Genomic DNA, 55524 nt, shown 5'->3' with positions numbered 1-55524 from the left:
GCATTTCCGAGGCTGTCGCCAAACAGATCTACAACCATTTCCACGAGAACCGGGCCGGCTAAATCGGCATGACGCCATCGGCTGCAAAAAAGCCGCGAAACCCTGTTGACGCCTTGGCCTCAACACATCAACTAGGAGCAAACATCCGGAAGGCTCCCCATGGCGTCGCGCGCATACAATATCCCCAATCTTCTGACCTATGCGCGCATCGTGGCCGTGCCGATCATCGTCGGCTGCTTCTTCATCGAAGGACAGCTTGAAAGCTCCGATGTGGCGCGCTGGACGGCGCTGGTTCTGTTTGCCGTCGCCTCGATCACCGATTATCTCGACGGGTACCTCGCCCGCATCTGGAACCAGACGTCGAATATCGGCCGGATGCTCGACCCGATCGCCGACAAGCTGCTGGTCGCCGCGGTGCTGCTGCTGCTCGCCGCCGACCAGACGATCGCCGGATGGTCGCTCTGGGCGGCGATCACCATTCTCTGCCGCGAAATCCTCGTCTCGGGCCTGCGCGAATATCTTGCCGCTCTGAAGGTCTCGGTGCCGGTGACGCGCATCGCCAAGTGGAAGACGACGATCCAGATGGTGGCGATCGCCTTCCTGCTCGCCGGGCCAGCCGGCGACAAGATCGTGCCCTACACGACCCAGATGGGCATCGCGCTTCTGTGGATCGCCGCATTCCTGACCTTCTATACCGGCTATGATTACTTCAAGGCCGGCGTCAAACATCTGGTGGACGAAGAATGACCGTCAAACTCGTCTATTTCGCTTGGGTGCGCGAACGGATCGGCAGGCAAGAGGAAGACCTCGACCTGCCGGCAAGCGTCGTCACCGTGCGTGATTTGCTCGCTCATCTGACGACGCTCGGCGAGGAATATGAAAACGCGCTGCAGTTCCCGGACGTCATCCGGGTGGCCATCAACCAGGAACATGCAGAACACGACGAACCGATCGCCGGCGCGCGGGAGATCGGCATCTTTCCACCGATGACGGGCGGGTGACAATGGCTGGGGCTGGCGCCAGTTGCGGAACATCCCACTTCTCCCCAGCGCGGAGAGGGAGGGGTTGCCGATGACCGCTCCCACCATCCGCGTCCAGTCGACCGACTTCGACCTGCAAGCCGAAATCTCAGCATTGACCGCCGGCCGCAAGAACGTGGGCGCCGTCGTCACCTTCACCGGCCTCTGCCGCGACGAACAGGGTGCATTGTCGGCACTCGAACTCGAACACTATCCAGGCATGGCGGAAGCGGAGATGTTTCGCATCGGCGAACTGGCGATCGATCGCTTTTCGCTGCTCGGTCTCACCGCCATCCACCGTTTCGGCAAGATCATGCCCGGCGAAAACATCGTGCTGGTCATCGCCGCCGCCCCACACCGGCAGGCTGCCTTTGACGGCGCCAATTTCGTCATGGATTTTTTGAAGACCTCGGCCCCGTTCTGGAAGAAGGAACACGCCGCCGACGGCCGTCAAGGCGACTGGGTCGCCGCGAAAGATACCGACGACACTGCCCGCGACAAGTGGCGGTGATCTACGGCACCACTCGTTCCCGCCGGCTCATCACCAGCACCATGACCAGCGCCGCGACCACAAAAAGGTCGCGCCAGACGATCGGGCCGTAGCCGCTCCAGAGCGTTTCGGCAAAACCGATGATGGCGGCGCCGACGGCGGCACGCAGCGGGTTGGAATGGCCGCCGGCCGCAGCGATCAGCACCACTTTCAGGCCGAACAGCAGGCCGGCGCCAAAATCCATCGTGCCGAAGTGGGAGGTCGCGAGCACGCCGCAGATCGAGGCATAGAGCGCTGCCGCTGCGTAGGCCACGACGAAGACCCGCGCGGAATTGGTGCCGGAGAGTTCCGCCGCCAGCGGATCGTCTGAGACTGCCCGCCACATGCGGCCCCAATGGGTGCGCGTCAAGATCAGATAGCCCGCGCCGATGGCCGCCAGCATGATGGCAACGTTGGCGAGCTGGATCAGCGTCAGTGTCACCGGAAAGCCGTCTGCGTGCCAGAAGACGACCGCGTCGTTGAGGAAGGGAGGCAGCCAGAGTTCGCGGGTGTCGGCGGCGATGCGAGCGCCCTCCATCAGCACCATCAGCGCGCCGAGCGAGGCGACGATCACAGCATTCGGCGAGATTTTTGCAAGCGGGCGCATGACAATCTGCCCGATCGTCACCCCTGCCCCGATCCCACCGGCGATCCCCGCCGCAGCACCCAAAGCCAGAGCCGCCGGCAGGACCAGCCACAGCCGGTTCCAGCTGAAATGGGCGAAGAGCAGATAGAGATGGCCAGAGAAGGCGAAGATCGCGCCATAGGTGATGTCGGCCCGCTTCGTCACGGCAAAGGCGATCGCATATCCGAAGGCGAGCGTCGCATAGAGCGCCGCCAGCGGAACCGCGTTCGCCAGTTGCTGCAAGAGATAGGCCATGGGCACTCCGATAGCGATAACGAATATAACTGGTCAACTGTATTTTACCAGTTATAATATCGCATGAACTTTTCCTGGACCCCGCATCGTTTTGCCGGCGGCGCGCTGGCGCTGGATGTTGCCAACAGCGTCATCCTGCGCTTCGATCCGACACGCAGCATCGACCGGTTTGCGGAACCGCAGCAGATGCACGCCTTTCCGGAAGCCGCCGAAAAGTTCTCGGCCGAACGGACGCTGTTCGGCGATCTTGCGCCCGTCCGAGCTGAGAACCACACGCCGTTTCTCACGCTACGCGAAGCGATCGACCGCTATTTTCGCGCCCGGGTTCTCGGCGACGACGCGCAGACATTGCTTGCCGATTTCCTCGAAGCGACGGCGGCGATCCTTCGCCGTGCGGAGAGGAATTCGCTGGAGGCGGCGACCGCCCATTCGGCGCTCAGGCTGCTTGCCGACGAAGAGATTTCGCGGATGAAGATCTGCGGCAGTTGCGGCTGGCTGTTCCTCGACCGAAGCCGCAACCGCAGCCGTACCTGGTGCGACATGGCGGTGTGCGGCAACCGGGTCAAAGCCAGCCGCCATTATCATCGCAGGAAGAAGGAGGCCGCGTCATGATGCGCCGGTTTATGGTTCTCAGCCTTGCAGCCCTTGCCCTTTCCGCATGCCAGCGGGAAACCGAAAAGCTAGTGGAGGTGAGCGGGCATATCTTCGTGTTCAATTACCGGGTCGCCAGCGCCACCTATCTCGTGACGCTCAACAAGACCGGGCCGATCCCGGACGGAACCGTGGCAATCGCCAAATTCGACGACCCCGCCGGCGGCGATCCGATCGTCATCAACGAAAAGATCTTCCCCGCATGGAACAAGATCACCCTGCAGAGCCCCAATGTCCGCTGCGTGCGCAAGGACAAACCCTATTCCGTGGATATCCGGCTGGTGGATGCGGGCGGCCGGACATTGCAGGAATTGAAGACCCAACTCGTCTCGGACGTCGACCAGTCGGTGCTTCCCAGCAAGCCGCTGGTGCTCGGAGCCGGTTATGAGCGGAACCCGGAAGTCTTCAAGCCGGATGGGACACTCGACTACGCCCAACCCGACGACTGCCCGGCGTGACGTGACAGACGGAAGCCGAATATCCCAGAACGAAAAAACCGGGGCCAGAGCCCCGGTTTCATCAAAATCGTCCGTCGAGACGGGCTTAGATCAGCCGACAATCTCGGTTTCGGAGAACCAGTAGGCGATTTCCTGGGCGGCGGTTTCCGGAGCGTCGGAACCGTGAACCGAGTTCTCGCCGATCGACAGCGCGAAGGTCTTGCGGATGGTGCCTTCGTCGGCATTGGCCGGGTTGGTGGCGCCCATGATCTCGCGGTTCTTCAGGATGGCGTTTTCGCCTTCCAGAACCTGGACGATGGTCGGGCCGGAGATCATGCCTTCGACCAGCTCGCCGAAGAACGGGCGTTCCTTGTGAACAGCGTAGAAGCCTTCCGCTTCGCGCTTGCTCATCCAGACGCGCTTGGAAGCGATGACGCGCAGGCCATTGTCTTCAAACACCTTGGTGATGGCGCCCGTGAGGTTACGCTTGGTGGCATCCGGCTTGATCATCGAAAACGTGCGTTCAATCGCCATTGTTCTATCCTTCGTTTCCTGTGGCCCCGTGACTAGGGGGAAAGTGGGCGGTCTTTACCCGCCCCTTTCGCTGGAAACAAGGGGGTTCGGGCAATTTCACGCCGCTGTCACACTGCGCCCGACGCCATTATGCAGGTCGAGGCAGCGCTCGAACCACAAGCCGACGGGGTCGTCATCGGAAAACACCTTGGCGCCGGCGGTGATGCGCATCCATTGCAACGCGCCGAACAGGATGTAGTCGACGAAAAGCGGGCCGTCGCCGCCGATGAAGTCATGATATTTCAGGGCGTGGCGGATCGGCTCCAGTTTTGGCGCGAAACCGTCGATCTCGGCCTGGCGGCTCGCTTCCATCTCCTCCAGCGTCCTGCCGAGCCGGGCCTCGCGGCTGGCGCGGAAATAGACCTGGTCGGTCTCCCCGAGCATGTCATGAATATTCTTGACCGCGATCTTGGTGATCGCCGTATGCACCACCATCTGGGAAAAACCCTCGACGAACCGGGCAAGCGCCTTGCCGGCCGGGCCGCCGAACAGCGTCGGCCGGTCCGGGTAGGCCTCTTCCAGATAGAGCGCGATCTCGAAACTGTCGCGGATCAGTTCGTTGCCGTCCCTCAGGATCGGTACCGTCTTCGAAAACCCGCCTTCGAGGCTGGGTATCTCGGTAAACGGCGTCGGCTTCTCGATGAAATCGAGGCCCTTGTGAGCAAGCGCCTGCACGACTTTCCAGCAATGCGGTGAAAACGGGCGGCTCTCGTCGGCGCCGCAGAGCGAATAGAGAATACGGGTCACGGCAGGCTCCTGATCTAGACATTCGGCTGGCGATATTGAAAGCAAATTGCCTTTTGAATCCAATCAGGAAATTTCATGGATCGCATTCGATCGACCGTTTCGACGGTCCCTTAACCGTAACTCCCGACGATCCGGCCCTTTTCAGCAAATGTTAAAACCGGTCCCACATTCCTTGTCGCACTATAGAACACCTGTGGAGACGAGAGATGGCCGGCGAAGTGAGCAGAATGGCACAGGATCGCAGCCTGCAGGCTGTCGTCCAGCTGATGGCGAAGCTGGACGTGAGCGGCCTGCCGCGCAATTACGAACTCTTCCACGAGGCGCTCCTGGGCGGCGACCCCGCCCTTTCGCGCGAAGTGCTGGCGCTCACGGCCGGTCCTTCGCAGACGGTGCTCGACGAGATGGGGCTGCGTCATCAGCTTCCGGCCTTCGTGGCACTCATGCCCGTCAGGGGTCGCGATCAGGAAATAAAACTGCTGCTGGAACTCCGGGACAAGATGGCAAGCGGCGTTGCCCAGAAAAAGGGTTTCAGCCGGGTGCTGGAAACCGTCGCCCGCAGCTTGCGCCAGGACAGCACCGCGGGACCTGAGGATATTCTGGCCGAAATCGAATACTTAAGCGTTTCGCTCTCCGATGCCGTGGTCGCCGAAACCGAACTGGAAGCCATTCTTCGCTCCGGTGCCGATCGTCTCGTCAAGGCCGAACGCGAAACGTCGGTTGCCCGCTCGGTGACCCTGCGCGACCGGCTGACCTCGCTGCCGAATCATGCGGCGCTTGCCGAACGGCTGGAGGCCCTCTACGGCGTCGATGCCGACAGCCGCGATACCGCGCTGTTCCTGGTGACGATCACCGACCTGCCGCATTTCGCCCGTACCTACGGCGATCCCACCGTCAACCGGATCGTCAAGAAGGCCGCCTCGATCTTCCGCAAGGCGATCAAGAAGAACGATTTCCTGGCGCGCATCGGCAAAGGCGATTTCGCTTTCGTCTTCCGCGACGTCGGCCGCGACAGCGTGCAGCCGATCGCCGAACGGCTGATCGCCTCGATCACCGACAATCTCGTCTTCGCCGCCTCCGACGGCACGAGCGGGATCGGTCTTTCGGTCGGTGCGGCGCTGACCGCAGACGCCTTTTCACCGCAGGAACTGCGCCTGCAGGCCGGCGCGGCGCTTGAAGCGGCCAAGGCCAATCCGCGCCTGATCGTCGCGCTTCACGGCGGAGCGCCTAAACGATCATCCTCCGAGGGGTAGGGTTTCCAAAACAGAAAGGCCGCGGTTTCCCACGGCCTTTCTGTTTTGCGAACGAAGATCGGCGGCCGATAGCAATGCGTCCGACGGCCGACCTTCTTGTCCCACCAGCGAGCCCGGCGGAATTATGCCGGCACGAACTGGTTCTTCTGCGTGAACCGAACGGAGACATCCGTGACACCGGCAAAGCTCACCTCGTAGGCCGCCGAAGACGTGGCGGTGTCGATCACCTGTCCCTGGACGAAAGAGCCGGCGAGGATGTAATATTTCGGCTTCGGGGTGAACTGGTACAACAGGCTGGGTTCGAGCTGGACCGCGATCGTCGGCTTGGTGGCCATGGCGATGCCGACATTCAGATAGACGTTCTTGCTGGCCTGCACCAGGACGGTCGGAATGGTGTCGTCGGCCTTGGCGAGGATGAGGCCTTTCGTCGCGTCGGACGGCCCCGCCGGAAAACCGGGAGCGCCATAGGGGAACGGCCCCTGATAGGTCACCGGCACCTGATTCTGGTTGTCGATCATGACGCCGACCGAGCTCGCTGTCTGAAAGGAACGCGGCGAGCCGGGCGTACCCTGCTGCTGAATGTAGCCAACCGTCACGGAATAATCGATCGTCCAGTTGAAGGAAGACGTGCTCGGCTGGTCGGGGGTACCGGCGGCGGCGCCGCCGACCATCCATGCCAGCGACAGGGGGTCGACCGACGGCCCGATAACCTGTGGGATCGTCTGGAACAGGGCAAACTGCTGCCATTTCGCGTTTTCGTTGAGAACCGTGAGGCTGTAGGGCTGGCCCGCCGCCGCTGCCTGTGCGCTGAAGGCTTTGATCGCCTTCTGCCCCATATAAATGGTCATAATACATCTCCTCATCTGGGTTGCCGCCACCACACCATGCGGTGACGGCATCTGTGCTCACGGCACCGGCTTCCGCGGAGCATCATTTGCACAAGCACAACCTAGGATATTTAAATCTGAAAATATGTCACACAGGTAACAACCCTGATTTGCATTTTTGCTAAATATCGCCCCTACACACGGCAGCCATGTTTCCGACTCCAGGGTGGTCACGAGCAGATGAAAACGATGAAGAATCCGACGATTTCGGACGAAATAAGAAAGATGGAATTATTTAGCGCCGCGGATGACGCCGTTATTTCCACGTTTGCAAAAAAGACAAATATAAATGTATACAAAGATCAACAGACCTTGTTTCTGAGCGGCGATTCTTGCGATACACTTTATATTATACTCTCCGGAGGCATCTATCTTTATTTTATATCCGAGGACGGCAATGAGGTGATTTTCTCCGACCTTCAACCGGGGGACGCAGTCGGCGAGATCGAGTTCGCTCTCAACTACCGGCATTCCTCGAACGCAGCGATCTGCGGAACGACGCGGCTGCTCGAAATCGACCGAAAAACCTTCAACGAACTCTCGGCGATCCCGCAGGTGTCTTCGTATCTGATGCGGACGATCGCCCGGAAACTCCACCGCACCATTATGTTCGCGGAAGGGATGGCGCTTTACCCGCTGGAGACTCGCCTTGCGCGTCTCCTGCTCAATCTCGGCGCCTCGCACGGACGGTCGACCAGCGACGGCATCCTCATCGAAAAATCGATATCCCAGAGCCGCATGGGCCAGCTCATCAATGCCAGCCGGCCACGCATCAATGCGCAGCTCCAGGCCTGGAAGAGCGAGCGGCTGATCGGCGTGCGGCAGCACCGCATCGTCATTTTCAACAAGAGATCGCTGCAGATCATCTCGCGCCATTCAGACCCTGCCGCCTGAACAGCGCGGATGCCTCTGCGGACGCCAGGCCGATGCGGCGAGACCGCCGGCCCGTATGCTGCTATTCATGGGCAACCGTTCTTGACGATGGCGATCAGATCGGCGGTATCCTGGGTGAAACTCGGCCCGTAGACGCCGTCCGGCGCGCCGCTGGAGACGACGCTGACCGCCTTGTGGACGTTGTTGGCGGTCACGAACCACGCCCCGCCGCTTGCGCCGCCGCCATACATGGGATGTGGGCCGGCGTCATAGGCGGTGCCGGCCTGCACGGTGATGCGGGCCGTTTCCCGATACATGTATTCGCCGCCATCAAGCCGCCCGGGGTAGCCGGTGATCGTCACATTGTCATCGACATGGGCGCCGTCAATGCCGAGTTCATATTTGCCGACCGCGGATGCCGCGGTGGTGCGCATCACCGAATAGTCGAACTGCGACCGCGCCATGCTCGGTGGGTTCCCGGACACCTCGGTCCAGCGCAACAGCACCGCCACCCGGTCGATTTGGTAGAGAGTTCCGCCACCGCCCGCATAGCCTTGATAAAAGCGGATATTGGTGGCCTGGTTGCCGTTGCCCCAGGCGGCATGGGCGGCACTCATGACGATCCGATCATCCGCGACAAACTGAGCGCTGGCCGTGTAATCCGCGCCGCCGAGCGTAAACAGCAGCTTGCCTCCGAACTTATAGGGCGCGTCATTGATCGGCGCTCGCTCCGCCTCGGTATCCTTGAGGCCGCGACGTTGTTCGGAGAGACCACCCTCGCCCCGGCCAATCGTCTCCCCGAACGGAATCGCGTTGGCGATCCGTTCCGCAGTCCAGTAGCCGCCGGCGGCGCTCGCCAACAGGGCACCGCCAGGCCTCCAGCAGGTAAACTCCACCGCCCCGGCGCTGAGTGGCATCATCAGCGCGGATGCCGACAGCAGCATCGACCAAGTCAATCTCGTTACTCTCATGACATTCGCTCTCCCGATCGAAGTTCGGTCGCATCATCGCGACCGGCGGCGGCGCCGCCTCAACGATCTACCAGAGCGTGCAATTCTCTTCTGTTTCCCTCGGGACAGCGAAATACCGGTCCATCGGTGCCCTTGCCAACAAACAGGGTTTCGGCCAAAACCCCCGCCATGATCACGATTACCGAACTTTCCGCCCGCGTTGCCGGACGTCTCCTTCTCGACAATGCCAGCGTGACGCTTCCGGCGGGCACCAAGGCCGGGCTCGTCGGCCGCAACGGCGCCGGCAAATCGACGCTGTTCAAGGTCATCACCGGAGAACTGGGCTCGGAGACCGGTTCGGTCTCCTATCCGAAGAGCGCCCGGCTTGGCCAGGTGGCGCAGGAAGCGCCGGGCACGGAGGATTCGCTGATCGAAATCGTGCTTTCCGCCGACAAGGAGCGCGCCGCACTTCTGGCTGAAGCGGAAACCGCCACCGATCCGCATCGCATCGCCGACATCCAGATGCGGCTCGTCGACATCGACGCGCATTCGGCAGAGGCGCGCGCCGCCAGCATTCTCGCCGGTCTCGGTTTCTCCCAGGAAGCCCAGTCGCGTCCCGCCTCGTCGTTTTCGGGCGGCTGGCGTATGCGCGTGGCACTCGCCTCAGTCCTGTTTGCGGAGCCCGACCTGCTGCTGCTCGACGAACCGACCAACTATCTCGATCTCGAGGGCACGTTATGGCTAGAGGACTATATCCGGCGTTATCCGCACACGGTCATCATCATCAGCCATGACCGCGACCTCCTCAACAACGCGGTCAACGCCATTGTGCATCTCGACCAGAAGAAACTGACCTTCTACCGCGGCGGCTACGACCAATTCGAGCGGCAGAAGGCCGAGGCCGACGAATTGCAGACCAAGGCGAAGGCCAAGAACGAGGCCGCCCGCAAGCACCTGCAGAGCTTCATCGACCGCTTCAAGGCCAAGGCCACCAAGGCCCGGCAGGCGCAGAGCCGCGTCAAGGCGCTGGAGCGTATGGGTACGGTCGCCGCGGTGATCGAGGACCACGTGCAGCCGATCACCTTTCCAGAGCCGGAAAAGCAGCCCGCCTCGCCGATCGTGGCGATCCAGAACGGCGCCGTCGGCTATGAACCGGGCAAGCCGATCCTCAAGAACATCACGCTGCGGATCGACAATGACGACCGCATCGCCCTGCTCGGTTCGAACGGCAACGGCAAGTCGACCTTCGCCAAGTTCATCGCCAGCCGCCTCAAGGCGGAGAGCGGCGATATCCGGCTGGCGCCGAACCTGAAGATCGGCTTCTTCGCCCAGCATCAGCTCGACGACCTCGTGCCGGCGGATTCGCCCGTTGCCCATGTGCGCCGGCTGATGCCGGATGCCCCCGAGGCCAAGGTTCGCGCTCGCGTGGCGCAGATGGGGCTTGCGACCGAAAAGATGGCAACGGCCGCCAAAGACCTGTCCGGCGGCGAAAAGGCGCGCCTGCTGATGGGCCTTGCTGCCTTCCATGCGCCGAACCTGCTGATCCTCGACGAACCGACCAACCATCTCGACATCGACAGCCGCCGGGCGCTGATCGAGGCGCTCAACGACTACGAAGGCGCCGTCATCCTGATCAGCCACGACCGCCACCTGATCGAGGCCACCGTCGACCGCCTGTGGCTGGTCAACAACGGCACCGTGTCGAATTTCGAAGGCGACATGGAGGAATACCGCAACCTGATCGTCAGCTCCGGTAAAAAAAAAGAAGAAAAAATTGAGCTGACCGAAGATCTTTCCTCGAAGGCGGACCAGCGCAAGGCGAATGCAGAAAAACGCGCCTCGCTGGCACCGCTCAAGAAAAAGATCAATGAAATCGAGGCCGTGACAGCCAAGCTCGAGAAATTGATCAAGGTTCTTGATAAAGAGCTTGCGGATCCCGCGCTCTATGAAAAAGCTCCCGCGAAGGCAGCCCAGAAGGCCAAGGAACGCGGCGAAGCGGCCGCCAAACTCTCCGCCGCCGAAGAGGAATGGCTGATGCTGTCGTCGGAATACGAAGAGGCGATGGCGAGCTGACCTTGCTCCCCTCGTGAATATTGCCTTCTGTCGTATTGATGAACGCGCGGGCCAACACGCCGATTAGGTCGAAAGAGCCTGAACGCTGTGGCCCCTTCAACGCGATTAATCCTTAAATTAGGAATGCATTATAATATGGTTTGATTGCTCACAGGGATGATCTTCAGACCTTATGTCGTGTTCGCGGCGGCTTCTCGCTCTTTCTGGCCTGCTCGCGGATCGCCGCGGCAATATTGCCATCATGTTCTCATTGCTGCTCGTGCCGCTGATCACCGCCGTCGGTGCCAGCCTCGATTATGTGCAGGCCTATAATGCCCGTTCCAAAATGCAGGCCGATCTCGACTCCGCTTTGCTCGGCGCAGTGAAAAGCGTGGGAACGCTGGACAATGCCGCGCTCAAAACGCGTATCCAGGAATGGTTCGCTGCCCAGACCGATCTCGGAAGCGGCGGCTACACGCTCGAAGACGTCGATATCGACACATCGAACCGTAGGATCACTGCGACGGCCCACGCGACGGTCAGCACGACGCTGCTCAGGATTGCCGGCATAAATGAAGTCGTCGTCGGCGCGTCGTCGTCGGTCGAAGGTCCGGGTCGCGCCTATCTCGATGTCTATATCATACTCGACAAATCAGCTTCGATGCTGCTGGCGGCAACGAGCACCGGTCAGTCCAGCCTGATGGCGTCTTCGGCGGCCTGCGCCTTTGCGTGCCACACGCCGGAAGGCTCGACCTTCACCTACAAGAGCAAGACCTACAGCAATGTCTACGACCTTTCGGTCGCGATGAATATCAAGCTGCGGGCCGATGTCTCGGTGGACGCCGCGCGAGAAGTGCTGGACCTCGTCGACACGGCAGACGCCGCCCATGAGCGCATCAGGGTGGGCCTCTATACCCTTGGCAAAACCACGACCCAGGTGTTGTCACCCACCTTCTCGACCGCCGCGGCCCGGACGAAGTTGAACGACAAAACCAGCGGCATGACGAGTGCGAGCTCGGAAGACGCGACCTATTTCGACCTTTCCCTGACGGCCCTCAAGCCGATGATCGGAACCGCCGGAGACGGGACCACCAAGGATGCCCCGCTGAAACTCGTGTTGGTTCTGACGGACGGCGTTCAGTCCGAGCGCAACTGGGTGCTGCAAGGCAATTCCGGGATCCGCTTCCCCACAGCAAAAAGCTCACTGCAGACTGTCGTCACCCCAATCAATTCCAAGTGGTGCAAGCCGGTGAAGGACCTCAACGCCACGATCGGCGTCCTCTACACCGAATACCTGCCGATGACCTGGGACTGGGGTTACAACGCGACGCTCGGCAAGACGATGAGCAGCAGCGGCTTCAGCTCGATCTGGGGAGGCACGATCGCCTCCGGCAAGGGCAGCAATACCCGGACCGCCTATATCCCAAAGGCGCTCGAAGAATGCGCAACAAGCAGCGATCTGTTCCTGCAGGCGAGTTCGGCCGAGGATATCGCGGACGGCCTGTCCTCGCTCTTCAGGCAATACCTCTCCAAAGTCAGGCTGACAAACTAGATGGCGCGGATGCAATGTTTCAAAGCCCTCTTACGGAATGAGCAGGGAGCCGCCGCGGTCGAGTTTGCGCTGCTGGTCTTGCCGTTCCTCATCTTCCTGTTTTGCATCCTCGACATGGCGCTCATGTTCTTCGTCGACAGTGCGCTCGATTCGGCCCTGCATACGGCCGCCCGTTCCGTCCGGGTCGGTAGCGCCCATTCGAACAACTGGGACCTCGCCACGTTCAAGAACAATGTCTGCGATGGCATGGCGTTCGCCTTTGGCTGCAAGGACGAGCTCCTCATCAAGACCACGGCTATGTCTGATTTTTCGTCGATGAGCTTCACGTCGCCCGTCAGCGGCGGCGTCCTGTCCGTGACCGAGAGCTTTTCTCCGGCTGCGTCCGGAGATTACGTGATGATCCAGGCCTTCCTTCCCTGGAACAGCCTGCTGGCCACCGTCGGCGCAAACGTCAACACGCTCGCCGATGGCACCTATGTGCTCTCTGCCGCAGTGATTTTCAGAAACGAGCCCTTTTGAGAAATCACCCGATGGCACGAAGGCATGATCCCGATCCAAGGCATGCGAAACGGCGCGAAAGCGGCATGCGGGCCTTGCTCGCCGACCGCAAAGGCCAGTCCGCCATCGAGTTCACCCTGCTTCTGCCCGTGATGGCCCTGCTGTTTGCCGGCACCGTGGATCTCGGAGAAGGCCTGATGGTGAAGCGGAAGATCAACCAGATCGCGGAAGTGGCAAGCGACATCGTTTCCCAGGAAACGAGCTGGAGCATCAGCGACCTGAATACCCTTCTCCAAGGGACCGCCTCCATTCTCATTCCCTTCGACAGCACCGCACTTGCAATTCAGGTGGCCATCATAGACTTCGACGCCGCCGGCAAGGCGAAGGTCAACTGGTCGAAGGCCTATCAAACGAACGCGCAGGCATACGGGGATCCGCCGCCATTCGAAATCCCCAGCGACCTGATCGAAAGCAACGTGCAGCTCGTCGCCGTGCAGGTGAATTATGCGATGACGACGCCCTTCACCTCGTTGTTTTCCGGCATCACCGGCTCCGGCAACTACAGCTTCGTCGGCAAGGCAATCTCGCGGCCGCGCGTCGGGGATAAAATCACCCAAAAATAGGGCGTGCGGCTGAGGGTGTTCCGGGTTGCGCTTTCAAAGTGTGGGGCAGCTTTTCGCAAGCAGGAAGTCCGGGAGCAGTCTCCGACACACGCGCACTCGTCACCACGAGCACCCCTTCATCATTCTCCATCACATCCAGGCGGATGGGATCGATATCCTGCGTATCTGGGACGGACGCTCGTTTCGCCAATTGAGCCCAACCGGCGATCCATCATAACCAGCCGTTAACCATAATCGGCGAATGTGACTTCACTTCAACTCCTTAGTCACTTTTTAGCCGAGTCGCTCCCATGTTTGTCCGCGTCCTTTGCGTCGCCGCTGCCGCCGCGTGCCTTCTTTCTTCCTGCGCCGGTCGCAGCCAAACCGAGAGCGGCTCGCTTGCCACCTCGTTTGCGCCCGCCAAGGCGATTTCCTCGACCAGCCCGGTCAGGAAGGCCGAAGCGGATTCGCCGGTGGCGCTGACGCCGGTCGCCTGGGGGCGTTTCAACAATCCGGGCAGCCTTTCCGGCCGCACCCTCACCGTCTCGTCGCTTTCCGACATCAAGCTCGCCAACAAGGAGGTCATTCTGACTTTCGACGATGGTCCGATGCCGAAGAAGACGGAGAAGATCCTCTCCATCCTCGACGAATACAACGTCAAGGCGACTTTCCTGATGGTCGGGCAGATGGCCAAGGCCCATCCGGAAATCGCCCGCAAGGTCGTCGATGCCGGGCACGCGATTGGCAGCCATACCTATCGCCATGCCGATGTGCAGCACCTTTCCTTCGATGCGGCCATTGCCGAGATCGAAAAGGGGCGCGATGCGGTGATCAGCGTCACCCACGAGGATGCTGGCTTCTTCCGCTTCCCCTACCTTGCAGATACCAGGCGCCTGCGCCAATGGGTGGCCTCGAACGGCATGGTCGTGCTGGACGTGCAGATCGACTCCAAGGATTATTTCGGCGTCTCTCCCGCCGCCGTCGCGACCCGGACGATGAATTCGCTGAGGGCAAACGGCAAGGGCATCATCCTGCTGCACGACATCCATGCCCGCACCGCCGCCATGCTGCCGGCGCTGCTGACGCAGTTGCAGGCGGAAGGCTACAAGGTGGTCAGGCTGCGCCACAGCAACTCATCGATGATGCTGGCTTCGCTCTTCGACTGAAAGGCATCCGCCCGAGGACCTCGGGTCAGGCCTTCTTGACCCAGCGCCCCTCTTCCGATTGCTGCCAATAGGTCAGCGCATGCCCCTCGCCCTTCAACTTTTTCCACTGGGCGCGGGCATTGTCGAGCTGGACGGCATCATAGCCGTCGAACATGAAGACGATACGGTCGTAGTCTGCGATCAGCGGCGGCTCGGCACCATCCACTAGAAAGCGGACCGTCGCGCCGTTGCCGTTTTCGGCAGCGGATGTCAGAAGCACCGGCTGCGCCTCGGCCATCGGCGAGGCGTCGGTGCCATGCGGCAGAAAACTGTCCTCGCGAAATGTCCAGAGATGCGCGTCGAGAAAATCCCGCCGCACATCGCCGCTCGTCTGCACCGCCACCTTCCAGCCGCGCTCGACGCTCTTTTCGAGAAGCGCCGGTAGCGCATCCTCGAGCTTCGATTCGGTCAGGTGGTAGAACAGGACTTCAGTCATTAGCTCTCGTAATGCGCCCGCACGAGTTCGTCCAGCAGCCGGACGCCGTAGCCGGATCCCCAGGACTGGTTGATCTCGCTCGACGGCGAGTTCATCGCGGTGCCGGCGATATCGAGATGCGCCCAGGGGGTTTCACCGACGAAGCGCTTCAGCAGTTGCGCCGCGGTGATCGACCCGGCGTTGCGGCCGCCGGTATTCTTCATGTCTGCGAATTTCGAATCGATCAGCTTGTCGTATTCCTTGCCGAGCGGCATGCGCCACAGGCGCTCGCCGGTGACCTCCCCGACGCCGGTCAACTGGCCGGCCAGCGTGTCGTCGTTGGAGAACAGGCCCGCCTGCAGATTGCCGAGCGCCACCAGGATCGCGCCGGTCAGGGTGGCGAGATTGATCATGAAACGCGGCTTGAAGCGATCGTTGCAATAGTGAAGCGCGTCGGCAAGCACCAGCCGACCTTCCGCATCGGTGTTGATGATCTCGATCGTCTGGCCCGACATGGTGGTGACGATGTCGCCCGGCCGCTGGGCGTTGCCGTCGGGCATGTTCTCGACGAGGCCGAGAATGCCTATCGCGTTGACCTTGGCCTTGCGGGCGCCAAGCGTATGCATCAGGCCGATCACGGCAGCGGCGCCGCCCATATCGCCCTTCATATCCTCCATGCCGGCGCCGGGCTTGATCGAAATGCCGCCGGTATCGAAAACGACGCCCTTGCCGATGAAGGCGACCGGCGCATCCTTCGGCTTGCCGCCCTTCCATTGCATGACGGCGAGCCGCGGCGGGCGGACCGAACCCTGCGCCACGCCGAGCAGCGCGCCCATGCCGAGCTTCTTCATCTCCTTCTCGGTAAGGATTTCCACCTCGACGCCGAGCTTTTCGAGCTCCTTCGTCCTGTCGGCAAATTCGACCGGCCCGAGCACGTTCGGCGGCAGATTGACCAGCTCGCGGGCAAGAAGCACGCCGCCGGCGATCGCTTCGGAATCGGCAAAGGCCTTCTTGGCGGCGGCATGCGCGGCGGTGACGATCGTCACTTTGACGGTCTTCGGCGCCTTGTCGTCGTCTTCGCCCTTCTTGGTCTTGTAGGTGTCGAAGCTGTAGGCGCGCAGCAGCATGCCGAGCGCGAACCCGGCCAGTTCGGCAGCACCCACGGCAATGCCCGGCACGTCGGCGAAGATTGCAACCTTGGTCATCGACTTGACGGTGGAAGCCGCGACGCCGCCCGCCTTCAGCCAGTCGTAGGCGGTCAGCGTCTCGGCCTTGCCGAGACCCAATACGACCAGCCGATCAGCCGGCGACCCTTGCGGCGCGATGAGATCCAGCGTCGACATCGGCTTGCCGGAAAACTTCGCGATCTCGGCCGCTCGGCTCGCGATGCCGGCAGGATCGGCATCGGCGGCACCCGCCGCTGGCCCTTCGCCGGCAAGCTTGAGCTGGATGGCAAGGCCGCCGTCGATCTTGGCGGACTTGGCGAAGGAGATATCGAATTTCACGGACATTGCGACTCCAGGAGGCTTTCGAAAGAAAGCGGCGATCATCGCCGTTTCGGCCGCGAGCGCAAGGGCGAGATGTCGCTACCGTCGCAGCCCGCAGGCCGGTTCGCTCTCCGACGCGTCAAAAAGCCCGATTTCGGGAGCGGGCATTCCCTTCTATCGGTCCGCTGCCCTTCTATCGGTCGCCGGCCCTGTTCAAATCCGGCGCGTCTTGCTCTAGGGTCGCGCCGCCCGACGACCAATGGATAAGTTCGCATGACCTCGCCCTCCCAAACCGTCTCCGAATGGCTGGCCGCCATGCGGCGATTCCTTGCCACGCCGAGGGGATGGTTCATCGTGCTGATGGCGCTCTGGTGGGTGCTGCTAGCAGTCTTCTATCTGGTGCCACAGATAGATCTTGCGGTGGCGCGCGCCTTCTTCGAACAAGCCGCCTGCGGCGAGGCTATCGAACGTGGCCGCGTCTGCGGCAGGTTCCCCTATGGTACAGAGACCCTGTTCGTCCTGATCCGGCGCATTCTCTTCTATCTGCCGGCGCTGGTCGCAATCTGGATCCTCTACCGGCTGATCGCCAACCTGCAGCACCATGGCACGACCTACAGCCCGCGCAAGACGCGAAACTATTCCATTGCCCTGATTTCCTTCCTGATCGGCCCCTACGTGCTGGTCAACCTGATCCTGAAGCAGGTCTCCAACCGTCCCCGCCCCTACGAGACCGACTTTTTCGGCGGCAGGGACGTGTTCACGCCGGCCGGCGATTTCGGCGGCGCCTGCGTCGGCAACTGTTCCTTCATTTCCGGCGAGGCGGCCGGCGCCGGGTGGCTGGCCTGCCTCATCGTTTTGCTGCCTAAACCGCTGCGTCCGGTGCTCGGCCCGCCGCTGATCGCCATCTCGCTGATCTCGCCGGCGCTGAGGACTTCCTTCGGGGGCCACTACTTTTCCGACGTGACGCTCGGCTGGCTGTCGTCGCTGGTGGTCTATGCGGGGGTGGCCGCGTGTTTCGAAATGTCACAGCGAGCAAGAAAACGGAATTCGCAAACAAATTTGTGACGCGACCCCTGTCGCAATGCTGATATCAATCGCTTAGATAGGCGCGACCGTCATCTCGGGGCAACAAGCTGTCACCATTCCCCGGGTGACGTTGTGCAGGGTATCCAGGCTGGAATGAAGCTTCTCGAAGTCTACATATTGCGCCGGATTTTTCAGATGTTCCTGGTGACGCTCCTGCCGGTGCTCACCATCATCTGGACCATCCAGGTGCTGGGACGCATCAACCTGGTCACCGATACCGGCCAGTCGATGGGCTCGTTCGCGACTCTTGCCACCTTCATCCTGCCCACCATCATCCCCGTCGTGCTGCCTTTCGCGCTCGTCATCGGCATCACCCAGACGCTGACGGCGATGAACAACGATTCGGAGTTGCCGGTCATCGACGCGGCCGGAGCATCGCGCAACATCATCTACCGGCCGGTGCTGATGCTCGGGATCGCGCTCAGCATGTTCTCCTTCCTGGTGACGAATTTCGTCGAGCCGCCTTCGCGCGTCGCAGCTCGCCAGATGGTCGCTGCGGCCTATGCGGACCTGCTCTCCTCGGTCATCGAGGAGAAGACCTTCCGCAGCATCGAGCCGGGTCTCTACGTGCAGATCTCGGAGCGTCATTCCGGCCGCGTGCTCAAGGGCCTGTTCGTCGTCGATTATCGCGACCCGAATTTCGACCTCATCTATTATGCCCGTGAGGGATCGATCGACGAAAGCGGCACCTCGCTCACCATGCGCGACGGCGAGGTCCATCGCAAAGCCGCCGACGGTCGCATCTCGATCATCAAGTTCGTCTCCTACGCCTTCGACCTGTCGGCGATGGCGAAGGCGGAAGGCGGGCTGCCGCAATATTCGTCCGACCGCAGCCTGGCCTTTCTCCTGAACCCGGATCCGAACGATCCGCTCTATCAGAAGTCGCCGAATGCCTATCGGTCGGAACTGCACAGACGCTTGTCCGACTGGCTTTTCCCGATCTGCTTCGCGCTGATCTCGCTGGTCATCGCCGGCAGCACCCGCTCGCACCGGCAGACCCGGGTCCATCCGATGGTATTTGCGCTGTTCCTTGCGTTCGGCGTGCGCTGGCTCGGTTTCTCGGCCACCAACATGGTCGAACGCCATTCGCTCTACACTCCGCTTCCCTATGCGGTGCCGATCGTCTTCTCGCTGATCTCGATCTTCATGCTTGCCACCAACCGGCAGTTCTCGGCGCCGCGCTTCATGTCGCGCCTGGCCAGCAGCCTGCAGCGCCGAATACCCGCCTCGCGGACTTCGGGTGGAGGTGCGGCATGATCTTCACTACGCTCGGGCGGTATTTCTTCCGCCGCTATATTATCACTGCGCTGTGGTTCCTGCTGGGCGCCGGCGCCATCATCTTCCTTGCCGACTTCAGCGAAACCAGCCGCCGCATGTCGGGCTTTACCGGTTATACGGTTTCGGCCGGGCTGCTGATGACCGCCATGCGCGTGCCGCTCATCCTGCAGCAGATCATCCCGACGCTGAGCCTCTTCATCGGCATGACGGTGCTGATCGCGCTGAATCGCCGCTACGAACTGGTGGTAACGCGTGCCGCCGGCATTTCGATCTGGCAGTTCGTCTCGCCCTTCGTCATCGGAGCGTTTCTGATCGGGCTGGCCACCTTGCTGGTAGTCAATCCGCTCGCCGCGTGGGGCCAGCGCGAATCAGCCTCCATGGAGGCAAGCTGGCGCGAGGCGAGCAACCGGTCCCGAGCATCCGCCTTCATCCCCTGGATCCGCCAGATCAGCGGCGACGACGATACGATCATCGGCGCCAAGAGCTATCAGGAAAAGGGAACACTGCTCGTCGACGTGGTGGTTTTCCAGTTCGACAAGGAGGGCCGCGTAGCCCTGCGGCAGGACGCCAAGACCGCAAAATTGGAAAATGGTTACTGGCTGCTTAAAGAGGTTCTGGAAAACCGGCCGGGAGAAATTCCGGTGCGTCGCGAGACAGCACAGGTTCGCACCAACTTGAAGCAGGAATACATTCAAGAGAGCCTGGCGCAGCCTGATACTGTTGCGTTTTTTGATCTTTCCAGAAAAATTGAGGTCAGCAAATCGTTCGGCATTCCCACAAAGGCGCTGGAGACGCAGTACCATTCGCTGCTCTCCCTACCGATCCTGCTTGTGGCAATGACTCTCATTGCCGCAACAGTTTCATTAAAATTCAGCCGGTTCGCCCAGTCCCGCTCCGTGATTCTGGGTGGAATAGTTTCTGGCTTCGTGCTTTATGTCGTCACAGTGCTTGTGAAGGCATTCGGGAGCAGTGGGGCAATTCCTCCCTTCGTGGCGGTCTGGATTCCAGTGATCGTTGCGACGGCGCTGGGGACAACAATTCTGCTTCATCAGGAGGATGGCTAGTGGCGGTAAGTGACCGCAAACATATAAGACGGCTCGCCGCCGCCCTGCTGACAGGTGTGTCTGTATGCGTATTCGGCGTATCCGCAACGGCTGTGCAGGCGCAAGGTCTGGTGCCTCAGGCAGCGGACGGCGCCAAGATGCTGCTGCGCGCCAATGAACTCGTTTATAATCAGGATGCCAAGCTGGTCACCGCAACCGGTGGCGTGCAGATCTATTACAATCGCTACAAGATGGTGGCGCAGCGCGTTCAGTACGATCAGAAGAGCGGCCGCGTCATGGCGACCGGCAATATCGAACTGATCGAGCCGGGCGGCAGCCGTGTCTACGCCGAGCAGATGGACGTCACCGACAGCTTCGGCGAAGGTTTTATCAACGCGCTTCGCGTCGAAACCACCGACAATACCCGCCTTGCCGCCGAGAGCGCCGAGCGCCAGCCGGGCGACCTGATGGTGCTCAACAACACCGTCTACACCGCCTGCCTTCCCTGCAGCCAGACGCCCGGCAAAGCTCCGCTCTGGCAGGTCAAGGCGCAGCGTGTCGTCCGCAATGGCCAGATCCATACGATTCGCCTGGAAAACGCCCAATTCGAACTGTTCGGCCTGCCGATCGGTCGTCTGCCGTTTGCTATCGAGGTGCCGGACGAAACGGTCGAGCGCAAATCGGGCCTTCTCTTCCCGCAGTACAGCGCGAGCGACAATCTCGGCTTCGGCGTGACCGTGCCCTACTATCACGTGTTCTCGCCGAGCATGGATGCGACGCTCAGCCCAACTTATTATTCCAATCAGGGGCTGCTGCTCCAGGGCGAGATCCGCAACAAGTTCGAGACAGGTGAGCACACGTTCCGCTTCGCCGGCATCCACCAGAACGATCCGAAAGCCTTCGATCCGAATACCAGCGACAGTGCCGCGGACAACCGCTTCATGGCCGCCTCCAAGGGTGAGTTCAGGATCAATCCGCGCTGGACATTCGGCTGGAATGTCATGACCCAGAGCGACAACAACTTCTCGCGGACCTACAAACTGACTGGTGTCAGTAGCGGCACATTCACCAACGATGTCCACCTGACCGGGCTGGGGAAGCGAAACTACTTCGACCTGCGTGGCTACTATTTCAACATTCAGGACGACACCTATAGCAATACGGCCGAACAGAAGCAGGCGATCGCTTACCCCTCGCTCGACTACACCTACTACGCACCGGAACCGATCTTCGGCGGCGAGCTTTCGGTCACCTCCAACATCACCAATCTGTCCCGTCGCGAAGACGACTGGTATACGGACGGCACGACCAGCCGTTTCCCCGGCCTTGAAGGCAGCTACAGCCGCTTGACCGTGGAAGCCGAATGGAAGCGCACCTTCAATATGCTCGACGGCCTGCTGCTGACGCCGATCCTCGCAGCCCGCGGCGACGGCATCCGCCATACCGGTTCCGGCACTCCGGGTGCCTATTTCGGCGATATGGAGTCTGAAGGCGCCAACGGCCGCTACATGCTCACGGCAGGTCTCGAGGCGCGTTATCCGATCCTGCTGACCACCGAAAACAGCAGCCATATCCTCGAGCCGATTGCGCAGATCTTCGCGCGTCCCGACGAGCAGATGGCAGGCGGGCTGCCGAACGAGGATGCGCAGAGCTTCGTCTTCGACGCCACCAGCCTTTTCGAGCGTGACAAGTTTTCGGGCTTCGACCGTGTCGAAGGCGGTACACGCGCCAATGTCGGCCTTCGTTATACAGGTACGTTCGCGAACGGCATCGGCGTGCGCAGCGTTGTCGGCCAATCCTATCAGATTGCCGGCCAGAACTCGTTCGCCACCGAGGACCTGGTTCAGGCGGGTGCCAATTCCGGTCTGGAAACGCGCCGGTCCGATTATGTCGCGATGGCAGCCATCGATCTGCCACGGGGCTTTACGATCGGGGCAAACGCCCGCTTCGACGAAAAGACATTTGCGATCAAGCGCACCGACGCCTCGCTCGGCTATACGACGCCGCGGGTAAGCGGCACGCTGGTCTACACGCAGGTCGACGCTCAGCCGGAATACGGTTCGGATGACGCGCGGGACGTGCTGAAGCATTCGATGAGCTTCCGGATCAACGAAAACTGGGCGCTTGCCGGCACCGCGACCTGGGACCTTGTGGACAAGCAATTGATCCGGCGCGGCATTGGCATCAGCTATGCGGACGAGTGCACGATCTTTACGCTCGCCTACACGGACAAGCCGTCGGACACGGCTGCCAACGACTGGACCGTCAGCGCACGCTTGAGTTTCCGCACACTTGGCGATATCAGCGTCGGCTCCACCGCTGGATTCGACCAGGACTACCGCAACTGACGTGGCGGTTCGTCCGCTCGGTGGAGCGTCATCGTTTCGCCGCAAGAATTGTGCAAGCGGTCGCGGATAGAGTATGAAAGGCGAGGCTGGGCGGGTTCAAGTACCCACCGGGGCGGGAAAAGGGATTGGTATCATGTTCGCAATGACCGCAACGCGCAAGCTGATGCTGGCCGCGGCCGCTTTGGCCGCCTCGGTCGTCATCCAGCCCGGCGTCCAGCAGGCGCAGGCCGCAAGCGAAGTCTCAGCCGTCGTCAACAGGACGGCGATCACCAGCAGCGATGTCGCCAAGCGCGTCGCCTTCCTGCGCCTTCAGCGTCAGAAGGCCGATGCCAAGACGGCGCGCGAGGTACTGGTGGATGAGGCGCTGAAGCGCCAGGAAATCTCCCGCGTGAAAATGTCGGTCAGCACCGAGGATGTCGACAAGGCCTTCGAGCGGTTTGCCGCCGGCAACAAGCTGAGCGTGGCGCAGATGAGCCAGATTCTCGAGAAAGCCGGCGTCGGCGTCGAGCATTTCAAGAGTTACATCGCCGTGCAGATGAGCTGGCCGCGGCTGGTCAATGCCCGTTACGGCGGCTCGCGCGGCCGTATGTCGAGCCAGGAACTCGTCAAGCGCATGATGGAGAACAAGGAAAAGCCGGTCACCACCGAATATTTCCTGCAACAGGTAATCTTCGTCGTGCCCCCGGCCAAGCGCAATGCCATTCTCGCCAAACGCCAGAAGGAAGCGAACGCCGCACGCTCCAAATTCCCGGGCTGCGAGCAGTCGAAGGATTTCGCGGCGACCATGCTGGACGTGTCGATCCGCGACCTCGGCCGCGTTCTCGCCCCCGAACTGCCGGCCGACTGGAAGCCGCTGATCGAGAAGACAGCCGATGGCGGCACGACGGGCACCCGCGTCACCGAACGTGGCGTCGAGTTTCTGGCCATCTGCAAGCAGCGCCAGGTATCGGACGATCTTGCGGCGGAAGTCGTGTTCCGCGCCGAGGACCTCGGCAAGGAGAAGAAGGGCGCTCCCGACCCCAACGACAAGAAATATCTCGATGACCTGCGCAGCAAGGCACAGATCGAGTATCGCTAAGAATATCGCTGACCTCGACACTTAAGTCATTCCCGGAGCCGTAATGCCTCTCGACCGTCCGCTTGCGTTGACCCAGGGCGATCCTGCCGGCATCGGCCCCGATATCACGCTTGTCGCCTGGGCCTCGCGTCAGAAATACGACCTGCCGCCTTTCCTCTTCCTCGGCGATCCGGCCGTGCTCAGGGCCCGCGCCGTGCTGCTTGGCCTCGACGTGCCGATTCGGGAGGCGGATAGCGACAGCGCGATGTCGATCTTTCAGGATGCCCTGCCCGTGCTGCCAATTGCCGCCGGCGCAGAAATCGCCGCCGGCGAACCGCATGTGGCAACCGCCAAGGGGACGATCCAGGCAATCCAGACCGCCGTTTCGCTCTCGCTCGAAGGCAAGGCCGCCGGTACGGTCACCAATCCGATCGCCAAATCCATTCTCTACCAGGCCGGCTTCGGTTTCCCCGGCCACACGGAATTTCTCGCCAACCTTGCCGAGCGCGCCACGGGCAAGAAGATCCTGCCGGTGATGATGCTGGCGGGGCCGAAGCTTAGGGCCATCCCCGTCACCATCCATATCCCGATCAGCCAAGTCCCGGCGGCCCTCAATGCGGACCTGATCGCCGAGACCTGCCGTATCGCCCATCACGATCTCAAGACCCGTTTCGGCATCGACAAGCCGCGGCTTGCGGTTGCCGGCCTCAACCCGCATGCGGGTGAGGATGGCGCGATCGGCCGCGAGGACCAGGACATTATCCATCCGGCGATCTTCAAGCTGCGGGCCGAGGGCCTGCACGTCTTCGGGCCACTGCCGGCCGATACGATGTTCCACGACGAGGCGCGCGCTCGCTACGATGTGGCGATCTGCATGTATCACGACCAGGCGCTGATCCCCGCCAAGGCGCTCGGCTTCGACACCTCCGTCAACGTCACGCTCGGCCTGCCGTTCATCCGCACATCGCCGGATCACGGCACGGCGTTCGGCATTGCCGGCCAGGGTGTCGCCCGCGAGACGAGCCTCGTCGAAGCGATCAAGCTTGCCGGCAATCTCGCTCTGACGTCGAAAGCCGGCTGATGGCCACTCTGGACGGCTTGCCGCCGCTGCGGGACGTGATCCAGCGTCACGGGCTCGACGCCAGGAAGGCGCTCGGACAGAATTTCCTTCTCGACCTCAACCTCACCCAGAAGATCGCCCGCAGCGCCGGGCCGCTACAGGATGCGACCGTCTTCGAGGTCGGTCCCGGCCCCGGCGGCCTGACCCGCGCCATCCTGTCGCTCGGCGCGAAAAAGGTGATCGCCGTCGAACGGGACAGCCGCTGTCTCCCTGCTCTCGCGGAAATTGGCGAGCATTATCCCGGCAGGCTGGACGTGATCGAGGGCGATGCGCTGAAGACCGATTTTGCGGCGCTCGCACCAGAAGGCCCGATAAAGATCATCGCCAACCTGCCCTACAATGTCGGCACCCAGCTCCTGATCAACTGGCTGCTGCCTTCGCCCGACCGATGGCCGCCCTTCTGGGAAAGCCTGACGCTGATGTTCCAGAAGGAAGTCGGCCAGCGGATCGTCGCCGACGAGGATGACGACCACTACGGCCGCCTCGGCGTGCTCGCCGGCTGGCGCACCGACGCCCACATGGTCTTCGACGTGCCGCCGCAGGCGTTCTCGCCGCCGCCGAAGGTCACCTCCACGGTCGTCCATCTGACGCCGCGTGCCAACCCCTTGCCCTGCGACGTCGCCAAGCTGGAGCGCGTCACCCACGCCGCCTTCGGCCAGCGCCGGAAGATGCTGCGCCAGAGCGTCAAATCGCTCGGCGGCGAGGCCTTGCTTGTCAAAGCCGGGATCGATCCGGCGAGGCGGGCGGAAACGCTGTCGGTCGAAGAGTTCGTTCGGTTGGCAAACTGTCTCTGAGCTCCGGCCAAGACCGCTTTCGGCCCGAATCTGCAGTTGGCGATCTTGGCGTAGACGAGCGGCTTTGCCCCTCAGCATTGTGGCGGATTCGCAGTCTTTTAGGGATAGATAAGCGACAAGCGCCAGCTCCGCTCAGGTTCATCTAGTTTGGTCATATTGCCGGCGCGCCTGCTCGATCACATCCCGATTTGAATCTGCCCAGGTCATCAAGGCCATGACTGGGGCGAGAAGCGACCTGCCGACTGCAGTCAGTTCGTAATCCACGCGCGGTGGGATCGTCGGAAAGTGGGTGCGACTGATCAAACCGTCGCATTCCAATTGCCGAAGCGTAATCGTGAGCATCCGCTGCGAGATCCCGTCGATCTGCCGTCGCAATGCATTGAAGCGGACCGGCCCATCCTTCAGGGCCACGAAGATGTAAAGACTCCATTTATCGGCGATGCGATCGAGGATTTCCCGAACGGGACGGCAGTCGGCGTCTTCGCTTGGGGTAGGAAACTCTATGTCACCGAGTGTCATGAATGTGCCTTCTTGCGAACGGTCAAATAGTTATCTTAATAGGGTTGGTCACAATTTGATACTACTCATTCCCCCAGGAGCCACCAATGACCAACATCCTCCTCGTTACCTCCAGCCCACGCGGTCCTCAGAGCCTTTCCACCCGATTTTCCCGTGACATCGCTGAAAGCCTCAGCGCCCGTTCTGCCGGCACAATTGTCGAACGTGATCTTGGGGCGGCACCGCTCCCGCATATCACCGCAGCCTATATCGACGGCCGCGTTGCGCCGCCCGAGACACGTACACCCGAACAGATCGAAGCCGTCGATCTCGCTCAAAGTCTCGTTGATGAGGTCCAGGCTGCCGACGTAATTGTCGTTGGCTCGGGCATGATCAACTTCGGCCCGCCGACGCAGCTCAAGGCTTGGTTTGACTATATCACTTGGCCTGGCGTCACCTTTCGCTACGACGCAACCGGTGTGATGGGATTGTTGCCCGCCAAGAAAGTCTATCTCGTGACCGCAACTGGCGGCGTCTTTTCGGAAGGCAGGAACGCCCCGTTGGACTTCCAGACCACCTATCTCGTGCATCTTCTCGGTTTTATAGGACTGACGGATATCGAAGTGGTCCGCGTGGAAGGGACACTCGTCAGCCCGGACGCTGCCAAGGCTGCGATCGCCTCCACCGAAGCCCAGATCCGGGCTGTACTAGAGCGTGCCGCCTGACCGGCAAACCCATCAGTCAGCTAGCCAAGAAATCGGCGAATGGCCCTGATGCGAGCGGGGTCGAAGAATTCGCTAGGCTGGCGAACTGTCTTTGAGCAGTCCTCTACGCCACCAGGGCCGTTGCCGGTTTCTTGAGACGTAAACCGAGAACCAGCGGGACGCTGGCGGCGTAGACAGCGACCACCGATAGCCAGATCGCACCTGGCCATTGCTCCCGCACGACGAAATAGAAGCTGGAAAAAGCCAACGGTCCCACGATCGAGGCCAGGCTCACGGCCGAGGCCAGCACGCCCTGGAACTGGCCTTGCTGGCTCTCGTCGACCTGCCGGGTCGCCAGAGACTGTAGTGCCGGCACGCCGATGCCGCCGAGGGCGAAAACCGGCATGATCGCGAAGATCATCCAGCTCTCGGTCGCGAAGGCCATGACGGTCAGCGCAATGCAGGCGCAGGCAATGCCCGTCAGAATGGCAGTTCGCTCGCCGAGCAGCTTCACGGCGGGTCCCGGAAGGAACGCCTGGGCGAGCGTCTGGCAGACGCCGAATGTGCCGAGCGAAAGACCGATCCAAAGGCCGTTCCACCGGAAAGCGTCGTTCCCCCAGAGGGCCCAGGAGGTGCCATAGGCCTCGCCGGTGGCGCTGAAGACGAAAAAGACGAAGATGAGCGGCAGCAGGCTCTTCACCGAGAACACCCAACGCAGCGGCGACAGCGGGTTAAGTGCTCCGAGGTCGATTTTCTCCCGTTTGGGTGTGCGCGATTCCGGCAGGATGAAGAACGCCAGCAGAAGATTGCAGCCGTTGAGCATGGCCGCCGCCATGAAGGGCAGCCGCAGCCAATAATCACCGAGGGCGCCGCCAAGAATGGGGCCGACGATGAAACCGATGCCGAACATGGCGTTGAACAGGCCGAAGCGGCGGGCGCGCTTATCCTCGGGAGAAATGTCGGTGATGTAAGCTGCCGCCACCGAGGTGTTGGCACTGGTCAGCCCGGCAATGGCGCGACCGAGCAGCAACATCCAGAGGCTGGGCGCAAAGGCGAGGAACAGATAATTGATGGCCGCGCCGGCAAGCGAAATCAGAAGCACCGGGCGTCGCCCAAGCCGGTCGCTCAGCGACCCGAGCACCGGTGCGAAGATGAACTGCATCACCGCGTAGAGGGCAGTCATGATGCCGATATAGGGAGCCACGTTTTCAGTGTGGGTGACGTCCTGCAGCAGCGAGGGCAGGATCGGAAAGATGAGGCCGATGCCGACGGCATCAAGGACGATGGCGGTAAAAATAACGATAAGGGATCTGTTCATGGCACGCTCCGGTGGACGCGAGCATGCAAGCGCCGCCAGGCGCCATCGCTCGCGATTAGGCCTGACGGACGTCAGGCGTTCTTTTCTGGGGAACGCTGGCCGGTCCACGCTCGAAAGGGCATGGATGGCGTGTGCTTGACCACCTGGACGACAATTCGTCCACCTGTTTACTCCGCCACTGAGCGGATCAAGGGAAGCAGTCGCTTTTCGCGATATTTTCCAGGTACACCCGACGACTGAATTCGACAAGGCTCTTTTTTTGCCACTACTTCCACGAACGGCCGTCCTGGAAGCGCGCCCGGCGGATGGCGGGCCTGTCCTCATGGCATCTTTCTCGACTTTGGCTCCAGAATGGGTAGCCGCGTGTCAGCCTGCCGGGAACCTTTGGTGTTCCGTCTCGTTCGAATTTAAGAGCCGAGGACGCCTTGCATGGCGATTAAAACTGTCCAGTTTCTGGTGATCATCGTTTCCGCGCTCACGCTGATTCCGGCGGGAGCGCATCTTGCCGCTCTGCCCAACAAGATTGACTTGCCGCAGGCCGAGTATTTCACCGTGCAGGGGATCTACCGAGGGTGGGCCGCTCTCGGGGCGTTATGGGCACTTGCGTTGATCCTGAACATCGCGCTCGCATTTCTTGTCCGCTCGCAGGCGCGGTCCCTCGGATTTTCCGTGGCCGCCGTCGCTTGTTTTTCCGCGATGATCATCATCTTTTATCATTGGACGTTTCCGGCCAATCAGGCGACACAGAATTGGACCGTTGCTCCTGCAAATTGGCAAGCGCTGAGACAGCAATGGGAATACTCCCATGCGGCGAACACGGTGATCGCCTTCCTGGCCGTCTGCTTTGTTACATTGTCCACGCTTTGCTGGAAGCCGTCCTACTAAGAGCTCCTCCGCAACGTGACCCTCGAATAACTTAAAGCTTCGGCTCTTCCGTCAGCAGTTCGCTGACGAAATCGAACAGGCCATGGCGGCGGTCGCGGCGGATGCGTTCGGCGTTGACGATGCAGCTGACATGCCCGAAAGCCTCGTCGAGATCGTCGTTGACGATGACGTAGTCGTATTCCCGCCAATGCTCGATCTCGGCGCGGGAATTCAGGAGCCGCGTGCGGATCACCTCTTCGGAGTCCTCGGCGCGGCGGTGCAGGCGCGACTGCAGTTCGGTCATGGTCGGCGGCAGCACGAAGATGGAGACGACGTCGGCCGCCATCTTTTCCTGCAGCTGGCGGGCGCCCTGCCAGTCGATGTCGAACAGCATGTCGCGGCCTTCGCTCATCGCCAGTTCCACCGGCTCGCGCGGGGTGCCGTAGAAATTGCCGTGCACCTCGGCCCATTCGAGCAGGTCCCCGGCGTCGCGCATCTTCTCGAATTGCTGCACGGTGATGAAATGATAGTGCTTGTCGGCGATCTCGCTCGGCCGCTTGGCCCGCGTTGTGACGCTGATCGAGATTTCGAGGCTGCGATCCGCGTCCAGAAGATTGCGGGCGATCGTCGACTTGCCGGCGCCCGACGGCGAGGAAAGAACCAGCATCAGCCCGCGTCGGGCGATCTTCACGGGCGAGGACGGCTTGCCCTGGGACGATGGGGCCGGGCTCATGTCTTACTCCAGATTCTGGACCTGTTCGCGGAACTGGTCGATGACGACTTTCAACTCTATGCCGGCGGAGGTGACCGCGGCCGAATTGGACTTCGAACAGATAGTATTCGATTCCCGGTTAAATTCCTGTGCAAGGAAATCAAGCCGCCGGCCGACCGGGCCGCCCTTGTCTATAAGTTCGTTGGCAGCCGCCACATGGGCCTTCAGCCGGTCGATCTCTTCGCGCAGATCGGCCTTGGTGGCAAGCAGCGCCGCCTCCGCATGCAGCCGATCACGGTCGAGCGTCGGCGCCTCCTGGAGAAGCGCTGCGAGCTGAAAGGAGAGCTTGCGGGCGATCTCCTCCGGCGTGCGGGAAGGATCTGCCTCGACGACCTGGGCGAGCTCGGCGATGCGGGCGACCTGGCTCTTCAGCACGGCTGCAAGCGCCGTGCCCTCGCCTTCGCGCATCCGCTGCAGATGACCGATCGCCTCGTCGAGGCTTGCCAGGATCGCAGCATCGCGGGCCGCGACCGTCTCCTCGTCCTCTTCCGCCTCGCGGATGTCGACCAGGCCGCGAATGCCCATCAGCGTATCGAGCCTGAGCGGCGACGGATCGACGAGATCGCCGAGTTCGGCACGCAGCGCCAGCACGGCCGCCAGCGCATCGCGGTTCAGCACCGCCTCCACCTTGGTTTCGGCAACGGTGAGGGTGAGGGTCGCCTGCAGATTGCCGCGCGAAAACTTCTCCGTGATCAGCCGGCGGACGTCCGGCTCCAGGCGTTCGAGGCCGGGCGGCAGACGCAGCCTTATATCAAGGCCCTTGCCGTTCACCGAGCGCAGTTCCCATGCGTAACGGTTGCGCCCGCTCGTGCCTTCGCTGCGGGCAAAACCGGTCATGGACTGCAAGGTCATCGGTGTCTCCAGATCAAGCTTTAAAGGAAGCGGTCAGTTGCTCTTCGGCGGCTTTTCCGCTTCGTCGCCATCCGGCTGGCCGTCCACCACTTCCGGGTTGGCGGCGCGCTCGGATTCCATTCTACGCCAACGGCGAACGTTGGCATTGTGTTCCTCGAGCGTCGCGGCGAACACATGTCCGCCGGTGCCGTCGGCCACGAAATAGAGGTCCTTGGTCCGCCAGGGATTGGCCACGGCCTGCAGCGCCGCGCGGCCGGGATTGGCGATCGGCGTCGGCGGCAGGCCCTTGATCTGGTAGGTGTTGTAGGGCGTCTGCCTGGCGAGGTCCGACTTGAAGATCGGCCGGTCGGAGGGTTTTCCCTCGCCGCCGAAGATGCCGTAGACGATCGTCGGGTCCGATTGCAGGCGCATGCCGCGCTGCAGCCGGTTGATGAAGACGGATGCCACATGGGCGCGTTCGTCTTCCTTGCCGGTCTCCTTCTCGACGATGGAAGCGAGCACGACGAATTCTTCCTTGGTCTTGATCGGCAGGTCCGGATCGCGGCGCTCCCAGATCTGCTCGACCATCTTCTGCTGGGCAACCCGCATCTGCTGAATGATGTCGGTACGCTTGCTGCCGCGCGAGAACTTGTAGGTATCGGGCCTCAGGCTTCCCTCGGCCGGCAGTTCGGACGGTAGGTCACCTTCGAGCACCGTATCTTCGGCGAGCCGCAGCATCATCTGGCGCACGGTCAGGCCTTCCGGGAAGACGACCGAATAGAGGATCGACTTGCCGGATTCCAGCACACCCATGATGTCCTTCATGGAGGCGCGCGCCTTGATCTCGTATTCGCCAGCCTTCAGCGTTTCGCCCTTGCGCAGGTAGGTCGCCGTCACATAGCGGAAGATGCGTGCGTCGGAGATGATGCCGTTGCGCTCGAGATTAGTGGCGATTTCCGCAAGCCCGTTGCCGGGGCGGACCATGAAATGGGTGTTGGCTTCGAGCGGGCCTGGCTGCTGGAAGGCCGAGATCATGTAGTAGAGGCCGGCAATCCCGATCACGCAGAGAGCGACGACCATGGTCATCACGAAATTCAGGAAGATGACGACCTGGCTGCGCGCCTTCTTGGAACGGCGGGGCGGTTCCGGAACACGTTCGGGCTTCAGGGCCTCGTTCGGCGATTTCGGAATAATCGGCCCCCTGCCATTGCCGGGCGGCAGTTCACTGACATGATTCGTATCGTTCAACCGCGCCCCCCGGGGTTAACGCCCCCTACAGACTCAAAGACTTGCAACCCGCTGTTTGGCCAACCAATGCGGCGAAAAACAGGTCCAGAAGATGATACGAGCCGGCTCGCGAGTCCAGCCGGCATATGTTTCAAGGGCCGAAACGATCCATGCCCGAAAAGTTCGGCCCAAAGATCGAGGCGCCAGAGATCAGGCCCGAAAGATCAGGCCTCGTAGCGGCGCAGCACGAGAGATGCGTTGGTGCCGCCGAAACCGAAGGAGTTCGACAGCGCCACATTGATCTCGCGCTTGCGCGCCTTGTGCGGCACCAGGTCGATCGCCGTCTCGACATCGGGATTGTCGAGGTTGAGCGTCGGCGGCGCGATATTGTCGCGGATGGCGAGCGCCGAGAAGATCGCCTCGACCGCACCGGCAGCACCGAGAAGATGGCCGATCGCCGACTTGGTCGACGACATCGAGATCTTCGAGGCCGCATTGCCGACCAGACGCTCGACCGCGCCAAGCTCGATCGTGTCGGCCATGGTCGAGGTGCCATGGGCGTTGATGTAGTCAACGTCCGACGCCGAAATACCCGCACGCTTCAGCGCCGCAGTCATGCAGCGGAACGCGCCGTCGCCGTCTTCCGACGGCGCGGTGATGTGGAAGGCGTCCCCGGACATTCCGTAGCCGACCACTTCCGCGTAGATCTTGGCGCCGCGGGCCTTGGCATGTTCCAGCTCTTCCAGAACCACGATGCCGGCACCCTCGCCCATGACGAAACCATCGCGGTCGCGGTCATAGGGGCGCGAAGCCTTCTGCGGATCGTCGTTGTGTTGGGTCGAAAGCGCCTTGCAGGCGGCAAAACCGGCCAGCGAAATGCGGCAGATAGGCGATTCCGCACCGCCGGCGACCATCACCTCGGCATCGCCGAAGGCGATCATCCGGGCCGCATCGCCGATGGCGTGCGCGCCGGTGGAACAGGCAGTGACGACGGCGTGGTTCGGACCGCGCAGCTTGTGGCGGATCGACACCTGGCCGGAGACCAGATTGATCAGCCGGCCGGGAATGAAGAAGGGCGAGATGCGGCGCGGACCTTTGTCGCGCAACGTATAGCCTGCCTCGACAATGCCTTCGAGGCCGCCGATACCCGAGCCGATCAGCACGCCGGTGGCGATCTGGTCCTCGTCGGTCTTCGGATGCCAGCCGGCATCTTCAAGCGCCATTTCGGCGGCGGCCACGCCATAGATGATGAAGGGATCGACCTTGCGCTGTTCCTTCGGCTCCATCCACTGGTCGACGTTGAACGTGCCATCGGAGCCGTCGCCGACAGGAATGCGGCAGGCGATTTTTGCGGGAAGGTCTTCGACCTCGAATTCAGTGACGACGCGGGCGGCATTGCCGCCGGCAAGCAGCCGCGACCAGCTGACTTCCGTTCCGCATCCGAGAGGAGATACCATGCCGGTACCGGTGATAACGACCCGTCTCATCGCCAGTGCCCTACCCTATAATTTTTCTCGATTTTTCAGGGCCCAAGCCCCAATTGCTGAAACGGCCCGAACAAGCGGGCCGTTTGCGGGATCTGCCTTGCGGCGCCATCCCCTCTATGTCGGGTCGATCAGGCCTGAGCCTTCTCGATGAACTTCACAGCGTCGCCGACGGTCAGGATGGAATCGGCGGCATCGTCGGGGATTTCAACGCCGAATTCTTCCTCGAAAGCCATGACCAGTTCGACGGTGTCGAGCGAGTCCGCACCAAGATCGTCGATGAAGCTTGCGCCTTCGACGACTTTGTCGGCGTCGACGCCGAGGTGGTCAATAACAATTTTCTTCACGCGTTCTGCGATATCGCTCATGTCGGTTTCCTCGACCTTTGTCTTTATCGAATGCCCGATTGGCATCCGCACCCTGTTAAAAACCTGCGACCGCCGCTTGTTCAGCGCCGATGCGGGCAAACCCGTTCTCCCCTTTTCAGGTTCCAATCCTATCGCGCTCACGCAATATGACGGCCTGCATATCAGGGTGACCATTCACAGTCATGGCCCGCTTAACATGGTTTCCGTGTTCAGCAAAGCCAGAATTTGTTCCATTGCACAGCCGCCAACAACCGTTTGCAACGTGTTTTCTTGAAGGCGGCACTCAATCAGATCATCGCCATGCCGCCGTTGACATGCAGGGTCTGGCCGGTGACGTAACCCGCCTCGCTGGAGGCGAGATAAAGAACCGCAGACGCGATGTCCGAACCGGCGCCCATGCGCTTCATCGGAATGGCGCCGAGGATCGCCTCTTTCTGCTTGTCGTTGAGCTTTCCGGTCATCGCGCTGTCGATGAAGCCCGGCGCCACGCAGTTGACCGTGACGTTGCGGGTGGCGATTTCCTGGGCGAGCGACTTTGAGAAGCCGATCATGCCGGCCTTGGAGGCGCAGTAATTGGTCTGGCCCGGATTGCCGGTGACGCCGACCACGGAGGTGATGTTGATGATGCGGCCATAACGGCGGCGCATCATCGGATGGGTGAGTTCGCGGGTCAGGCGGAAGACCGCCGTCAGGTTGACTTCCAGGACCTTGTCCCAGTCGTCGTCGCTCATGCGCACGAACAGGCCGTCCTTGGTGATGCCGGCATTGTTGACGAGGATGTCGACGCCTTCGAGTTCGGCCTCGGCCTTTTCGCCGAGCGCCTTCACTTCGGCGCGGTCGGTGAGATTTGCCGGGAAGATCTTGACGCGCTCGCCGAGTTCGGAAGCCAGAGCTTCGAGCTTTTCGACGCGGGTGCCATGCAGGCCGACGGTGGCGCCTCGGCTATGCAGCATCCGGGCGATCTCCTCGCCGAGCCCGCCGGTTGCGCCCGTCACCAATGCCTTGCGGCCGGTCAAATCAAACATGATCGTGTTCCTTCGCGTGTCTCTGGTTTCAGCCCATGATGGCTGTGAGCGCGGCTTCGATATCGGCCGGCGTGTTGACGGCAATGCCGGAGATATTCTTGTCGATGCGGCGGGCAAGGCCGGTCAGCACTTTTCCCGAGCCGATCTCATAAAGAGTGGTCACGCCGTTGGCGCCGAACCATTCCACCGTCTCGCGCCAGCGGACCTGGCCCGTCACCTGGGTGACCAGCAGCGTGGCGACCTCGTCGGCATCGTAGACCGGCACGGCACGCACGTTGGCGATTACCGGCACGACTGGATTATGCTTCTCCACCTTGTCGAGCGCGTGACGCATGGCGTCGGCGGCCGGCGCCATCAGGTCGCTGTGGAAAGGTGCGGAGACGGGCAGCATGATGGCGCGCTTGGCGCCCTTTTCGGTCGCAAGCCCGGCCGCCTTCTCGACGGCCGCCTTGGAGCCGGAGATGACGAGCTGGCCGCCACCATTGTCGTTGGCAATCTGGCAGACGCCGGCATCGCGGGCCGCAGCGCAGATCGCGTCGACGTCGCCGTGTTCAAGGCCGATGATCGCCGCCATGGCGCCCTGCCCGACGGGAACCGCCGACTGCATGGCGTCGCCGCGAATGCGGAGCAACCGCGCCGTATCAGCTAGCGAGAAGGTGCCGGCAGCGCACAGCGCCGAGTATTCTCCTAGCGAATGGCCGGCAACGAAGGCAACCTTGTCGGCGAGCTTCAGGCCGCGCGCTTCCATCACCCGGATCGCTGCGACAGAGACCGCCATCAGCGCCGGCTGCGCATTGGCGGTCAGCGTCAACGTTTCTTCCGGACCGTTCCACATGATGTCGGAAAGCTTCTGGCCGAGCGCCTCGTCGACTTCATCGAAGACGGCGCGGGCTTCGGGAAAAGCCTCCGCCAGATCCTTGCCCATGCCGACAGCCTGGCTGCCCTGGCCGGGGAACGTGAATGCGATCGTGCTCATGGGGATGATTTCCTTCCCTTATGTTTTGCCTCTCCATTCACATTCCGGCCCGGAGAGTCAAGGGCAGCGCGGTTTTCGAGCCCTTTAACAACCTGTTGTCCCCTTGCGCTTCATCAAATCCGGCTTAGAGTGCCGCCGACTTTTTGAGAACGGGATCTCATTTCCATGAAGTATAAAAAACTCGGCCGCACGGACTTGTCCGTGTCGGAAATCTGCCTTGGCACCATGACCTGGGGCACCCAGAATTCGGAAGCCGAAGCCCATGAGCAGATGGACCACGCTTTCGAGAACGGCGTCAACTTCTTCGATACTGCCGAACTCTATCCGACCACGCCGGTCAGCGCCGCCACCTATGGCCGCACCGAGGAATATATCGGCACCTGGCTGAAAAAGAGCGGCAAGCGCAAGGACCTCGTCCTCGCCACGAAGATCGCCGGCAGCGGCCGTCCGCATATCCGCGACGGACGCGACATCGAATCCGCCACGATCCGCGAGGCGGTCGATGCCAGCCTGACCCGGCTGCAGACCGATTATCTCGACCTCTACCAGATCCACTGGCCGAACCGCGGCACTTTCCATTTCCGCAACTCCTGGACCTTCGACGTCACGCAGCAGGACCGCGACAAGGCGGCGGCCGAAATCGCCGAGATCCTCGAGACGCTCGGCGAACTGGTGAAGGAAGGCAAGCTGCGCGCCGTCGGCCTCTCCAACGAAAGCGCCTGGGGCGCGATGAAGTACCTGCGGCTGTCGGAGAAAAAGGCCCTGCCGCGCATCGCCTCGCTGCAGAACGAATACAATCTCCTCTACCGGCACTTCGATCTCGACCTCGCCGAGGTCGCGCACCACGAGGGTGTCGGGCTGATGGCCTATTCGCCGCTCGCTGCCGGCATCCTCACCGGCAAGTATCAGAACGGCGCAAGGCCGGAAAGCTCGCGCGCCACGATCAACAAGGACCTCGGCGGCCGCCTGACGCCCTATCAGGAGCCGGCCGTGAAGGCCTATATCGAGGTCGCGGCCAAACACGGCCTCGACCTCGCCCAGATGGCGCTCGCCTTCTGCCTGTCGCGTCCCTTCATGACGTCGATCATCGTCGGCGCAACGTCCGTGGCCCAGCTGAAGCATGACATGGCGGCGGCCGACGTGACACTGTCTGACGAGGTGTTCGCTGACATCGCCAAGGTCCATCGTCAATATCCGATGCCGCTGTAAGATAGGGCATGCATTCGGGGGGAGCAAAGCCATGTCACGAGCCAGGACAACATCGACGGGCCACGAGGCGAGCGACGCTTCCTGGCTCGATCTTCATTACCGTTCGTCGCGGGCGGAATACGAGCACGCGCTCTCCAGCGTCGGAATAAAAGCCGGATGGTCGGTGCTCGACGCCGGCTGCGGCGGGGGCGACTTCCTTCCGCTGCTTGCCGAGTTCGTCGGAACGGAGGGGGCGATCACCGCCCTTGACCTGGCACCCGAAAACATCGCCAGGGTGGAAACGCTTGCCCGGGAAGGCCGCCTGCCCTCCGGTATCGTCACCAGGGTCGGCAGCCTCCTCAATCTTCCCTTTCCGGACGCGGCGTTCGACTGCGTCTGGATCGCCAATGTCGCGCAATACCTGACGCCGGCTGAATTCGAGGCCGCCGTCGCCGAAGCGCGGCGCGTCCTCAAACCCGGCGGCCTGCTGGCGATCAAGGAATTCGACTCGCATATCCTTCAGGTCCAGCCGATGGATAGCGGTGCCTTTTCACGCTTCATGAATATCCGGCTGGCGACCTTCGCCACCAAAGGCGTGCTCGGCACCGGCTCGGGAACCGGCATCGCCTCGCGCCTTCGCGCAACCGGGCTGACGGACATCACCGCGCGCGGTTTCCTGGTGGAGCGCTGGGCCGATTGCGGTGCGGACACCAAGGCCTATGTCCGCAGCCTGCTCTCCTATTTCGCAACGGTCGCGCCGCAATACCCGCTTCCGTCCGAGGATCTCGCCACCTGGCAGGGCGTTGCCGCCAATCCCGAGAGGCTGCTTGACGATCCCGGCTTCTGCTACCGCGAGTTCTTCGTGCTGACGCTTGCAACCATGCCCGGCTGAGCACGCGTGATTTTCGAACGAAGCCGCCGGGCGAGAGCGGCGCTACATCGATCAGCAAGCGTACAAGGCGGATGACGGGCGGAAGTTCGAGGAACGGCCTTGCCATCTCGCCAAAAATCCGTATAAGCGCGCTGTTCGCAACACCCGGTCTTCTGGCTGGTGGCTGAACGGAGGGCAGGTTCGCCGCAAGGCAAGCCGCGGGGACCATAGGGTCCAAGCCTCCCGTGTCTCCGCTCTCGACCGTCTCGATAACAACACTTTTCTTGCCTGGGGTTTTCCCGTTCAGGAGCAGTCGTTGAGGCTTAGCCGCCGAGGTCCGGGTAGACAACCGCAAGAAAAGGCAAAGCTTACATGGCTCTTTATGAACACGTATTCCTTGCCCGGCAGGATATGTCCGCTCAGCAGGTTGATGCCCTCGTCGAACAGTACAAGGGCGTCATCGAAGCTAACGGCGGCAAAGTCGGGCGCATTGAAAACTGGGGCCTCAAGTCCCTCACCTACCGCATCAACAAGAACCGCAAGGCTCATTACGCCCTGATGGACATCGACGCACCGGCTCCGGCCGTGCACGAGATGGAACGCCAGATGCGCATCAACGAAGACGTTCTTCGCTACATGACGATCGCCGTCGAGAAGCATGAAGAAGGTCCGTCGGCGATGATGCAGAAGCGCGACCGTGACGACCGCCCGCGCCGCGATGGCGACGACCGTGGCCCGCGCCGCGAATTCGGCGACCGTCCTCCGCGCCGCGAAGGCGGCTTCGGCGACCGTCCGGACCGTGGTCCGCGTGAAGGCGGCTTCGAGCGCCGTCCCCGCGAAGACCGTGCGTAATAGAGGCTAAGGAGAAAAGACCATGGCTGACGTATCATCATCCTCCTCCCAGGCACGCCGTCCGTTCCATCGCCGCCGCAAGACCTGCCCGTTCTCGGGTGCCAATGCGCCGAAGATCGACTACAAGGACGTACGCCTCCTGCAGCGCTACATTTCCGAGCGTGGCAAGATCGTTCCGTCGCGCATCACGGCCGTTTCCCAGAAGAAGCAGCGCGAACTCGCCCAGGCGATCAAGCGCGCCCGCTTCCTCGGCCTGCTGCCCTACGTCGTAGCGTAATTACGAATACCGGACCCGCTGATTAAGAGTCAGCGGGTCTATCCCTTCCGCGATGGGCGCGGATCGGAACTTTCCAAATCCCATGTTGGGGATGAAGTACCTGAGACAGTGATTCAGGTGTGATCCCCTAACTGCTTCAAAAAGCAGGACAGCGAGACCGTGACGAACAAGATACAGACAGTGCTGCCCACCGGCATTCTTGCCGGCATTGCCGCCACCCTGCTCGTGCTGGGTGCGAATGCGCAACTGTCGTTTGCGTCCTTGCTTTACGCCGCCTCCTCGCTTCCGATCTTCATCGCCGGCCTCGGCTGGGGCAATCGCGCCGCCGTCATCGGCATCGCGACCGCCGGCATTCTCGGCGCCATCCTCGTCTCGCCTATGTTTGCGGTCGCCATGGCGGTGTTCACGCTGATCCCGGCGGGCTGGCTTTCGCATCTCGCCAATCTCGCGCGTCCCGCCTCCGAACTCGGCGGCCCGGACAACCTGATGGCCTGGTACCCGATCTCGGATATCCTTCTGCATCTCTGCGGCCTGGTGACGATCGCCGTCATCGCGCTTGGGGTCGCGATCGGCTATGGCCCGGAACTTACCGACCAGATGGTCGATGCGATGACTGCGGCCCTCAAGGCCCAGGAGCCGGCCTTTACGCCGGAACCGGCGGGCATGGCGCAGACCAAGTCGCTGCTGGTGCTGATGTTGCCGCTCGTCCAGGGCGGCGTTTGGGTGACGCTGCTGTTTGCCGCCTTCTACATCGCCGTGCGTATCGTGTCGCGCTCAGGCCGTGCCTTGCGTCCGCGCGAGGACATGCCGTCGGCGCTCCGGATGAACCGGCATGCGATCTTCATCTTCCTCGGCGGCATCGTGCTTTGCTTCCTCGGCGGCGTCCCGGCGATGATCGGCGCGACGATCTGTGGCACGTTCGGCGCCGGCTTCCTGATGGCCGGTTTCGCTTCCCTGCATTTCCGCAGCCTCGGCAAGGACTGGCGCATCCCGGTCCTCGTCCTCTGTTACCTCTCTTCCATGCTCGTCCTGCCGGCGATCGCGATCCTCATCCTGGGGCTTTCCGATACGAGACGGACGATCGCGCTCACTCCGCTCAAGACCGGCGCGAGCCCCGACAACAAGACCACCGAAAACAAGAACTGAAAAACAAGAACCGACTGATCGAAAGGAAACCTAAACCATGCAAGTCATCCTGCTTGAACGCGTACCGAAGCTTGGCCAGATGGGCGAAACCGTCAAGGTTCGCGACGGCTTTGCCCGTAACTACCTCCTGCCGCTCGGCAAGGCTCTCCGCTCCAACGAAGCCAACAAGAAGCGCTTCGAATCCGAGCGCGCCACGCTCGAAGCCCGCAACCTCGAGCGCAAGGGCGAAGCCCTGAAGGTCGCCGAAGTTCTCGACGGCAAGTCCTTCGTCGTCGTGCGCGCCGCCGGCGAAACCGGCCAGCTCTACGGCTCGGTTGCTGCCCGCGACATCGTCGAAGCGCTCGCTGCCGAAGGCTTCACCATCGGCCGCAACCAGGTCGACCTCAACACGCCGATCAAGGAAATCGGCCTGCACAAGGTCTCCCTGCACCTGCATGCGGAAGTCGAAGTTTCGGTCCAGCTGAACGTCGCCCGCTCGACGGAAGAAGCTGAACGCCAGTCCCAGGGCGAAAGCCTCACCTCGGCCGACGCCATCTACGGCGTCGACGAAGATGCGCTGCGTCCGGAAGACTTCTTCGATCCGGAAGCCGACGGCGCCGGCGAAGACGAATAATCGTCTTTTCCAAAGCATTTCAAAGAACGCCCGGCCCGGAAGGTCCGGGCGTTTTTTTGTCTCTTTTCAACGTGTAGAATGAAGCGTCGCACCAGCGATTCGCCGATTGCCACAGTCAACCGGATTCGTGCCGTCCTCCGCAATTTTATGGTTGGCCTGTGAATCACTGTGTGTAGCGAACTGAATCATTTCAGGACGCCTCGCAACCCGTTAGAACCGACGGCTTGGCAGCAGGACAGAACGGACAGAAGACCATGAACGACGCAGTACGCAAGCTCGCCAACATCCAGCCGGCAGAGCCGCATTACCGCGAAGCCCCGAACAATATCGAGGCCGAACAGGCGCTTCTCGGCGCGATCCTGGTCAATAACGACGCCTATTACCGCGTCTCCGATTTCCTGAAGCCCGTCCATCTTTACGAGCCCCTGCACCGCAAGATCTTCGAGGTCGCCGGCGACATCATCCGGATGGGCAAGACCGCCAACCCGGTGACGATCAAGACCTTCCTGCCCGCCGACGACAAGGTCGGTGACCTGACGGTGGCGCAATATCTCGCCCGCCTCGCCTCCGAAGCCGTGTCGATCATCAATGCGGAGGACTACGGAAGGGCGATCTACGACCTGGCGCTACGCCGCGCGCTGATCACCATCGGCGAGGACATGGTCAACATCGCCTTCGACGCGCCGCTCGACATGCCGCCGCAGACGCAGATCGAGGATACCGAACGCCGGCTGTTCGAGCTCGCCGAAAACGGCCGTTACGACGGCGGTTTCCAGTCGTTCAACGATGCGGTGGCGCTTGCGATCGACATGGCCGGCCAGGCCTTCGAGCGAGACGGCCATCTTTCCGGTGTCTCGACCGGCATCATGTCGCTCGACAGCAAGATGGGCGGGCTTCAGCGCTCCGACTTGATCGTGCTTGCGGGACGCCCCGGCATGGGCAAGACCTCGCTTGCCACCAACATCGCCTATAACATTGCCGCCTCCTACGAGCCGGAAGTCCAGCCGGACGGTTCGTACAAGGCCAAGAACGGCGGCGTCGTCGGCTTCTATTCGCTCGAAATGTCGGCCGAACAGCTCGCCACCCGTATCATCTCCGAGCAAACGGAAGTCTCCTCGTCAAAGATCCGCCGCGGCGACATCACCGAGGCGGATTTCGAAAAGCTCGTCGCCTGCAGCCAAATGATGCAGAAGGTGCCGCTGTTCATCGACCAGACCGGCGGTATCTCGATCGCCCAGCTTTCCGCCCGCGCCCGCCGCCTGAAGCGCCAGCGCGGCCTCGATTGCCTGGTGGTCGACTATATCCAGCTGATGACCGGCTCGGGTAAATCCGGCGAGAACCGCGTTCAGGAAATCACCCAGATCACCACCGGCCTGAAAGCGCTCGGCAAGGAGTTGAACGTGCCGATCATCGCACTGTCGCAGCTCTCGCGCCAGGTGGAAAGCCGCGACGACAAACGCCCGCAGCTCTCCGATCTTCGCGAATCGGGCTCGATCGAACAGGACGCCGACGTCGTGCTGTTCGTGTTCCGCGAGGAATATTACGTGAAGAACATGGAACCACGCGACATCGCCGACCCGAAATATCCCGAATGGGAAGTGCTGATGGACAAGGTCAAGGGCACCGCGGACGTGATCATCGCCAAGCAGCGCCACGGACCGACCGGCACCGTCAAGCTCGCCTTCCAGTCCGAATACACCCGCTTCGCCGATCTGGCCGACCCGAGCTTCACTCAGTACGAAGAGCATTGATCAGGGCGGTCGCCGATATCATTTTTCGGCCGATGGCAAGTTTCGGATCGTCTCAGCGGGATTGGGGTTTTCATCGTCAATATTTGAGCCCGCCCGCCCCCCTCTGGCCTGCCGGCCATCTCCCCCTCAGGTGGGGAGATCCGCTGGGCGCCTGCCCACAGTCTCACGTCAGGCTTCTCCGATCCGAGCGCTGTCCCGCCTGAGGTTTATTGGGAAGCGAAGGTCGTGCCGCGGGTAATCTCCCCACCTGAGGGGGAGATGGCCGGCAGGCCAGAGGGGGGCGGGCATATTCCAGCGCTTGTGACAGGTCTGCGGCATCCACGACCCAAAAGATTGTGCAGCGCGAAGGATTTTGCAGGCATGGTCTTTTTCCTGCCTTCGAAACCGGTAGGATCGCTGCAACCGTTCTCATCCCCCCGATCCTCATGCCTTACGAGCCGACATGACCGATTTCGACAGCGAGCTTTCCTATCCCGACGATTTCGATATCGCGCCCGTCCGGCTGACGGTCGATCTGGGTGCGCTTGGCGACAATTGGCGCGAGATGGCGCGGCGGTCGGGAACGGCGCGGACAGCGGCCGTCGTCAAGGCCGATGCCTACGGGCTCGGGCTGGAGGATTGCGGCATCACGCTTTACGAGGCCGGCGCCCGGGATTTCTTCGTGGCGGTGGTGCAGGAAGGCGTGACGCTGCGCACCTATGCGCCCGACGCCCGGATCTACGTACTCTCCGGCATCTGGCCCGGTCAGGAGCGGATGTTCTTCGGACACGATCTTGTGCCCGTTCTGGCCTCGGAAGAACAGCTGGCCTTCTGGATGTCGGTGACGGCAGAACACGGCGACCACCCCTGCGCGCTGCAGGTCGATACCGGCTTCAACCGGCTCGGCCTGCCGCTCGAGGATGCTATCGCCTTTGCCGACGACGTGTCGCGGCCGGCGAGCTTCTCGCCGGTCCTGGTGCTCTCGCATCTCCACAGCGGCGATACGCCCTCCTCGCCCCTCAACCAGAAACAGCTTTCGGCCTTCCAGAAGGTCGCGGAGGCTTTCGAAGGCATCGAGACGAGTCTTTCGGCATCTGCCGGGATCTTTCTGGGGCCGGACTATCATTTCGATCTCACCCGCCCCGGCATCGCGCTTTATGGCGGCGAAGCGGTGGTCGGAGTGCCGAACCCGATGAAGCCGGTGGCCAAGGCGGAAGCCCGCATCATCCAGATCCGCGACGGCAAAAAGGGCGAGACGGTGAGCTACGGCGGCACTTATCAGCTCTCCCGCGACAGCCGGCTGGCGATCGTCTCTGCGGGTTACGCGGACGGCTACAAACGCGCACTCTCCGGCTCCGGCGTGCCGCTGCGCCAGACCATAGGTCAGGGCGGCTTCGGCTTCGTCGCCGGACGCAAGGTTCCGGTCATCGGCCGCATCACCATGGACCTGACGATCTTCGACGTCACCGACATCCCGGCATCGGACATCCAGGCCGGCGACTATGTCGAACTGTTCGGCCCCAACGTCGCCCTCGACGACGTCGCCCGCGCCGCCGGCACGATCGGCTACGAACTGCTGACCAGCCTCGGCCTGCGCTATGAGCGGCGGTACATCGAGGCCGAATAACTCCCTTCCTCCTTGCCATCATCTGCATTTTCGGATTAGACAAGAAAAGTTCCGCTTTTGTTCACGGTGGAATTTTGTGAATATCGAAGGCGGCAACTGATCCCATGGCAAAATCCAAAACCCAATTCGTGTGCCAGAACTGTGGCTCGGTGCATAACCGCTGGGCCGGCAAATGCGACGGCTGCGGCGAGTGGAACACCATTGTCGAAGACGACATGATGGGCGGCATCGGCTCCGGTCCAGGCAAGGTGCCGAAGAAGGGCCGCGCGGTGGCGCTCACCACCCTGTCGGGCGAGACCGAGGAAGCGCCGCGCATCTTCACGGGCATTTCCGAGCTCGACCGGGCGACCGGCGGCGGTTTCGTGCGCGGCTCGGCGGTGCTGGTCGGCGGCGATCCGGGCATCGGCAAATCGACGCTTCTGATGCAGGCCGCCGCCGCCCTCTCCCGCCGCGGCCACCGGATCATCTATGTCTCGGGCGAAGAGGCGGTGGCGCAGGTGCGCCTGCGCGCCCAGCGCCTGGATGCCGCCGATACCGAGGTGCTGCTGGCCGCCGAAACCAATGTCGAGGACATCCTCGCCACCATCGGCGAGGGTAAGCGCCCCGACCTCGTCATCATCGATTCGATCCAGACGCTGTGGAGCGACACCGCCGATTCGGCGCCGGGCACCGTCACCCAGGTGCGCACCGGCGTGCAGGCGATGATCCGGTTTGCCAAGCAGACGGGGGCGGCCATGGTTCTCGTCGGCCACGTCACCAAGGAAGGCCAGATCGCCGGCCCACGCGTCGTCGAGCACATGGTCGATGCGGTCCTCTATTTCGAGGGCGATCGCGGCCACCACTACCGCATCCTGCGCACCGTCAAGAACCGATTCGGGCCGACCGACGAGATCGGCGTCTTCGAAATGTCCGACAAGGGCCTGCGCGAGGTCACCAACCCGTCCGAACTTTTCCTCGGCGAGCGCAACTCGAAATCGCCAGGTGCTGCCGTCTTTGCCGGCATGGAGGGCACAAGGCCGGTTCTCGTCGAAGTGCAGGCGCTGGTCGCGCCGACCTCGCTCGGCACGCCCAGGCGCGCCGTGGTTGGCTGGGATTCGTCACGCCTGTCGATGATTCTCGCGGTGCTGGAGGCCCATTGCGGCGTCAAGCTCGGCCAGCACGACGTCTATCTGAACGTCGCGGGCGGCTACCGCATCACCGAACCGGCGGCCGATCTTGCGGTCGCTTCCGCACTGGTCTCGTCGCTTGCCGGCCTTGCCCTGCCGGCCGATTGCGTCTATTTCGGCGAAATCAGCCTCTCGGGCGCTGTGCGACCTGTGTCTCAGACCGCTCAACGCCTTAAGGAAGCTGAGAAACTTGGTTTTTCAGGGGCGATGCTGCCGGCCACCTCCGCCGAAGTGCCGAAGGGTGCCAACGGACGCTGGGTGACGATCGAGGACCTGCCGGACCTGGTATCGCGCATTGCCGGTTCCGCCGCCAAGCTGAGACAAACGCCGGAAGATGATTGATCTTCCGTTAACAAGCCCGCTGATGTATGACGGCTGCGGTAAGGCGGGGCGCCGGGCTAAAAGCCGGCAAGTCTTGAAGTCGGCAAGTCTGGAGTAGATCATATATGCCCATCACGATTTTCGATGGTATCGTCATCGCTGTGACGCTGTTTTCCGCCGTTCTCGCCATGGTTCGCGGCTTTTCGCGAGAGGTGCTGTCGATCGCGAGCTGGGCCGGCTCAATCGCCGCCGCCTATTACCTCTACCCCCTGGTTCTGCCCTATGTGAAACCTCACCTGAGTGACGAGCGCATCGCGATCGCCGCGTCCGCGGGCGCCATCTTCCTGATCGCGCTGATCGTCATCTCGTTCATCACCACGCGGATCGCCGATTTCATCATCGACAGCCGCATCGGGGCGCTCGACCGGACGCTTGGTTTCCTGTTCGGCGCCGCTCGCGGCATCCTGCTGCTCGTCGTCGCTGTCGCATTCTGGAACTGGCTGGTGGCCGCCAATGCCCAGCCGACCTGGGTGACGCAGGCGAAATCGAAGCCATTCCTCGATACGCTGGTCGCCCGCCTCGAAGCCGTACTGCCCGCCGATATTGAGCCGCAGATCCGCGCCCGCATCCTCGGCAAAGAAGCAGCGCCTGCCGATGGCGCTCCGGCTCAGGATCAGCCGGCGGCAGATGACGCGCCTGCGACAAATAATTGACGTGATCTTGCGCTTGATGCAGCGCAAAACGTCACCATTTGTGGTATCATTCGCATCTAAGTGAAAAACAGGCTGGTTTCCGGGGAGCTTCTCCCCCGGCCGGCCTTTCCATTTTTCCGACAGGGACAGGTTGTCCACAGGGATAAGGGGCCAAGATGAAACAGCCGGTTTCCGAGACATTCGCCGAAGACAGCGTCAACGAATGGGATGGCGATACGCTGCATGAGGAATGCGGCGTGTTCGGCATTCTCGGCCATCCCGAGGCCGCGACGCTGACGGCGCTCGGGCTGCACGCCCTGCAGCACCGTGGCCAGGAAGCGGCCGGCATCGTCTCCTTCGACGGATTGCGCTTCCATTCGGAGCGCCGCATGGGCCTCGTCGGCGACCATTACACCGACCCTGTCACCCTTGCCCGCCTCCCCGGCAATATCGCGATTGGCCACAACCGTTACTCGACCACCGGCGAAGTCGCGCTACGCAATGTCCAGCCGCTGTTTGCCGAACTCGAAGTCGGCGGCATCGCGGTTGCCCATAACGGCAATTTCACCAACGGCCTGACGCTGCGCCGGCAATTGATCGCCGGCGGCGCCATCTGTCAGTCGACCTCCGATACCGAAGTCGTCCTGCATCTCATTGCCCGCTCCCGTTATTCGTCGACCGCCGACCGGTTCATCGATGCGATCCGACAGATGGAAGGCGGTTATTCGATGCTCGCGGTCACCCGCACCAAGCTGATCGCCGCGCGCGACCCCACCGGCATTCGCCCGCTGGTGATGGGCGAACTCGACGGCAAGCCGATCTTCGCGTCAGAGACCTGCGCGCTCGACATCATCGGCGCGAAATTCGTTCGCGATGTGGAGAATGGCGAAGTCATCATCTGCGAGATTCAGCCGGACGGCTCGATCTCGATCGACGCCCGCAAGGCCGGCAACGGCCAGCCGGAGCGGCTCTGCCTGTTCGAATACGTCTATTTCGCCCGTCCCGATTCCGTCGTCGGCGGCCGCAGCGTCTATGTCGCCCGCAAGAACATGGGCATCAACCTCGCCAAGGAAGCGCCGGTCGAAGCCGATGTCGTCGTGCCTGTGCCGGATGGCGGCACGCCGGCTGCCTTGGGTTACGCCCAGGAAAGCGGCATCCCCTTCGAATACGGGATCATCCGCAACCACTATGTCGGCCGCACCTTCATCGAGCCGACCCAACAGATCCGCGCCTTCGGCGTCAAGCTCAAGCATTCCGCCAACCGGGCGATGATCGAGGGCAAGCGCGTCGTGCTCGTCGACGATTCGGTGGTGCGCGGCACGACGTCGCTGAAGATCGTGCGGATGATCCGCGATGCCGGCGCCAAGGAAGTGCATCTGCGCGTCGCCAGCCCGATGATCTATTATCCGGATTTCTACGGCATCGACACGCCGGACCGCGACAAGCTGCTCGCCAACCAGTACGACAGCCTGGAAGCCATGTGCCGGTATATCGGTGCGGACTCGCTGGAATTTCTGTCGATCAATGGCCTCTACCGCGCCGTCGGCGGCGAAGACCGCAACAACGCCCGCCCGCAATTCACCGACCACTACTTTACCGGCGACTATCCCACCCGCCTGCTCGACAAGGACGGCGAGACGATGGGCCGCAAGGTTTCGGTTCTGGCCAGCAACGGGTGAGGTGAGCGTCGGCTGACGGGGCATGAGGCCGTCGGCCGAGTTGTGTGGCCGACATCCGGCACTGAGCAAGCTCGCCCCCCTCTGTCCTGCCGGACATCTCCCCCACAGGTGGGGAGATCACAAGCGGCATGCTCTTCCCGCCAAACTCCTGATGCGATTGGCAGCAACGTTGTTGTTTGGGGAGGGCGGTGCGCCCATCCGATCTCCCCACCTGCGGGGGAGATGCCCGGCAGGGCTGAGGGGGCTGGCTGGTTCGGCGCTCAATGAACAGGGTCTCCAACGATGACGAAGCCTCTCCAACGCGCAACGACTTGCGTAGGCTCGATCGCTGTGACAAGCACAGGGATGAGGGAGTCCGAGGCCGAACCTCTGCGAAAGAGGCCGCCTCCTCCACGAAATATCCACCGGCAACGGTAACCCGTTGCACGTATTGCTAAGGGCGGAAAATCATGACTATCGATCTAAAGGGCAGGATCGCGCTGGTGACCGGCGCGTCGCGGGGCATCGGCTATTTCACGGCGCTCGCTCTGGCAAAAGCCGGCGCGCATGTGATCGCCACCGCCCGCACCGTTGGCGGCCTGGAGGATCTCGACGATGCGATCAAGGCGGCCGGCGGCACCGCGACCCTCGTTCCCTTCGATATTACCGACATGGCGGCGATCGATAAGCTCGGTGCCTCGATCTTCGAGCGCTGGGGCAAGCTCGACATTCTCGTCGCCAATGCCGGCATCCTCGGCGTCATCTCGCCGCTCGGCCATATCGAGGCGAAGGTGTTCGAAAAGGTGATGCTGACCAATGTTACCGCCACCTGGCGGCTGATCCGCTCGGTCGAGCCGCTCTTGACCAAATCCGATGCCGGCCGCGCGCTGATCATGTCGTCCGGCGTCGCCTCCAAGGCGCCGGCCTTCTGGGGCGCCTATTCGATCTCCAAGGCGGCGGTCGAGAACATGGCCCGCATCTGGGCTGCGGAGACCGACCACACGCCGCTCAAGGTCAACATCGTCAATCCCGGTGCCACCCGCACCGCGATGCGCGCTCAGGCCGTTCCCGGCGAAGATCCGGAAACCCTGCCGCATCCCTCGGAAGTGGCCGAAAAAATCCTCTTCCTCGCCTCACCCGACCTTCAGGATACCGGCCGCCTGTTCGTCGTGCGCGACAACAGGTTCGTGGATTTCCGGGCGCCGGAATAAAGGCAACCCACCCGTCACGGGGTATTCGCGTTTGACAGTGGTCGATTATCCGCGTCGACAAGGGAACACCTGAAACGGTTCCCGTAATGCGAGAAAGCCTATGCCTTCGCCTTTGACCGACGAGCAGAGAGAACAAGCGACAGCGACCGCCAATCTGGTCGCCGCGGCGATGGCCCGCCTTCACCGAGAGCATGGCGAGGCGGCGGTCATGGAAGCGATGCGGCTGATCAGTTCCGCGATGACCGACGACGCACGGCGCAAATCCATAGCCCAGGCACTGCTCGACAACAGCAATCCGCCGACCGACAAAGGCCGCTGACGCTGCCGCTACTGGCCTAGACGTTCTCCGCCTCCTGATCCAGCGTCTTGGCGCGGCGTTGCAGACTTTCGCTGAGCCTGCGAAGCTGTTCCTCGTCCAGTTTTTCAATTCCGATGAACTCGTTTGCGGCCTGGCTCGACAGGATCAGTTCGTCGAGCTTCGCCTGGACCGCCTCGCCGTCCCTGTTCTGGGAATTTTGCAGCACGAAGACCATCAGGAACGTGATGATCGTCGTTCCGGTGTTGACCACCAGCTGCCAGGTTTCCGAAAATCCAAAGAACGGTCCGGTGACGCCCCAGACGACGATCAGAACGGCGGCGGCGACGAAGGTGACGGGCTTTCCCGACCAGGAAGCGACGGCGCTCGAGAAGATGTCGAAAATGTTGCGGTGTTTATCCTGTCTGGCCATTTGGCATCCATCCGGTGGGCACGATTTCCGCCCATCAACGTGCGAAGCACATGTTTTGATCCCTGCGGCAGATCAATGGCCGACCTCACCGGTACCCCCATGTATAAAATCCGATTTCTGTTATGCTGTGGGTCCTGCGATAGGGCGCAGGAACTTTAAATTTCGGGGGAATCTGATGAGAAACATCGCTTTCTGCTTCTTCGGCGCAGCCGTGCTCTGTGTCACCGTCGGCATGTTCTGGGGCATTCACATGGCGATCTCAGGCGACCATCTGATGGCGCCGGCGCATGCGCATCTGAACCTCGTCGGCTGGACGACGATGGCGATTTTCGGCCTCTACTACACTGTGACGCCGGCGGCTGCCGAGACCCTGCTCGCGAAGGTGCATCTTGGCTTTGCAGTCCTTGGCGTACTCTGTCTCGTGCCGGGTATCGCGATGGCGGTGTCGACGGGCGGCGAAGCGCTTGCCGCGATCGGTTCGATCATTACCGTCATCTCGATGCTGATCTTCCTGTTTACTGTCGCCCGGAACGGCATCGGCCGCAAGACGGCGTAAGACGGCTTCAACCGTCCGGCGCGGGCGACGCCCACTTGACCAAATGGCTTGCCCGCGCCATAACGCCTTCCATGAAAACGGCGATTTCCATTTGTGGGATCATTATCCGCTAGCGTTCGCGCTGGCCCGGCCGTTTTCGTCTCTCGAAAAGCCTTGAAGACAAACGACCCGGCCGGAGCCGGATGTTTTCGTGTTTTCCCGAACGCGAAAGCATCCGCCTGCTAGTTGATAATGAGAGCGGGATGTCGTCCGAAAACCGCGTACACTTTTCGGCATCCCGCTCGACCGGATGCTCGCCGTGCCAGACTGTTGGGGAGATTTTTCGATGAGCATTCCGCTCAGATTCTACAATACGCTGACCCGTGAAAAGACGGCGTTCGCGCCGATCGACCCCCAGAACGTACGCATGTATGTCTGCGGCCCGACGGTCTACGACTATGCCCATATCGGCAATGCCCGACCGGCCATCGTCTTCGACGTGCTCTTCCGGCTGCTCCGCCAAGTCTATGGCGAGGCCCACGTCACCTATGCCCGCAATATCACCGACGTCGATGACAAGATCAACGCGCGGGCGCTGCGCGACCATCCCGGCCTGCCGCTCAACGAGGCGATCCGCCTCGTCACGGAAAAGACCGAGACGCAGTACCACGAGGACGTCGCGCTGCTCGGCAATCTGGAGCCGACCGTCGAGCCGCGTGCCACCGACACCATTGCCGAGATGATCGAGATCATCGAGAAGCTGATCGGCAACGGTCATGCCTATGTGGCAAAAGGCGAAGTGCTGTTCGACACCAAGTCGATGGCCGATTACGGCCAGCTTTCCAAGCGTCCGCTCGACGAACAGCAGGCTGGTGCCCGCGTTGCCGTCGATGCGCACAAGAAAAGCCCCGGCGATTTCGTGCTGTGGAAGCTCTCCTCCCATAACGAGCCCGGCTGGGAAAGTCCCTGGGGCCGCGGCCGTCCGGGCTGGCATATCGAGTGCTCGGCGATGAGCCGGCGTTATCTCGGCGAGGTGTTCGACATCCATGGCGGCGGGCTCGACCTGATCTTCCCGCACCATGAAAACGAGATCGCCCAGTCGCGTTGCGCCCACGGCACGGAGGTGATGGCGAATGTCTGGATGCATAACGGCTTCGTGCAGGTCGAGGGCCGCAAGATGTCGAAGTCGGAGGGCAATTTCATCACTATCTATGACCTGCTGCACACCGAAAAATTCGGCGGCCGCCAATGGCCGGGCGAAGTGCTGCGGCTTGCCATGCTGATGACGCACTACCGCGAGCCGATCGATTTTTCGGTGAAGCGGCTGGAAGAGGCCGAGCGCCTTCTGGCAAAGTGGCCGGCGGCGGAGGTTTCCGGTGCCACCCCTTGCGACACGGTCGTGAACGCGCTTGCCGACGACCTCAACACGGTCGCGGCCGTGCAGGCACTGCACGCGTTGGCGCAGGAGGCTCACGGCGATCCGGACGCACTTGCGGTGTTTGCCGCCAGTGCCGCTTTTCTCGGCGTGCTGCCTGAGAAAACCGAGGTCGACGAGGCGCTGGCATCCGCCGTCGACGCCTTGGTCGCCCTGCGGCTCGAAATGCTGAAGGCGAAAAATTTCGCCGAGGCCGACAGTATCCGCAACGAGTTGTCGGACAAGGGCATCCAGCTGAAGGACGGCAAGGACCCGGCAACGGGCGAGAGGGTGACGACCTGGGAGGTGAAGCGGTAAGTTTCACCTTCTGGAACAACGCGCGAGGAGCAAGGCAATGATCGATCACATGGGCATCAAGGTCGCGGATTTCGACCGGGCCAAGGCATTCTACGATGCAGCCTTCGCGCCGCTCGGCGCCTCGCTGCTTTACATGGTTCCGGCTGAATATACGGGCGGCGTCAAGGTCGGCGGCTACGGACGCGAGCGGCCGATCTACTGGCTGCACGAGGACAAACCAGTCCCCGGCCATTCCCAGCACGTTGCGTTTACCGCCAGCAGCCGGGCCGAGGTGGACGCCTTCTATGCCGCGGCGATATCAGCCGGCGGCAGTGACAACGGCCCGCCCGGCCTGCGCACCCACTACCACCCCAACTATTACGGCGCCTTCGTGTTTGACCCCGACGGCAACAATATCGAGGCGGTGTGTCACACACCGGAATAGCGAGCGTCGGTTGTTTCAACCAGCCAATTGGCATATGCTTTCAGCATAGGCCAAGGAGGATGACATGGGTGCAGAACGTCACGTGAAGTTGTTCCGCAATGGCCGCAATCAGGCTGTCCGTATTCCGGTGGAATTCGAGATGCCCGGTGACGAGGCGATCATGCGCAAAGAGGGCGACCGGCTGGTTATCGAGCCGGTGAAAAAAACCGACCTTCTGGAATGGCTGGCAACGATCGAACCGTGGGAGGGAGAATTCCCCGAGCTCGACATCGATGAGCCTCCGCCACGGGACTTCGATCTGTGACCGATCACATATTCATGCTCGACACCAATATCCTGTCGGATCTCGTTCGAAATCCACGTGGTCGCGTTCAACAAGAACTCCGGCGACATGGCATCAATGCCGTCTGCATAAGCGCGATTGCTGTCTCGGAGATAAGATTTGGTCTTGCAAAGAGGGGTTCGGAGAGTTTTGCCGATCGCGTCGAGTCTGCACTCAGCCGTATCACTCTCCTGGATTATGGAGATAACGCGACATTGGCCTATGCATCCATTCGCAATGATTTGCAAAGTCGCGGGATGTCCATAGGAACGACGGATCTCTTTATCGCCGCACACGCCAAGTCCCTGGATCTCACACTTGTCACCAACAATATCCGCGAGTTCTCGCGGGTGGATGGATTGAAGGTGGAAAACTGGCTTGAGGAGGACGGCCAATGACCCAGATCCACACCGGCGGCTGCCAGTGCGGCGCTGTGAGATACCGGGCGGAAGGGGAGCTCGGGTTTCCGCATCTGTGCCATTGCCGCATGTGCCAGAAGGCGGCGGGCAATTATTTCATGCCGCTCGGCGGGGTGATGTACGAAAATTTCAAGCTGACGCGCGGCGAGTCGGCCTGGTTTCAGTCGTCGGAAACGGTACGGCGCGGCTTCTGCGAAAAATGCGGCACGCCGCTCTTTTATGACGGATCGAGCGATCATATCAGCATCACGCTCGGTTCCCTCGACGATCCGCAATCGGTGAAGCCGGAGGTGCAGACCAATCTTGCCCACAAGATGCCCTGGTTCGAGACCCTCGACAGCCTGCATCACGATGCAAAGATGGACATGACGCCGCAGGAAGAAGAGACAATCTCGGCGAGCAGCAACCAGCACCCCGACCACGACACCGAGGTCTGGCCGCGCAGGAACGGGGACTCGGAGGGCCGATCATGAGCGATGTCGTTCGGACCGGCGGCTGTCAGTGCGGCGCGATTCGCTTTCGGCTGGTGGGCGAAGCGCCGGATGCCTCGATCTGCCATTGCCGCATGTGCCAGAAGGCGTTCGGCGCCTATTATGCCCCGCTKGTGGCGGCCGGCGAGGCGGAGTTGACCTGGACGCGCGGCCAGCTCAAATATTTCCACTCGTCGAACCATGTGCGGCGCGGTTTTTGCGAAAACTGCGGTACGCCGATGACCTACGAGGCGGCCGACGGCATCGCCATTTCCGCCGGCAGTTTCGACGAGCCGGGCCAGCTTCCTCCGGTCGTGCAGTTCGGCGTGGAAGGCAAGATCGGCTTCGTCGACCACCTGCATGAACTTCCCGAGCGGGATACGATGGACGACGTCGCCTCGGCGCCGTTCCTCGACGACATCGTCTCCTACCAGCATCCCGACCACGACACAGACACTTGGCCGAACAGTCCCAAGGAGGACAGACAGTGACCGAAACTTTGAGAACAGGCGGTTGCCAGTGCGGCGCCGTGCGCTTCCGCATCCACGGCAAGCTCGGCCGCGCCTCGATCTGCCATTGCCGCATGTGCCAGAAAGCCTTCGGCGGGTTTTTCGGACCGCTGGTCACCGCGCCGCCCGAGGGAAACGGCTCCGGCGTCGAATGGACCCGCGGCGAGCCGAAATATTTCCAGTCATCGGTGAATATCGACCGCGGCTTCTGCGAGAATTGCGGCACGCCGCTCACCTACCGTTATCCCGGCGGACTGGACCTGGCGATCGGCGCCTTCGACGACCGCGGCGACCTCGCCCCGAAGATTCAGGTGAATTATGCCTCGCATATTCCGTGGGTGACGACCATCTTCGACCAGCCGGTCCGCGACAGCGGCGAAGACGCCGTCAAGCAGGAGCAGATCATCTCCTTCCAGCATCCCGATCACGATACCGAAAACTGGCCGGCAAAGGGTCTGCATCTATGACTGAAGTTCTGCGCACGCTCTATCCCGAGATCGAACCCTACGCGACGGGGCAACTGGATGTCGGCGACGGCCATGTGATCTATTGGGAACGGGTCGGCACCGAGGGCGCCAAGCCGGCCGTCTTCCTGCATGGCGGCCCGGGCGGCGGCTGCAATCCGAACCAGCGCCGGCTCTTCAACCCGGAACTCTACGACGTGCTGCTGTTCGACCAGCGCGGCTGCGGTCGTTCCACGCCGCATGCCAGCCTGGACGCCAATACCACCTGGCACCTTGTCGCCGATATCGAGCGGCTGCGCCAAATGGTGGGCGTCGACAAATGGCAGGTATTTGGCGGTTCCTGGGGCTCGACCCTAGCGCTCGCCTATGCTGAAACCCATCCCGAGCGGGTCACCGAACTTCTGGTGCGTGGCATCTATACCCTGACCAGGCCGGAGCTCGACTGGTACTACCAGTTCGGCGTCTCGGAAATGTTCCCGGATAAGTGGGAAGCCTTCGTCGCCCCCATTCCGGAAACCGAGCGCCACCAGATGATGGCCGCCTACCACCGCCGCCTCACCGGCCCGCACAAGGCCGAGCAGATCCGCTGCGCCAAGGCCTGGAGCGTCTGGGAGGGCTCGACCATCACGCTTCTGCCGAACCCCGAACTGACGTCGGACCATGACGACGACCATTTCGCGCTCGCCTTCTCGCGCATCGAAAACCACTTCTTCATGAATGCCGGCTGGCTGGAAGACGGGCAGCTCCTGCGCGACGCCACGAAGCTCAAGGGCATTCCCGGCGTCATCGTGCACGGCCGCTACGACATGCCTTGCCCGCTGAAATATGCTTGGCAGCTTTCGAAAGTCTGGACGGACGCGGATTTCCACATCATCGAAGGCGCCGGGCATGCGGTCTCGGAACCCGGCATTACCGACCAGCTGATCCGCGCGACGGACCGGTTTGCGGGGAAGGTTTGACCGTGGAATTCGTGGCTACCCCCCTCTGGCCTGCCGGCCATCTCCCCCTCAAGGGGGGAGATCGAAGGATGCACGGCCTTCCCCAAACAATGACCGCAAGAGATGGCCGCATTCGAGCCGGCTGCTGCAATCCTAAATCTGTCTTGGGAGCGAGGCATCGCTCCTGGCCGATCTCCCCCCTTGAGGGGGAGATGCCCGGCAGGGCAGAGG

At 61.9% G+C, this 55524-nt stretch carries 62 protein-coding genes (1 of these 62 only partly in view); 45 read left to right on the top strand and 17 right to left on the bottom strand.

Annotated elements, in window-relative coordinates:
- The 4 genes from uvrC to AC1D3C_RS23970 form a co-directional block, all read left to right on the top strand.
- On the top strand, positions 1-62 hold the 3' end of the coding sequence (gene uvrC / locus AC1D3C_RS23985; protein ID WP_477484623.1) for an excinuclease ABC subunit UvrC. It extends 1978 nt beyond the left edge of the window; the window shows 62 of its 2040 coding nt (coding positions 1979-2040); its start codon lies off the left edge, out of view; it ends in the stop codon at positions 60-62.
- Between the two features lie 97 nt (positions 63-159).
- Positions 160-747 (top strand): CDP-diacylglycerol--glycerol-3-phosphate 3-phosphatidyltransferase, encoded by a 588-nt coding sequence (pgsA, locus tag AC1D3C_RS23980; RefSeq protein ID WP_038541747.1) that lies wholly within the window; start codon positions 160-162, stop codon positions 745-747.
- Positions 744-1001 carry a molybdopterin converting factor subunit 1 gene (gene moaD, locus AC1D3C_RS23975; protein WP_038541744.1) on the top strand — a complete coding sequence of 86 codons (258 nt, stop codon included), beginning with the start codon at positions 744-746 and terminating at the stop codon, positions 999-1001. The genes pgsA and moaD overlap by 4 nt, the downstream gene beginning before the upstream one ends.
- Positions 1002-1071: 70 nt before the next feature.
- A complete protein-coding gene (locus AC1D3C_RS23970; RefSeq protein ID WP_038541741.1) occupies positions 1072-1530 on the top strand; it encodes a molybdenum cofactor biosynthesis protein MoaE in 459 nt (152 codons plus the stop codon).
- A 1-nt stretch (position 1531) separates the two neighbouring features.
- On the opposite strand, the gene AC1D3C_RS23965 is transcribed toward AC1D3C_RS23970, so the two are convergent.
- Entirely contained in the window at positions 1532-2428 is an 897-nt protein-coding gene (locus AC1D3C_RS23965; protein ID WP_477484622.1) for a branched-chain amino acid ABC transporter permease, read from the bottom strand.
- A 63-nt stretch (positions 2429-2491) separates the two neighbouring features.
- On the opposite strand from AC1D3C_RS23965, the gene AC1D3C_RS23960 reads away from it, so the two are divergent.
- On the top strand, positions 2492-3040 hold the full coding sequence (locus AC1D3C_RS23960; protein ID WP_477484621.1) for a CGNR zinc finger domain-containing protein: 549 nt from the start codon (positions 2492-2494) through the stop codon (positions 3038-3040).
- Positions 3037-3537 carry a hypothetical protein gene (locus AC1D3C_RS23955; RefSeq protein WP_038541736.1) on the top strand — a complete coding sequence of 167 codons (501 nt, stop codon included), beginning with the start codon at positions 3037-3039 and terminating at the stop codon, positions 3535-3537. The genes AC1D3C_RS23960 and AC1D3C_RS23955 overlap by 4 nt, the downstream gene beginning before the upstream one ends.
- Before the next feature lie 90 nt (positions 3538-3627).
- On the opposite strand, the gene ndk is transcribed toward AC1D3C_RS23955, so the two are convergent.
- A complete protein-coding gene (ndk, locus tag AC1D3C_RS23950; RefSeq protein ID WP_038541734.1) occupies positions 3628-4050 on the bottom strand; it encodes a nucleoside-diphosphate kinase in 423 nt (140 codons plus the stop codon).
- A gap of 96 nt (positions 4051-4146) precedes the next feature.
- Positions 4147-4836 carry a glutathione S-transferase family protein gene (locus tag AC1D3C_RS23945; RefSeq protein WP_477484620.1) on the bottom strand — a complete coding sequence of 230 codons (690 nt, stop codon included), beginning with the start codon at positions 4834-4836 and terminating at the stop codon, positions 4147-4149.
- A 206-nt stretch (positions 4837-5042) separates the two neighbouring features.
- Between AC1D3C_RS23945 and AC1D3C_RS23940 the strand changes: the two genes are divergently transcribed.
- The gene (locus AC1D3C_RS23940; protein ID WP_477484619.1) at positions 5043-6086 is read left to right on the top strand and encodes a diguanylate cyclase domain-containing protein; all 1044 of its coding nucleotides are present in this window, start codon (positions 5043-5045) and stop codon (positions 6084-6086) included.
- 122 nt (positions 6087-6208) lie between these two features.
- On the opposite strand, the gene AC1D3C_RS23935 is transcribed toward AC1D3C_RS23940, so the two are convergent.
- Positions 6209-6934, bottom strand: a complete 726-nt coding sequence (locus tag AC1D3C_RS23935; protein ID WP_247032018.1) for a hypothetical protein — start codon at positions 6932-6934, stop codon at positions 6209-6211.
- A gap of 219 nt (positions 6935-7153) precedes the next feature.
- On the opposite strand from AC1D3C_RS23935, the gene AC1D3C_RS23930 reads away from it, so the two are divergent.
- On the top strand, positions 7154-7867 hold the full coding sequence (locus tag AC1D3C_RS23930) for a Crp/Fnr family transcriptional regulator (RefSeq protein WP_477484618.1): 714 nt from the start codon (positions 7154-7156) through the stop codon (positions 7865-7867).
- 65 nt (positions 7868-7932) lie between these two features.
- Here AC1D3C_RS23930 and AC1D3C_RS23925 read toward each other — a convergent pair whose 3' ends face one another.
- A complete protein-coding gene (locus AC1D3C_RS23925; protein WP_477484617.1) occupies positions 7933-8817 on the bottom strand; it encodes a hypothetical protein in 885 nt (294 codons plus the stop codon).
- Positions 8818-8985: 168 nt separating this feature from the next.
- Between AC1D3C_RS23925 and AC1D3C_RS23920 the strand changes: the two genes are divergently transcribed.
- The 5 genes from AC1D3C_RS23920 (at position 8986) to AC1D3C_RS23900 (ending at position 14666) form a co-directional block, all read left to right on the top strand.
- A complete protein-coding gene (locus tag AC1D3C_RS23920) occupies positions 8986-10869 on the top strand; it encodes an ATP-binding cassette domain-containing protein (RefSeq protein ID WP_477484616.1) in 1884 nt (627 codons plus the stop codon).
- A gap of 172 nt (positions 10870-11041) precedes the next feature.
- Positions 11042-12400 (top strand): TadE/TadG family type IV pilus assembly protein, encoded by a 1359-nt coding sequence (locus AC1D3C_RS23915; protein ID WP_477484615.1) that lies wholly within the window; start codon positions 11042-11044, stop codon positions 12398-12400.
- Positions 12401-12919 carry a TadE/TadG family type IV pilus assembly protein gene (locus tag AC1D3C_RS23910; RefSeq protein ID WP_477484614.1) on the top strand — a complete coding sequence of 173 codons (519 nt, stop codon included), beginning with the start codon at positions 12401-12403 and terminating at the stop codon, positions 12917-12919.
- An 11-nt stretch (positions 12920-12930) separates the two neighbouring features.
- Entirely contained in the window at positions 12931-13521 is a 591-nt protein-coding gene (locus tag AC1D3C_RS23905; protein WP_477484613.1) for a TadE/TadG family type IV pilus assembly protein, read from the top strand.
- Positions 13522-13811: 290 nt separating this feature from the next.
- Positions 13812-14666 (top strand): polysaccharide deacetylase family protein, encoded by an 855-nt coding sequence (locus tag AC1D3C_RS23900; protein ID WP_477484612.1) that lies wholly within the window; start codon positions 13812-13814, stop codon positions 14664-14666.
- Between the two features lie 25 nt (positions 14667-14691).
- On the opposite strand, the gene AC1D3C_RS23895 is transcribed toward AC1D3C_RS23900, so the two are convergent.
- Together AC1D3C_RS23895 and AC1D3C_RS23890 are read right to left on the bottom strand one after the other, a co-directional pair.
- A complete protein-coding gene (locus tag AC1D3C_RS23895) occupies positions 14692-15141 on the bottom strand; it encodes a DNA polymerase III subunit chi (RefSeq protein ID WP_477484611.1) in 450 nt (149 codons plus the stop codon).
- Positions 15141-16631: a leucyl aminopeptidase gene (locus AC1D3C_RS23890; protein WP_477484610.1), complete on the bottom strand. Its 1491-nt coding sequence runs from the start codon at positions 16629-16631 to the stop codon at positions 15141-15143. The genes AC1D3C_RS23895 and AC1D3C_RS23890 overlap by 1 nt, the downstream gene beginning before the upstream one ends.
- Before the next feature lie 249 nt (positions 16632-16880).
- Here AC1D3C_RS23890 and AC1D3C_RS23885 point away from each other — a divergent pair, with 249 nt between their 5' ends.
- The 7 genes from AC1D3C_RS23885 to rsmA all read left to right on the top strand — a co-directional run bounded on the left by AC1D3C_RS23885 (position 16881) and on the right by rsmA (position 25333).
- Positions 16881-17672 (top strand): phosphatase PAP2 family protein, encoded by a 792-nt coding sequence (locus AC1D3C_RS23885; protein ID WP_477484609.1) that lies wholly within the window; start codon positions 16881-16883, stop codon positions 17670-17672.
- A 114-nt stretch (positions 17673-17786) separates the two neighbouring features.
- Positions 17787-18950, top strand: a complete 1164-nt coding sequence (gene lptF / locus AC1D3C_RS23880) for an LPS export ABC transporter permease LptF (protein ID WP_477484608.1) — start codon at positions 17787-17789, stop codon at positions 18948-18950.
- Positions 18947-20035: an LPS export ABC transporter permease LptG gene (gene lptG / locus AC1D3C_RS23875; RefSeq protein WP_247032002.1), complete on the top strand. Its 1089-nt coding sequence runs from the start codon at positions 18947-18949 to the stop codon at positions 20033-20035. Before lptF ends, lptG begins: the two co-directional genes overlap by 4 nt.
- Positions 20035-22362 (top strand): LPS-assembly protein LptD, encoded by a 2328-nt coding sequence (locus AC1D3C_RS23870; protein WP_477484607.1) that lies wholly within the window; start codon positions 20035-20037, stop codon positions 22360-22362. The genes lptG and AC1D3C_RS23870 overlap by 1 nt, the downstream gene beginning before the upstream one ends.
- Before the next feature lie 163 nt (positions 22363-22525).
- Complete coding sequence (locus AC1D3C_RS23865) at positions 22526-23440, top strand: SurA N-terminal domain-containing protein (RefSeq protein ID WP_244447512.1); 915 nt, start codon at positions 22526-22528, stop codon at positions 23438-23440.
- Between the two features lie 43 nt (positions 23441-23483).
- Positions 23484-24500, top strand: a complete 1017-nt coding sequence (gene pdxA / locus AC1D3C_RS23860; protein ID WP_477484606.1) for a 4-hydroxythreonine-4-phosphate dehydrogenase PdxA — start codon at positions 23484-23486, stop codon at positions 24498-24500.
- On the top strand, positions 24500-25333 hold the full coding sequence (gene rsmA, locus AC1D3C_RS23855) for a 16S rRNA (adenine(1518)-N(6)/adenine(1519)-N(6))-dimethyltransferase RsmA (RefSeq protein WP_477484605.1): 834 nt from the start codon (positions 24500-24502) through the stop codon (positions 25331-25333). The genes pdxA and rsmA overlap by 1 nt, the downstream gene beginning before the upstream one ends.
- 138 nt (positions 25334-25471) lie before the next feature.
- Here the strand turns inward: rsmA and AC1D3C_RS23850 are convergent, their stop codons facing one another.
- The gene (locus AC1D3C_RS23850) at positions 25472-25852 is read right to left on the bottom strand and encodes a winged helix-turn-helix transcriptional regulator (RefSeq protein WP_477484604.1); all 381 of its coding nucleotides are present in this window, start codon (positions 25850-25852) and stop codon (positions 25472-25474) included.
- An 86-nt stretch (positions 25853-25938) separates the two neighbouring features.
- Between AC1D3C_RS23850 and AC1D3C_RS23845 the strand changes: the two genes are divergently transcribed.
- Positions 25939-26556 carry an FMN-dependent NADH-azoreductase gene (locus tag AC1D3C_RS23845; RefSeq protein ID WP_477484603.1) on the top strand — a complete coding sequence of 206 codons (618 nt, stop codon included), beginning with the start codon at positions 25939-25941 and terminating at the stop codon, positions 26554-26556.
- Between the two features lie 103 nt (positions 26557-26659).
- On the opposite strand, the gene AC1D3C_RS23840 is transcribed toward AC1D3C_RS23845, so the two are convergent.
- Positions 26660-27853: a TCR/Tet family MFS transporter gene (locus AC1D3C_RS23840; protein ID WP_477484602.1), complete on the bottom strand. Its 1194-nt coding sequence runs from the start codon at positions 27851-27853 to the stop codon at positions 26660-26662.
- Between the two features lie 429 nt (positions 27854-28282).
- On the opposite strand from AC1D3C_RS23840, the gene AC1D3C_RS23835 reads away from it, so the two are divergent.
- On the top strand, positions 28283-28738 hold the full coding sequence (locus AC1D3C_RS23835) for a DUF1772 domain-containing protein (protein ID WP_477484601.1): 456 nt from the start codon (positions 28283-28285) through the stop codon (positions 28736-28738).
- Between the two features lie 31 nt (positions 28739-28769).
- Here the strand turns inward: AC1D3C_RS23835 and gmk are convergent, their stop codons facing one another.
- The 5 genes from gmk to AC1D3C_RS23810 all read right to left on the bottom strand — a co-directional run bounded on the left by gmk (position 28770) and on the right by AC1D3C_RS23810 (position 33399).
- Entirely contained in the window at positions 28770-29450 is a 681-nt protein-coding gene (gmk, locus tag AC1D3C_RS23830) for a guanylate kinase (RefSeq protein WP_038541680.1), read from the bottom strand.
- 3 nt (positions 29451-29453) lie between these two features.
- Positions 29454-30341 (bottom strand): YicC/YloC family endoribonuclease, encoded by an 888-nt coding sequence (locus AC1D3C_RS23825; protein ID WP_477484600.1) that lies wholly within the window; start codon positions 30339-30341, stop codon positions 29454-29456.
- A gap of 33 nt (positions 30342-30374) precedes the next feature.
- Complete coding sequence (mltG, locus tag AC1D3C_RS23820; protein WP_477484599.1) at positions 30375-31568, bottom strand: endolytic transglycosylase MltG; 1194 nt, start codon at positions 31566-31568, stop codon at positions 30375-30377.
- A 203-nt stretch (positions 31569-31771) separates the two neighbouring features.
- On the bottom strand, positions 31772-33034 hold the full coding sequence (gene fabF / locus AC1D3C_RS23815; RefSeq protein WP_038541672.1) for a beta-ketoacyl-ACP synthase II: 1263 nt from the start codon (positions 33032-33034) through the stop codon (positions 31772-31774).
- Positions 33035-33162: 128 nt separating this feature from the next.
- Positions 33163-33399 (bottom strand): acyl carrier protein, encoded by a 237-nt coding sequence (locus AC1D3C_RS23810; protein ID WP_003502080.1) that lies wholly within the window; start codon positions 33397-33399, stop codon positions 33163-33165.
- On the opposite strand from AC1D3C_RS23810, the gene AC1D3C_RS23805 reads away from it, so the two are divergent.
- Complete coding sequence (locus tag AC1D3C_RS23805) at positions 33398-33673, top strand: hypothetical protein (protein ID WP_157885096.1); 276 nt, start codon at positions 33398-33400, stop codon at positions 33671-33673. The genes AC1D3C_RS23810 and AC1D3C_RS23805 overlap by 2 nt on opposite strands.
- Before the next feature lie 13 nt (positions 33674-33686).
- On the opposite strand, the gene fabG is transcribed toward AC1D3C_RS23805, so the two are convergent.
- On the bottom strand, positions 33687-34424 hold the full coding sequence (gene fabG / locus AC1D3C_RS23800) for a 3-oxoacyl-[acyl-carrier-protein] reductase (RefSeq protein ID WP_477484598.1): 738 nt from the start codon (positions 34422-34424) through the stop codon (positions 33687-33689).
- 28 nt (positions 34425-34452) lie between these two features.
- A complete protein-coding gene (gene fabD, locus AC1D3C_RS23795; RefSeq protein ID WP_038541666.1) occupies positions 34453-35400 on the bottom strand; it encodes an ACP S-malonyltransferase in 948 nt (315 codons plus the stop codon).
- A 165-nt stretch (positions 35401-35565) separates the two neighbouring features.
- Between fabD and AC1D3C_RS23790 the strand changes: the two genes are divergently transcribed.
- From AC1D3C_RS23790 to AC1D3C_RS23730, 13 genes are all read left to right on the top strand, one after another.
- Positions 35566-36609 (top strand): aldo/keto reductase, encoded by a 1044-nt coding sequence (locus tag AC1D3C_RS23790; RefSeq protein ID WP_477484597.1) that lies wholly within the window; start codon positions 35566-35568, stop codon positions 36607-36609.
- 31 nt (positions 36610-36640) lie between these two features.
- Positions 36641-37480 carry a class I SAM-dependent methyltransferase gene (locus tag AC1D3C_RS23785; RefSeq protein ID WP_477484596.1) on the top strand — a complete coding sequence of 280 codons (840 nt, stop codon included), beginning with the start codon at positions 36641-36643 and terminating at the stop codon, positions 37478-37480.
- Between the two features lie 351 nt (positions 37481-37831).
- Positions 37832-38311: a 30S ribosomal protein S6 gene (gene rpsF / locus AC1D3C_RS23780; protein ID WP_038541657.1), complete on the top strand. Its 480-nt coding sequence runs from the start codon at positions 37832-37834 to the stop codon at positions 38309-38311.
- Positions 38312-38333: 22 nt separating this feature from the next.
- Positions 38334-38588: a 30S ribosomal protein S18 gene (gene rpsR, locus AC1D3C_RS23775; protein WP_007771634.1), complete on the top strand. Its 255-nt coding sequence runs from the start codon at positions 38334-38336 to the stop codon at positions 38586-38588.
- A gap of 159 nt (positions 38589-38747) precedes the next feature.
- On the top strand, positions 38748-39734 hold the full coding sequence (locus AC1D3C_RS23770; RefSeq protein ID WP_038541653.1) for a hypothetical protein: 987 nt from the start codon (positions 38748-38750) through the stop codon (positions 39732-39734).
- Between the two features lie 37 nt (positions 39735-39771).
- Positions 39772-40347, top strand: coding sequence for a 50S ribosomal protein L9 (gene rplI / locus AC1D3C_RS23765; RefSeq protein ID WP_038541650.1), 576 nt, complete (start codon positions 39772-39774; stop codon positions 40345-40347).
- Between the two features lie 254 nt (positions 40348-40601).
- Positions 40602-42098: a replicative DNA helicase gene (locus AC1D3C_RS23760; RefSeq protein ID WP_038541647.1), complete on the top strand. Its 1497-nt coding sequence runs from the start codon at positions 40602-40604 to the stop codon at positions 42096-42098.
- A 442-nt stretch (positions 42099-42540) separates the two neighbouring features.
- Positions 42541-43704, top strand: a complete 1164-nt coding sequence (gene alr / locus AC1D3C_RS23755) for an alanine racemase (protein ID WP_477484595.1) — start codon at positions 42541-42543, stop codon at positions 43702-43704.
- 104 nt (positions 43705-43808) lie between these two features.
- Complete coding sequence (radA, locus tag AC1D3C_RS23750; protein WP_477484594.1) at positions 43809-45212, top strand: DNA repair protein RadA; 1404 nt, start codon at positions 43809-43811, stop codon at positions 45210-45212.
- A 104-nt stretch (positions 45213-45316) separates the two neighbouring features.
- Positions 45317-45904: a CvpA family protein gene (locus tag AC1D3C_RS23745; RefSeq protein WP_038541640.1), complete on the top strand. Its 588-nt coding sequence runs from the start codon at positions 45317-45319 to the stop codon at positions 45902-45904.
- 155 nt (positions 45905-46059) lie between these two features.
- Positions 46060-47562, top strand: coding sequence for an amidophosphoribosyltransferase (purF, locus tag AC1D3C_RS23740; protein ID WP_038541635.1), 1503 nt, complete (start codon positions 46060-46062; stop codon positions 47560-47562).
- 449 nt (positions 47563-48011) lie between these two features.
- On the top strand, positions 48012-48752 hold the full coding sequence (locus AC1D3C_RS23735) for an SDR family NAD(P)-dependent oxidoreductase (RefSeq protein WP_247031968.1): 741 nt from the start codon (positions 48012-48014) through the stop codon (positions 48750-48752).
- A gap of 100 nt (positions 48753-48852) precedes the next feature.
- Positions 48853-49071: a hypothetical protein gene (locus AC1D3C_RS23730; protein WP_151041542.1), complete on the top strand. Its 219-nt coding sequence runs from the start codon at positions 48853-48855 to the stop codon at positions 49069-49071.
- A gap of 16 nt (positions 49072-49087) precedes the next feature.
- On the opposite strand, the gene AC1D3C_RS23725 is transcribed toward AC1D3C_RS23730, so the two are convergent.
- On the bottom strand, positions 49088-49480 hold the full coding sequence (locus tag AC1D3C_RS23725; protein ID WP_247031966.1) for a low affinity iron permease family protein: 393 nt from the start codon (positions 49478-49480) through the stop codon (positions 49088-49090).
- Positions 49481-49655: 175 nt separating this feature from the next.
- Between AC1D3C_RS23725 and AC1D3C_RS23720 the strand changes: the two genes are divergently transcribed.
- From AC1D3C_RS23720 to pip, 9 genes are all read left to right on the top strand, one after another.
- Positions 49656-50036 carry a hypothetical protein gene (locus AC1D3C_RS23720; RefSeq protein WP_038541626.1) on the top strand — a complete coding sequence of 127 codons (381 nt, stop codon included), beginning with the start codon at positions 49656-49658 and terminating at the stop codon, positions 50034-50036.
- A 325-nt stretch (positions 50037-50361) separates the two neighbouring features.
- A complete protein-coding gene (cysS, locus tag AC1D3C_RS23715; protein ID WP_477484593.1) occupies positions 50362-51747 on the top strand; it encodes a cysteine--tRNA ligase in 1386 nt (461 codons plus the stop codon).
- A 37-nt stretch (positions 51748-51784) separates the two neighbouring features.
- Complete coding sequence (locus AC1D3C_RS23710; protein WP_477484592.1) at positions 51785-52171, top strand: VOC family protein; 387 nt, start codon at positions 51785-51787, stop codon at positions 52169-52171.
- Positions 52172-52235: 64 nt separating this feature from the next.
- Positions 52236-52475, top strand: coding sequence for an antitoxin (locus AC1D3C_RS23705; RefSeq protein WP_113129974.1), 240 nt, complete (start codon positions 52236-52238; stop codon positions 52473-52475).
- On the top strand, positions 52472-52891 hold the full coding sequence (locus AC1D3C_RS23700; protein ID WP_477484591.1) for a PIN domain-containing protein: 420 nt from the start codon (positions 52472-52474) through the stop codon (positions 52889-52891). Before AC1D3C_RS23705 ends, AC1D3C_RS23700 begins: the two co-directional genes overlap by 4 nt.
- Positions 52888-53385, top strand: a complete 498-nt coding sequence (locus AC1D3C_RS23695) for a GFA family protein (protein WP_477484590.1) — start codon at positions 52888-52890, stop codon at positions 53383-53385. The genes AC1D3C_RS23700 and AC1D3C_RS23695 overlap by 4 nt, the downstream gene beginning before the upstream one ends.
- Complete coding sequence (locus AC1D3C_RS23690; protein ID WP_477484589.1) at positions 53382-53873, top strand: GFA family protein; 492 nt, start codon at positions 53382-53384, stop codon at positions 53871-53873. The genes AC1D3C_RS23695 and AC1D3C_RS23690 overlap by 4 nt, the downstream gene beginning before the upstream one ends.
- Entirely contained in the window at positions 53870-54358 is a 489-nt protein-coding gene (locus AC1D3C_RS23685) for a GFA family protein (RefSeq protein WP_477484588.1), read from the top strand. The genes AC1D3C_RS23690 and AC1D3C_RS23685 overlap by 4 nt, the downstream gene beginning before the upstream one ends.
- A complete protein-coding gene (gene pip / locus AC1D3C_RS23680; RefSeq protein WP_477484587.1) occupies positions 54355-55314 on the top strand; it encodes a prolyl aminopeptidase in 960 nt (319 codons plus the stop codon). The genes AC1D3C_RS23685 and pip overlap by 4 nt, the downstream gene beginning before the upstream one ends.
- Positions 55315-55524 lie beyond the last annotated feature (210 nt).

The organism is Neorhizobium sp. P1_A6 (assembly GCF_056406795.1).
Note: the sequence above shows the minus strand (reverse complement) of the source record. Positions and strands in the feature narration are given on the sequence as shown.

Coding starts and splice junctions, on each gene's coding strand:
- pgsA (WP_038541747.1), top strand. CDS start 160: ATGGCGTCGCGCGCATACAATATCCCCAATCTTCTGACCTATGCGCGC.
- moaD (WP_038541744.1), top strand. CDS start 744: ATGACCGTCAAACTCGTCTATTTCGCTTGGGTGCGCGAACGGATCGGC.
- AC1D3C_RS23970 (WP_038541741.1), top strand. CDS start 1,072: ATGACCGCTCCCACCATCCGCGTCCAGTCGACCGACTTCGACCTGCAA.
- AC1D3C_RS23965 (WP_477484622.1), bottom strand. CDS start 2,428: ATGGCCTATCTCTTGCAGCAACTGGCGAACGCGGTTCCGCTGGCGGCG.
- AC1D3C_RS23960 (WP_477484621.1), top strand. CDS start 2,492: ATGAACTTTTCCTGGACCCCGCATCGTTTTGCCGGCGGCGCGCTGGCG.
- AC1D3C_RS23955 (WP_038541736.1), top strand. CDS start 3,037: ATGATGCGCCGGTTTATGGTTCTCAGCCTTGCAGCCCTTGCCCTTTCC.
- ndk (WP_038541734.1), bottom strand. CDS start 4,050: ATGGCGATTGAACGCACGTTTTCGATGATCAAGCCGGATGCCACCAAG.
- AC1D3C_RS23940 (WP_477484619.1), top strand. CDS start 5,043: ATGGCCGGCGAAGTGAGCAGAATGGCACAGGATCGCAGCCTGCAGGCT.
- AC1D3C_RS23935 (WP_247032018.1), bottom strand. CDS start 6,934: ATGACCATTTATATGGGGCAGAAGGCGATCAAAGCCTTCAGCGCACAG.
- AC1D3C_RS23930 (WP_477484618.1), top strand. CDS start 7,154: ATGAAAACGATGAAGAATCCGACGATTTCGGACGAAATAAGAAAGATG.
- AC1D3C_RS23925 (WP_477484617.1), bottom strand. CDS start 8,817: ATGAGAGTAACGAGATTGACTTGGTCGATGCTGCTGTCGGCATCCGCG.
- AC1D3C_RS23920 (WP_477484616.1), top strand. CDS start 8,986: ATGATCACGATTACCGAACTTTCCGCCCGCGTTGCCGGACGTCTCCTT.
- AC1D3C_RS23915 (WP_477484615.1), top strand. CDS start 11,042: ATGTCGTGTTCGCGGCGGCTTCTCGCTCTTTCTGGCCTGCTCGCGGAT.
- AC1D3C_RS23910 (WP_477484614.1), top strand. CDS start 12,401: ATGGCGCGGATGCAATGTTTCAAAGCCCTCTTACGGAATGAGCAGGGA.
- AC1D3C_RS23905 (WP_477484613.1), top strand. CDS start 12,931: ATGGCACGAAGGCATGATCCCGATCCAAGGCATGCGAAACGGCGCGAA.
- AC1D3C_RS23900 (WP_477484612.1), top strand. CDS start 13,812: ATGTTTGTCCGCGTCCTTTGCGTCGCCGCTGCCGCCGCGTGCCTTCTT.
- AC1D3C_RS23895 (WP_477484611.1), bottom strand. CDS start 15,141: ATGACTGAAGTCCTGTTCTACCACCTGACCGAATCGAAGCTCGAGGAT.
- AC1D3C_RS23890 (WP_477484610.1), bottom strand. CDS start 16,631: ATGTCCGTGAAATTCGATATCTCCTTCGCCAAGTCCGCCAAGATCGAC.
- AC1D3C_RS23885 (WP_477484609.1), top strand. CDS start 16,881: ATGACCTCGCCCTCCCAAACCGTCTCCGAATGGCTGGCCGCCATGCGG.
- lptF (WP_477484608.1), top strand. CDS start 17,787: ATGAAGCTTCTCGAAGTCTACATATTGCGCCGGATTTTTCAGATGTTC.
- lptG (WP_247032002.1), top strand. CDS start 18,947: ATGATCTTCACTACGCTCGGGCGGTATTTCTTCCGCCGCTATATTATC.
- AC1D3C_RS23865 (WP_244447512.1), top strand. CDS start 22,526: ATGCTGGCCGCGGCCGCTTTGGCCGCCTCGGTCGTCATCCAGCCCGGC.
- pdxA (WP_477484606.1), top strand. CDS start 23,484: ATGCCTCTCGACCGTCCGCTTGCGTTGACCCAGGGCGATCCTGCCGGC.
- rsmA (WP_477484605.1), top strand. CDS start 24,500: ATGGCCACTCTGGACGGCTTGCCGCCGCTGCGGGACGTGATCCAGCGT.
- AC1D3C_RS23850 (WP_477484604.1), bottom strand. CDS start 25,852: ATGACACTCGGTGACATAGAGTTTCCTACCCCAAGCGAAGACGCCGAC.
- AC1D3C_RS23845 (WP_477484603.1), top strand. CDS start 25,939: ATGACCAACATCCTCCTCGTTACCTCCAGCCCACGCGGTCCTCAGAGC.
- AC1D3C_RS23840 (WP_477484602.1), bottom strand. CDS start 27,853: ATGAACAGATCCCTTATCGTTATTTTTACCGCCATCGTCCTTGATGCC.
- AC1D3C_RS23835 (WP_477484601.1), top strand. CDS start 28,283: ATGGCGATTAAAACTGTCCAGTTTCTGGTGATCATCGTTTCCGCGCTC.
- gmk (WP_038541680.1), bottom strand. CDS start 29,450: ATGAGCCCGGCCCCATCGTCCCAGGGCAAGCCGTCCTCGCCCGTGAAG.
- AC1D3C_RS23825 (WP_477484600.1), bottom strand. CDS start 30,341: ATGACCTTGCAGTCCATGACCGGTTTTGCCCGCAGCGAAGGCACGAGC.
- fabF (WP_038541672.1), bottom strand. CDS start 33,034: ATGAGACGGGTCGTTATCACCGGTACCGGCATGGTATCTCCTCTCGGA.
- AC1D3C_RS23805 (WP_157885096.1), top strand. CDS start 33,398: ATGTCGGTTTCCTCGACCTTTGTCTTTATCGAATGCCCGATTGGCATC.
- AC1D3C_RS23810 (WP_003502080.1), bottom strand. CDS start 33,399: ATGAGCGATATCGCAGAACGCGTGAAGAAAATTGTTATTGACCACCTC.
- fabG (WP_477484598.1), bottom strand. CDS start 34,424: ATGTTTGATTTGACCGGCCGCAAGGCATTGGTGACGGGCGCAACCGGC.
- fabD (WP_038541666.1), bottom strand. CDS start 35,400: ATGAGCACGATCGCATTCACGTTCCCCGGCCAGGGCAGCCAGGCTGTC.
- AC1D3C_RS23790 (WP_477484597.1), top strand. CDS start 35,566: ATGAAGTATAAAAAACTCGGCCGCACGGACTTGTCCGTGTCGGAAATC.
- AC1D3C_RS23785 (WP_477484596.1), top strand. CDS start 36,641: ATGTCACGAGCCAGGACAACATCGACGGGCCACGAGGCGAGCGACGCT.
- rpsF (WP_038541657.1), top strand. CDS start 37,832: ATGGCTCTTTATGAACACGTATTCCTTGCCCGGCAGGATATGTCCGCT.
- rpsR (WP_007771634.1), top strand. CDS start 38,334: ATGGCTGACGTATCATCATCCTCCTCCCAGGCACGCCGTCCGTTCCAT.
- rplI (WP_038541650.1), top strand. CDS start 39,772: ATGCAAGTCATCCTGCTTGAACGCGTACCGAAGCTTGGCCAGATGGGC.
- AC1D3C_RS23760 (WP_038541647.1), top strand. CDS start 40,602: ATGAACGACGCAGTACGCAAGCTCGCCAACATCCAGCCGGCAGAGCCG.
- alr (WP_477484595.1), top strand. CDS start 42,541: ATGACCGATTTCGACAGCGAGCTTTCCTATCCCGACGATTTCGATATC.
- radA (WP_477484594.1), top strand. CDS start 43,809: ATGGCAAAATCCAAAACCCAATTCGTGTGCCAGAACTGTGGCTCGGTG.
- AC1D3C_RS23745 (WP_038541640.1), top strand. CDS start 45,317: ATGCCCATCACGATTTTCGATGGTATCGTCATCGCTGTGACGCTGTTT.
- purF (WP_038541635.1), top strand. CDS start 46,060: ATGAAACAGCCGGTTTCCGAGACATTCGCCGAAGACAGCGTCAACGAA.
- AC1D3C_RS23735 (WP_247031968.1), top strand. CDS start 48,012: ATGACTATCGATCTAAAGGGCAGGATCGCGCTGGTGACCGGCGCGTCG.
- AC1D3C_RS23730 (WP_151041542.1), top strand. CDS start 48,853: ATGCCTTCGCCTTTGACCGACGAGCAGAGAGAACAAGCGACAGCGACC.
- AC1D3C_RS23725 (WP_247031966.1), bottom strand. CDS start 49,480: ATGGCCAGACAGGATAAACACCGCAACATTTTCGACATCTTCTCGAGC.
- AC1D3C_RS23720 (WP_038541626.1), top strand. CDS start 49,656: ATGAGAAACATCGCTTTCTGCTTCTTCGGCGCAGCCGTGCTCTGTGTC.
- cysS (WP_477484593.1), top strand. CDS start 50,362: ATGAGCATTCCGCTCAGATTCTACAATACGCTGACCCGTGAAAAGACG.
- AC1D3C_RS23710 (WP_477484592.1), top strand. CDS start 51,785: ATGATCGATCACATGGGCATCAAGGTCGCGGATTTCGACCGGGCCAAG.
- AC1D3C_RS23705 (WP_113129974.1), top strand. CDS start 52,236: ATGGGTGCAGAACGTCACGTGAAGTTGTTCCGCAATGGCCGCAATCAG.
- AC1D3C_RS23695 (WP_477484590.1), top strand. CDS start 52,888: ATGACCCAGATCCACACCGGCGGCTGCCAGTGCGGCGCTGTGAGATAC.
- pip (WP_477484587.1), top strand. CDS start 54,355: ATGACTGAAGTTCTGCGCACGCTCTATCCCGAGATCGAACCCTACGCG.